The following is a 55,604-nucleotide window of genomic DNA, read 5'->3' on the forward strand; positions in this document are numbered from 1 at the left end:
GCTCACCGTCAGGTACCGCCCGCCCGCGGATCCGCGTCGGCGCCGTCCTCTACGGACTCGTCCTCGCCGCCGCCTCGATCGGCCTGCTCGTCGTCTCCGCCGACCCGGTGCTGCGCGCGCAGGTCGTCGAGCGCGGGATCACGCTCGAGCCCGGCGCCGCGCTCGCCCTGGCCGTCGCGGCGCTCGGCGCCATGGCGCTCCTCCTCGGACTCGCCCGCCTGCTCGACCGCCGCGCCGCTCGCGACGACGGCTGACCCCGGCGCGGGACGCCGGGTGCTCGCAACCCCCTGCCCCGCATCCGCCGAGAGGCGCAGACTCGTCCCGGGCGATCGCCCGCCACCCCCTGGAGACGAGACCATGCCCTTCTGCGCCCTCGAGAGCCTCCGCTGATGGAGCTGGGCATCGCCGCGATCGTCGGCGTCTCGGTCCTCGTCGCGGTCGCCGTCTTCTCGCGGCGCCTCGGCGTCGCCGCCCCGATCGTCCTCGTGCTCGCCGGCGTCGGCCTCTCGTACATCCCCGGGGTTCCGGAGGTGGTCGTCCCGCACGAGTGGGTGCTCGACGGCGTGCTGCCGCCGCTGCTGTACGCGGCGGCGCTCAGCGTCCCGTTCATCGACTTCCGCCGGAACCTCACCACCATCACCGGCCTGTCGGTCGTTCTGGTGCTGATCTCGGCGGCCGGCGTCGGCGCGCTCCTCTTCCTCCTCCTCCCCGAGCTCGGGCTGGGCCTGGCGATCGCCGTGGGCGCGATCATCAGCCCGCCCGATGCGGTCGCCGCGACCTCGGTCGGCCGGCGGCTCGGCCTCCCGCCGCGTCTGCTCACCCTGCTCGAGGGCGAGGGGCTGATCAACGACGCGACCGCGCTGGTGCTCCTCCGCTCGGCCCTCGCCGCCGCCGCCGGGACGCTCGCGACGCCGTGGGCCGCGATCGGCGACTTCCTCTACGCGGTCGTCGTGGCCGTCGTGGTCGGGTTCGTGGCCAGCGTCGTCACCGTCTTCGTCCGCTCGCGGCTCGAGGACCCGGTGCTCAACACCGTCCTCTCCTTCATCGTCCCCTTCGTCGCGTTCATCCCCGCCGAGGGCCTGGGCGCCTCGGGCGTGCTCGCCGTGGTCGTCGCCGGCCTGCACACCGGGCACGCCTCCTCCCGCGCCTTCACCGCACAGTCGCGGGTGAACGACCGGATCAACTGGCGGACCGTGCAGTTCCTGCTCGAGAACGGCGTGTTCCTGCTGATCGGGCTCGAGATCCGCTCGCTGATCCACGACGCCGACAGCGCGCGCCTCTCCGTGCCCGCAGCGGTCGGCATCGGCCTGATCGCGGTGGTCGGGCTGATCGTCGTTCGCTTCCTCTGGGTCGGCCCGGTGCTCCTCGGCGAGCGCTGGCAGACCCGCCGGGCCGAGCGCCGGGCCCGCGAGCAGAAGGAGCTGCTCGAGTCGCCCGAGGCGCAGGAGCTGCCGAAGGAGGAGCGCGGCCGGGCGAAGCGGCGCTACCTGCTGCGGCGCAGCGACTACCGGCACTTCAGCCGCAACGGCATCGGCTGGCGCGGCGGTCTGGTGCTCGGCTGGTCCGGGATGCGCGGAGTGGTGACCCTCGCGGCCGCGCAGTCGCTGCCCGAGGACATCCCCTACCGCCCGCAGCTCGTGCTGATCGCCTTCACCGTGGCCGTCGCGACCCTGCTGATCCAGGGCAGCACGCTGCCGCTGCTGATCCGGGCGCTGGGCATCCGCGGGATCGACGTGCCCGAGGACCAGCGCGCGCTCGCGGGCCTGCTCGACGAGATCACCGAGAAGGGCCTCTCGGTGCTGGAGCGCCCGGGCGACGCCGTCGAGGGCGCCGACGGCGTCGCTCCGGACGTCCTGGAGCGGGTGCGGCAGACGTCGTTCCTCCGCTCCGAGGCCGCCTGGGAGCGCTCGCGTGGCACGGAGAGGTCGGTCGCGGACACTCCGCACCGCCTCTACCGAGCGCTGCGCCTCGCCGTGGTCGCGGCCGAGCGGGAGGCGCTGCTGGACGCGCGCTCGCGCCGCGCCTACCCGCAGCGCATCCTCCGCGATGCCCAGTCGCTGCTCGACCTCGAGGAGACGCGGCTCCGCGTGCGGCGGGGCTCCGAGTCCTGAGGGCTCGGGATCGTGACGATCGTTCCCGGGGATGCCCGCGCTGATCCGCGCCCTGTGGAGGAGCGCCGAGCTCCTCGAGTGCGCCATCCGGATCGACCCCTCGGACCACGGCCGTCCGGCCTCCCCGGCATAGCCCGCCGATGCGTCACCCCCCGTTAAGCCCGCGCTCCCCGCTTCCTCTGGCACTGCCGTCACCCCGCCCGTAACCTGCGGATCGCCTGAGAATCGGAAGCTCGATTCGCCCGCACTCGAAGAGGGGTGGCGGGCCGGGGCGGATCCCCTCGGGGGATATCACGAGGGCCGATCCGCGCGCCAGCCCTCGCAGAGAGGGCAGACGGGGCGCTGAGAGGAACGCTATTCCGTGCGGCGCCGGAGCGCACGCCTCACTTCGTTCGAGTGCTCTCAGGTCCAGTCGAGAGCGGAGCGCTCGGCCCAGTAGCGGGCCGGATCCACGGCGAGCGCCGGGAGGTCCGGGAGCTCCCGGGGCTGCGCGCGCAGGTTGGCCCGCAGCTGCTCCGGAGTCGCCGCGCCGCTCAGCACGACGTCGGCCCAGGGCTGCGCGAGGACGGCCCCCAGGGCGACGGCGTCCGGCGCGGCGCCGGCGTGCTCGATCGGGTGCGCCACGAGCCTCCCGTTGGCGAGGGCCTCCTTGACCACCACCAGCCAGCCGTCGTCGTGCGCGGCGGCGAGCGCCCGGCCCGCGGACTGCTCGAGCGGGTTCCAGGTGCTCTGGACCGCGCTGAACGGCGACTCCGGGATCGCGCGGGCGAGCTCGATCACGCGCGCCTGCTCGGGTCCGCTCGTCGAGAGGCCGACCCGCACTCCGGAGCCGGCGAGGCCGCGGAGGCGGTCCAGCAGCGGGCGGTCGGTGAGGGCCGGGCTCTCGGGAGTGATCGAGTGGACGAGGTAGGAGTCGGGCGCCGAGCCGAGCGCGTCGAGCGTGAGCGGCCACTGGCGGTCGAGCATCGCGACCGAGTGCTCCTTGCGCTCGTGCACCGGCGCGTCCATCGCCCACCCGCCGACGTACTCGTAGCCCCACTTCGACTCGATCGTGAGCGCCGCCCGCCGCTCGGGGTGCCGGGCGAGCCAGCCGCCGAGGAACTCCTCCGCCCGCCCGTAGGAGCGCGCGGCGTCGAGGAAGCGGACGCCGGCGTCCCACGCCGCGTCGAGCAGCAGGTGCGTGCGCTCGCGCAGCGCGTCGACGCTCCGCTCGGCCGCGGGGCCGAGGTCGTCGTCGCGCCCTGCCGTGATGTACGCCGGCCGGCCCACGGCCGCCAGCCCGATCCCGAAGCGCTGCATCCCGCCCACGGTACGCCCGTCCCGGAGCTCCGGCAGCCGCTAGCGTCGAGCGGTGACCTCAGCCCTCGACCGCAGCATCCTCCGGCTCGCCGTCCCGGCGCTGGGCTCGCTGGTCGCCGAGCCGCTGTTCCTGCTCACCGACTCCGCCCTGGTCGGCCACCTCGGCGCCGTCCCGCTCGCCGGGCTCGCGCTGGGCGGCACGGTGCTGCAGACGGTCGTCGGCCTGATGGTCTTCCTCGCGTACAGCACCACTCCGCGGGTCGGCCGGGCCCTCGGCGAGGGCGACGAGCGGAGGGCCGTGGCGGCCGGGATCGACGGCGGCTGGCTGGCCCTGCTCCTCGGCGCCGGCATCGCCGTGGTGGGCGCGCTCACCGCTCCGGCCGTCGTGGCGCTCTTCGGCGCGGAACCGGCGGTGGCCGAGGCGGGCGTGCGGTACCTGACGGTGAGCATGGCCGGGATCCCCGCCATGCTCGGCGTCTTCGCGCTCACCGGGCTCCTCCGCGGCTTCCAGGACACCCGCACTCCGCTGGTGATCGCCGCCGGCGGATTCGCCCTCAACGCCGCTCTCAACGCCGTGCTGATCTACCCGGCCGGCCTGGGGATAACCGGCTCCGCACTGGGGACGGTGATCGCGCAGTGGGCCATGCTCGCGGCCTACGCGGGAGTCGCGCTGCGGCTCGCCCGGAGGGTCGGCGCGCCGCTGCGGCCGCACCTCGCGGGCCTGGCCTCCTCCGCGGGATCCGGCGGCTGGATGCTGCTGCGCACAGCGAGCCTCCGCGCGGCGATCCTGCTCGCGGTCGCGACCGCCACCTCGCTCGGGGCGGAGGAGCTGGGCGCCTTCCAGGTGGCGATGACGCTGTTCTCGACGGTCGCCTTCGCCCTCGACGCGGTGGCGATCGCCGCGCAGGCGCTGCTGGGCCGCCTCCTCGGCGCGGGCGACGCCGAGCAGGCCCGAGCCGTCACGAAACGCTGTGTGACCTGGGGAATCGGTGCGGGGGTAGTGCTCGGAGCGCTGGTCACCGGTCTGAGCGGTGTCCTGCCGTACGTCTTCTCGAGCGACCCGGAGGTGCTGCGGCTGCTGCCCGCGGCGATCGCCGTCGTGGGCCTCACCGCTCCGCTCGGCGGCTACGTCTTCGTGCTCGACGGCGTGCTGATCGGCGCCGGCGACGGCCGCTACCTGGCGCTCAGCGGCCTCGCGAACCTCGCCGTCTTCGTCCCGCTCGCCCTGCTCGCCCCCGCCGCGCCCGCCGAATGGCGCCTCCTCGCGCTCTGGCTCGCCTTCGCCGTCGGCTTCCTCGGCGCCCGCGCGGTCACCCTCGGGCTCCGGGTCCGCAGCGACGTCTGGCTCCGCTGATCGCGCTCCTCCCCTGTGGAGAAGCCTGTGGACAACTCCGGTCAGCGCGGCGGAGCGCTGGTGTTCCCGCGGTGGAAGACGGCGTGGAAGCAGACCGCCTCCGCCTCCTCGTCGGCCAGGAGCGCGACCGCGGCCCGTCCCGCCGCACGGCCCTTCTCGACCGCGGGCTGGGCCATCGTCGTGAGGTCGTACTCGGCCGCGAGACCGGGCACCTGCACGCCGTCGAAGCCGACCACCGAGAGGTCCTCGGGCACGCGCAGCCCGCGCTCCTCCGCCGCGAGGATCACGCCCGCGGCCAGCAGATCGCTCTGCGCGACGACCGCGGTCGGCGGCTCCGCCCCCTCGAGCAGCGTGCGGCCCGCGGCGACGCCCTCGTCGACGGAGCTCGCCGCGGCGGCGACGACCGACGCCTCCGGGAAGACGTCCTGCACGCCGAGGAGGCGGTCGACCGGAGTGATGCTGGGGCTCGAGCGCCAGCCGGGCGGGATCGCGCCGCGGCGGCGGTCCTTCGCGAACGGGAGCGCGACCACCGCGACCCGCTCGTGGCCGAGCTCGCGCAGGTGCTCCGCGAGGGTGCGGCTGGCCTCGCGGTTGTCGAGCGAGATCACGGCGCCGCCCAGCTCCGAGAGGCCTTCGACCACGACGACGGGCACCCCCCGGCGGCGCAGCACGGCGACGGAGTCGTCGACCGACGGGCTGCAGCCGACCAGGATCATCGCGTCGACCGGGGCGGTCGCCAGCAGGCCCGCGCCGTCGCCGGTCTCGGTGAGCAGCAGGATCCCGGCGTCGACCCCGCCGAGCACGTCGGCGATCCCGTCGAGCATGGCGATCTTGATCGGGTCGCGGAACGCGTGCAGCATCCGCTCGTCCACGACGACCCCCACGATCCCCGAGCGGCCGCGGCGGAGCGAGCGCGCCCGCGGGTCGGGACCGGCGTAGTCGAGCTCGGACGCCGCGCGCAGCACCCGCTCCTTCGTGGCCTCCGAGACGGGGCCGGAGCCGCTGAAGACCAGCGAGGCGGTGGAGGGGGACACTCCGGCCCGGCTCGCGACGCGGGCGAGCGTCGGCCGGGGGCTCTTGCGGGGTTCCACGTTCCTCCTCGTGGGGGCGGCGCGCTCGTCGTCGGTTGACCGTCCCCGGGGTTCCGGATAGCTTAGACCGGCTCGCTTCGAATCGATTCGACCGTGCCTCTCGATCCGGTGTCCGGATCCCGCCCGCACCAGGAGAACCGCCATGACCTCGACGTCCGCGCTCACGCGCCCGCAGCTGGTCGCCTGGCGCAACGCCGTCTTCACGATCTTCGTCCTCAGCGGGATCTCCATCGCCACCTGGGTCTCGCGCACCCCCGCCATCCGCGACGAGCTCCAGCTCTCGACCGCCGGAGTGGGCCTGCTGATCCTCTCGATGTCGATCGGCGCGATCGTCGGACTCGCGTTCTCGACGCCGGTCATGGGCGCGATCGGCGCCCGGCGCGGCATGGCGCTCGGCCTCACCGTCTCGGCGGCGGGGCTCGCGGTGCTGGGCGTCTCGGCCGACGTCATCGGCGTCCTCCCCGCGGCCTTCGCCGGCATGGCGATGCTCGGCTTCGGCAACGGAGCGGTCGACGTGATGATGAACGTCGAGGGAGCGGCCAACGAGAAGGCCTTCGGCAAGACGCTCCTGCCGCTGTTCCACGCCTTCTTCAGCCTCGGCACCGTGGCCGGCGCGCTGATCGGCGCGGGCGCCTCCGCCCTGGCCGTGCCCGTCGCCGTCCACCTCGGCGCGATCGCCGTGGTGATCGCGGTGACCGCGGTGATCGCGATCCGCTTCGTCCCGGTCCGCGAGGAGCTCGACACCTCCGGCGCGGCGACCACCGTGAAGCCGCCGGTCCGCGAGCGCGTCGCCGCCTCCCTCGGCGTCTGGCGCGACGGCCGCCTCGTCCTCATCGGCCTGATCATGCTGGGCATGGCCTTCGCCGAGGGCTCCGCGAACGACTGGCTGACCCTGGCGATGGTCGACGGCCACGGCACCGACAAGACGACCGCCGCCGTCGTGTTCGGCGTGTTCGTCGCCGCCATGACCGTCGGACGCGTGATCGGCGGGCCCGTGCTCGACCGCTTCGGCCGCGTCCCGGTGCTGCGCGCCTCCGCCGGGCTCGCGATCGTCGGCATCCTGCTGTTCATCCTCGCCCCGGTCGACGCGCTCGTCGTCGTCGGCGCGGTCGCCTGGGGTCTGGGCTGCTCGCTCGGCTTCCCGGTGGGCATGTCGGCCGCGGCGGAGGGGCCGCACTCGGCCGCCCGCGTCAGCGCGGTGGCGATGCTCGGCTACGTCGCGTTCCTGGTCGGACCGCCGGCCATCGGCTTCCTCGGCGAGCACTACGGCCTGCTGAACGCCCTCTTCCTGGTGCTGGCCCTGGTGGTCGTCGCCGGGCTCGCCTCCCCCGCCGCCCGCAGCCGACGGAGCTGACCGCCCCGCTCCACGCGCCTCCGCAAGCCCCCGTGGGGCCCGGGCGCCCCGGCGCGCCTCCCCCTAGGCTTCCCAGGACGGCGGCGGAGGGGGAGCGGATGCGGTACCGAGCGCGCGACGGCGCCCTGCTCCACGTCGACGAGCACGGAGCCGGTCAGGGGCGGCCCCTGGTGGTCGTCCCCGGTGAGCCGGAGCGCCACCCCTCCTACCTCGGCTCGTTCGCCTCGATCGCCTGCACGCGCCGCGTCCTCGTGCTGCACCCGCGCGGAGTGGGCGACTCCGCGGAGCTGCCTCCCGCTCCCCCGGCCACGACGGCCGCCGACGTGGAGGACCTGCGCCGCCACCTCGGCGTCGACGAGCTCGATCTCGCCGCGCACGACTCCGGCTGCCGCGCCGTCCTGCTCGCCGCCGTGGACGCGCCCGAGCGCGTCGCCCACCTGCTCCTGATCGCCCCCGGCACCGCCTGGCTCGGGATCGACGACCGGGCTGCCGGTCACACGACTCCCGCCGGCTCCGACGACACCGCGGCGATCCGCGACGCTCTGCAGCGCCTCGACTGCCCCGCGGTCGTCCTCGGCGGCGAGGACGATCCGGTGACGGGCGTCGCCGCTCTGGAGGCGCTCACCGCGCTCCTGCCGCAGGCGAGCCTGGCCGTCATCGAGTCGAGCGGCCACCACCCGTGGGCGGAGGCGCCGGCCGAGTTCGCGGTCGCGCTGCGCGCCTCGCTCTCGGTGCCGCCGCCCGCTCCTCCGCTCGGCCGCCGGCCTCCCGTCGCCGCGCACTGAGCCGGGAGCCCGCCGGGGCCGTGCCGTCTATCCTCGACGGGTGCGTCTCGTCATCGCGCGCTGCTCCGTCGACTACACCGGCCGTCTCAGCGCCCACCTCCCGCTCGCCACCCGCCTCCTGCTCGTCAAGGCCGACGGGAGCGTCCTCATCCACTCCGACGGCGGCTCCTACAAGCCGCTGAACTGGATGAGCCCGCCCTGCACGCTGATCACGGGCGAGCCCGACGAGGAGGCGCGCGCCGCGGGAGTGACGCAGCAGTGGACCGTCGCGCACCGCAAGACCGGCGACGCTCTCGTCGTCTCCATCCACGAGGTGCTGCACGATTCGGCGCACGAGCTCGGCGTCGATCCGGGACTCGTGAAGGACGGAGTGGAGTCGCATCTCCAGCGCCTTCTCGCCGAGCAGATCGGCCTCCTCGGAGAGGGGCACACTCTCGTCCGGCGCGAGTACATGACCGCGATCGGCCCGGTCGACATCCTCGCCCGCGATTCCTCGGGAGCCGCCGTCGCCGTCGAGATCAAGCGCCGCGGCGAGATCGACGGAGTCGAGCAGCTCACCCGCTATCTCGAGCTGATGAATCGCGATCCGCACCTCTTCCCGGTGACGGGAGTCTTCGCCGCTCAGGAGATCAAGCCGCAGGCGCGGACTCTCGCCGAGGACCGCGGAATCCGCTGCGTGGTGCTCGACTACGAGGCCATGCGCGGCACCGACGACTCCCACACCCGCCTGTTCTGACAGGCACGGCGAAGGCCCCCGCGATCGGATCACGGGGGCCTTCCGCTCACCGGGCGCGAGGCCCGGGAATGCGGCGTCTCACCGGGCCGAGAGCCCGGCGGCCGCTACTTGTGGGCGGCCTGGTAGGCGGCCTGGACCTCGGAGGGGATGCGTCCGCGGTCGGAGACGGGGTGGCCGTTGGCGTTCGCCCACTCGCGGATGGCCTTGAGCTGCTTGGGGTCGCTCTTGGAGGCGGTCGCGACGCTCGTGGCGGCCGCGGGGCGCGAGCCGACGCGGCGGGCGCTCGAGACGAACTTCTCGAGCGCCGAGTGGAGCTCGGCGATGTTGTCGGGGCCGAGATCGATCTCGTAGTTGGCGCCCTCGATGCTGAAGCGGACGGTACCGCCGTCACCGGAATCGATAAGGGTTCCGTCGATATCGTCGACAAGCGTGATCTTCTGGGCCACTTTTCCTCCTGGAGTTCGCGGGACCGGACTGTCTCGACCCGGACCGGGAGAGACATTACCCCCTTTCACAATCGAGTGCGCCATGAATGGCGCCATTCGTCCCTTTCTCGCGCCATGTCGAGGGGAATGTTCAGGATAAGCGGAGGCAATCACGGCTGAATCGAGCTGTTCGCCACCAGCCGTCGAATAGAGGACACGGTGTCCGCAGACGGCCGTAACGATTCCGGACACCGATCGCGCGCATTCCCGGGAACCGGTCCCGGCGATTCCGATCACGCCCCGGTCTTCGTTAGCGTGGAGCCATGGCACGACGAGGCGGACCCCCTGCACGCCCGGCGCGACCCGGTCCGTACCGCAATGCGGAGGCTCGGGAAGCACTGGAGGCGCTCGTCGCCGCTCCCACCGCCGAGGCCGTCGACCGGCTGCTCGAGGCCTGCCTCGACGGCTCCCTCGTGGTCGACGTCACGGGCTCCCAGCCCGGAGGCGTGCCGCACGTCCGCACCGTCGCGACGACCACCGGGGAGCAGGTCCTGCCGCTGTTCACCTCCACGGACGAGGTGCGCACCGCGGTCCCCCGGCAGCAGCATCCGCGGGTGCAGATGCTGGTCCTCCCCGGACGCGAGGCCTTCGCGCTGATCCGCACCGCCGACTTCGTCGCCGTGCAGCTCGACCCCGGCTCGATCGCCCAGGTCGTCACCCGTTCGTTCGTCGAACGGGCTCTGGACGCCGAACGGCCGTAGAGTGTGGCCCCCGGCGGGGCAGCGCCGGCGTCACCCCGTCCTCCGAGGTCAGGAGCCCGCCATGTCCGACACGACCCTCGCCGCCACCGGCCTCGACTCACGAGCCGGCACCTGGTCCTGCATCCTGTTCGACCTCGACGGCACGATCACCGACTCCGCCCCCGGCATCACCGGCACCCTCGTCGAGACCTTCGTCGAGCTGGGCCGCCCCGTGCCCGCTCCGGCCGAGCTGCTGGCCTACGTCGGCCCTCCGCTGCTCGAGGCGTTCCGCGAGCTCGGCGGGATGACCGTCGAGGAGGCGCAGGCCGCGCTCGTGGTCTACCGCCGCCGCTACAACGCGGGCGGGCTGTTCGACTCCTCGGTCTACCCGGGGCTGCCCGAGGTGCTGGCGCGCATCGCCGAGGCCGGCGTGCCGCTCTCGCTCGCGACCTCCAAGCCGGAGTCGGCGGCCACGCGCATCCTCGAGCACTACGGACTGGCGCAGTACTTCACGGTGATCTGCGGCGCCTCCGAGGACGAGGTCCGCAGCGCCAAGGCCGACGTCGTGGAGGAGGCGCTGCGCCGGCTCCGCGAGCTCGGCGTCGACCTCTCGGCGCCGGTGATGGTGGGCGACCGCGAGCACGACGTGCAGGGCGCCGCAGCCCACGGCGTGCCGACGATCATGGTCGAGTGGGGCTACGGATCGCCGCTCGAGGCGGTCGGGACGATCGCGCTGGTGTCCGGTGCCGAGGAGCTCGCGGACCTCCTGCTCCCGTGACCTGCGTACGATGAGGGCATGACTGGTCTGGGCGTCGTCCTCTCGTTCGTGCTGTTCCTCGGCGGGATCCTCGTTCTCGGCAACTCGTTCCTGCTGCCCGACATCGCCGGATTCCTCTTCGTCGGCGGCATCCTGATGATCTCGGGATCGCTCGCCGTCGCGTTCCACGTCCTGCCGAAGTCGCAGTAGCCGGGTCGCTCCGGGCGGCCGCCTCCGCGGCTCGCCGCTCCGCTCAGCCCAGCGTGCTCGCGTCGAGGTTGATGACTGCATTGATGTAGACCGCCTCGCCGGCTCCGGCGATCGTCGGGTTCATCCGGAGCAGCTGCTGCACCGGGATCCCGAAGCGCTGCGCGATGTCGAAGAACGTGTCGCCCTGCACCACGGTGTAGCTCACGATGTCCCCCTCCCCGTCGCGGGTCGGCTCGCCGTTCGCCCCGGGAACCGCGCCGTTGTCGACCGCGAAGGCGGTCTCGGGGATGTCCGGTGTCGCGTTCGGCGTGAAGGTGACCGTCGCCTCGGGGACCGGCGCGAAGACCGTGGCCGTCGCTTGCGGGAGCGCCGCCGTGACGGTCGGGTCCGGCACCGGAGTCGGCGTCGCCGTGGCGAACACGGTGACCGTGACCGTCGGCGCCGGAGCGGGCGCCGAGCACCCCGCGAGCGCGAGCACACCGGCCAGTGCCGTCGCTCCGATGACTGTCCTGCGCATGTCCCCCGCCCTCCGCACGCCCCGCGGCGCCCGCTCCACCCTAGGAGACGGGGCGGCCGGGGGCACGTGCGCTGTCGCAGGAGGCCGGTGCTGCGGATCCACCGTCGTGCGGGGAGCTCCGCGGTCGTCCGGGCCGGGTCGGCCTCACCGGGACCGGGTCACGACGGGGGCTCGGGGAGCAGGCGCAGCCCGCCGCCGCTGTTCGCCGCGTCCATCAGGAGCTCGACCCAGGTCGGGTTGATCGTCGGCTGCCGGCTCCCCGCGAAATGGAACTGCAGGGCGATGTTCGGGTTCATCCAGAAGGAGTGGCGGCCGCGCGCGCCCTCGGGCATCGAGTCGAGGGTGAGGCTGAAGCGCTCGTCGCGGCGGAACTTCGCGTAGATCACGATCTGGAGGTGGGCCAGGGTCCGGTCCTCGATCTCGATGACGGCGGGAGGAGTGCCGTAGAGGAATTGACCCATGCCGCCAGACTATAGGCCCCTCGGCTTATTACTAGTCCGTCTAGCTATTTCGCCTCGGAGGGTTCCGCCGGGTCGGCTTCGTCCGTATCGTGCCCGTCGCCGTGCTCCGCGTCGATCTCGTCGACGGCCGCGCTCATCCGGCGGAGGAAGTTGACGACGACCTCGGCCTCGGGGGCGTCCAGGTCCTCGGCGATCTCGAGCATCCGGCGGTGCATCTCCTGGAGCGTGGCGCGCACCTCGTCGTCGCTGTCGACGGTCGCCTCCACGACGATCCCGCGCCGGTCGGTCGGGTTGGGCTTGCGCACGAGATGGCCGCTGCGGACCAGGCGGTCGATGAGGACCGTGGTCGACGCGGACGAGATGGAGAGGTGCGAGGCCAGGTCCTTGCCGGTCACCAGCTCGCCCTTGCGCTGCTGGCGGAGCAGGTACTGGATGGCGATCAGGTCCGTCTCGCCCATCGCCATCCGCTCACGCGTGCGGCGGCGCATCGAGACCTCGGAGACGCGGTACGTGCGCATCGCGCTCAGCACCTCGACAGCGCGGCGGGTGGACGACTCGTCCGGGTACCAGTACCCGGCGCCGCTCCGCAGGCTCGTGTCGCTCATCCGCACATCCTAGACCGGCTGATCACCAGGCCGTCTAGCGAGTCGCCCGCGCCTACGCTGGACCGGTGACCGCCACCCTCGTCGCCAAGGGCCTCTCCGGAGGCTATGCGCACCGCACCCTGTTCGACGGACTCGACCTGACGGTCGCCCCCGGGGACGTGGTGGGCGTCGTGGGGGCGAACGGAGCCGGCAAGTCGACTCTCCTGCGCATCCTCGCGAGCGAGACGGCTCCACTCGAGGGCTCCGTCGTTCTCTCGCCGGGCGACGCCTTCGTCGGCTGGCTGCCGCAGGAGCACGAGCGCCGCGAGGGCGAGACCGTCGCCGGCTACATCGCGCGCCGCACCGGCTGCGCCGAGGCCTCCGCCGAGCTCGACACCGCCGCCTCCGCCCTGGCCGATCCCGATCCCGACGGCTCGATCGCCGACCGCTACGCCCTCGCGCTCGACCGCTGGCTCGCGAGCGGCGCGGCCGACCTCGACGAGCGCACCCCGGTCGTCCTGGCCGACCTGGGCCTGTCGCTCGGAGCCGCGGCCGCCTCCTCGACGATGACCTCCCTCTCCGGCGGGCAGGCGGCGCGGGTGGGCCTCGCGGCGCTGCTGCTCTCGCGCTTCGACGTGGTGCTGCTCGACGAGCCGACCAACGACCTCGACCTCGACGGCCTGGAGCGCCTGGAGGCCTTCGTCCGCGGACTCCGCGGCGGCGCGGTCCTCGTGAGCCACGACCGCGAGTTCCTCGCCCGCAGCGTCACCCGCGTGCTCGAGCTCGATCTCGCGCAGGGCACCAACCGGGTCTACGGAGGCGGCTACGACGCGTTCCTGGAGGAGCGCGAGACCGCGCGCCGCCAGCGCCGCGAGAAGTACGAGGACTTCGCCGAGCAGAAGGCCGACCTGGTCTCCCGCGCCCGCACCCAGCGGGAGTGGTCGAGCCAGGGCGTGCGCAACGCGATGAAGAAGGCCCCCGACAACGACAAGATCCGTCGCAAGGCCTCGGCGGAGTCGAGCGAGAAGCAGGCGCAGAAGGTGCGCCAGATGGAGAGCCGGATCGCGCGGCTCGAGGAGGTCGAGGAGCCGCGCAAGGAGTGGCAGCTCGCCTTCACGATCGGCAGCGCCCCGCGCTCGAGCTCGGTCGTCTCGACGCTGAACGGCGCGGTGGCCCGCCGCGGCGCCTTCACGCTCGGGCCGGTGTCGCTCCAGGTCGACGCGGGCGACCGGATCGGCATCACCGGGCCCAACGGCGCCGGCAAGTCGACGCTGCTGTCGCTCCTCCTCGGCCGCGCCGAGCCGGAGGAGGGCGGCGCCTCCCTCGGAGCGAGCGTGGCGATCGGCGAGATCGATCAGGCGCGCGGGATGCTCGCCGCCGAGGTGCCGCTCGCGGACGCGTTCGAGGCGCTGGTGCCCGAGTGGCCGACCGCCGAGGTCCGCACCCTGCTGGCGAAGTTCGGGCTGAAGGCCGACCACGTCGGCCGCCGCGTCGGCGAGCTCTCGCCGGGCGAGCGGACGCGGGCCGCCCTGGCGCTCCTCCAGGCCCGCGGCACGAACCTCCTGGTGCTCGACGAGCCGACCAACCACCTCGACCTCGTCGCCATCGAGCAGCTGGAGGAGGCGCTCGAGGCGTACGAGGGCACCCTGCTGCTGGTCACCCACGACCGGCGGATGCTCGAGACGGTGCAGCTGACGCGGCACTGGCACGTCGAGGCGGGCGTCGTCACGGAGGCGTGACGCCCGCCGCCGCGTCAGTCCACGGAGGCGCGGGCCGCCTCGTCCTCGCGCCAGCCGGCCTCCTTCTGCACGTACTCGTTGTCGGCGAACTCCGCGAAGTCGCTCTCGTCGGTGATCCGGCGCACTTCGAGGCGGTTGCCGGGCACCAGCGGGCAGCGCAGCGCCCACTCGCGGGCCTGCTCCTTGGAGTCGACCCCGATGATCCAGAAGCCGTTGAAGAGCGACTCGGTCGGGCCGTAGGCGCCGTCGACGACGGTCGGCGGCTCGGAGGAGAAGTCGACCACGAAGCCGGAGGAGGCGACGTCGTCGGCCAGGCCGTCGCCCGAGAGCAGCACGCCCGCCTCGATCATCGCCTCGTTGTACTGCCCCATCCGGGTGATGATCTCGTCGAACGGGATCGAGGCGTAGGCCTCCTTCGCCGCATCGGTCGCGCGCATGATCAGCATGTACTTCATCGGGTCTCCCTGGGGTCGGTGCGCGGGGGCGCAGGGCCTACTCTGGTTCATCCGGGGTGCCGGCGGAACGGTGGGTCCCGAGCGTCTGCGCCACGGGGGCGAGCGCGGAGCGACGGACCTTGCCCGCGTCGCTCCGAACGGGCTCGTGCACGATCCGGAGGGCCCGGAGGCGCCGCTCAGCGCCCAGCTCGGCGTTCGCCCGAGCGAGCAGACCGGCCGGGTCCACGCCCGCGTCGCCCACGTCGACGACCGCCTCCACCGCCTGCCCCAGCTCCGTGTCCGGCACGCCGAAGGCGACCGCCCCGCGGACTCCGGGCAGGGCCTCCAGCACCCGCTCGACCTCGGCCGGCCAGACGCTCACTCCGCCCCGGAGGATCAGATCGTCGGCGCGGTCGACCACCCAGAGCCACCCGTCCCCGTCGACGCGGCCGACGTCGCCGAGGGTGTCCCAGCCCTCCTCCGTCCGCCGCGAGCCCGCGCCGAGGTAGCGGTAGGCGGGGGCCTCGCCGCGGTGCAGCCAGATGCGGCCGAGCTCGCCGGTCGGAGCCTCCGTGCCGTCCTCCCGCAGGATGCGCAGGGTCGTCCCGCTGATCGGCCGTCCGACACTGCCCGGGTGCTCCAGCCACTCCCGGCCCGTGATCATCGTCAATCCGTTCGACTCGCTGCCCGCATAGACCTCGACCACCCGCTCCGGGCCGAGCCAGCCGATCAGCGCCCGCTTGTCGGCGGGCGCGCAGGGCGCTCCGAGGTGCAGCACCGTCGCGAGCGAGGACACGTCCGCCCCCGACCGCTCGGGCGCAGCCAGCAGGCGGCGGATCGTGGTCGGGACGAGCAGGGTCCAGGTGACGCGGTGCTCCTCGATCGCCGCGAGGACCCGGGCGGCGTCGAACCGCGGCAGCAGCACCAGGCGCTGCCCGGTCATCAGCCCGCGGAAGGCGTAGGTGAAGGTCGCCGAGTGCATCAGCGGGCCGCTCACCAGCTGCACGCCCTCGCGCGGCAGGAACGGCGCGACCGGCGCGTCCGGATCCAGCAGCGCCGGGCCCGCGGCCAGCACCACCTTCGGCCGCCCCGTGCTGCCGGAGGAGGTGGGCGCCTTCCAGGACGAGGCCCACCGGTCCTCGAGCGAGCCGGCCGGCACCTCCGGCCCGGGCCGCCAGTCGCCCGCGCGCCACGGGACAGCGGAGGAGGAGGGCGCGCCGATGACGAGCGCCGGCCGCGCGATCCGCTCCACCTCGGCGCGCTCCGCCGCCGACAGCCCGGTCGAGACCGGCTGCGGCACGGCGCCCGCCTTCCAGACCGCCGCGCAGACGACGAGCGCGTCCAGCGAGTTCGAGAGCGAGACGGTGACGAGGTCGTCGGTCCGGACGCCGAGATCGCGGTAGGCGCGGGCGAGGCGGGTGCTCTCGCGGTCGAGCTCCCCCGCCGTCAGCGCGCCCTCGTCGGCCACGGCGACGATCCGGTCGGGATCGGCGTCGGCGAGACCGGTGACGATGCGCGAGATCGACCGGCGGGTCACCGGCGGCGCCCGATCGTGTCCAGGCGGCAGGACGGAGTCATCCGGGCACGCCTGCTCGCGCGGATCCCGGCCCGTCCGGAGGAGTTCCTTCTGAGCTCTGAACCGAGCCGTCGAGCACCCGCTCGTAGAACCGCAGATGCGCGGCCGCGACGTCGTCCCAGGAGTGCGAGGCGGCCAGGGCCCGGCCGTCCGGCGAGGGCAGCGTCAGGGCCTCCTCCAGCGCGTCGGCGAAGGAGGCGGGGTCCCGCCCGTAGCGGACCGCGTCCCCGAACACCTCGTGGATCACCGGCAGCTCCCGCGCCACGACCGGCACCCCCGCGGCGAGCGCCTCCATCGCCGCCAGCCCGAACCCCTCCTTCACCGAGACGAAGCCCAGCGCGGAGGCGCCGGCGACGAGCGGAGCGAGCCTCTCCTCCGGAACGGTGCCGAGGATCACCGGAGCGATCCCGAGCTCGGCCGCCCTCCGGTCGAAGGCAGCCCGGTACTCGCGGTAGTCGAACAGGGTCTCGCCGCCGCCGAACACCAGCGCGACGTCGTGGCCGCGCTCGCGCAGCAGAGCCCACGCCTCGAGCAGCTCGATGCTGCCCTTCCGCGGCTCGATGCCGCCGAGGGCGAGGAGGTACGGGCCGAGCTCGGCCCGCCACCCCCCGGTCAGCGGATCGTCGACGGCGGCCGCGAACCGCGCCGCGTCGACACCGTTCGGGATCACGTCGGGCAGCAGCCCCCAGCCGGCGCGCACCTCCTCGGCGACCGCAGCGGACACGCACAGCCGGGTCAGGGGGAGCCGGACGGCGCGGTCGTGGCAGGCGCGCAGCTCCGGGGTGGTGAAGTCGTCCAGGTGGTGGATCGTGCGGATCGGCGCGAGTCCGGCGGCGAGCGCCGCGTTGGCCGAGATGCAGTCCTGCGCGTGGACGACCGGGGCGTCCTCGCCCCGCAGGGCCTCGGCCATCGCGGCGATGGACCGGACGATGCGGGCGCCGACCGGCTCGCCCTCGCGGTGCGGAAAGGGCACCACCCGCACGGTCACGCACGGATCGACGGGGCGGAAGAAGGAGTCGTCGCCGCCCCGGGCGAGCGTGCGCACCGTGACGTCGTGTCCGGCGCGCGCGAGCGCCTCGGCGAGGGCGAGGGTGTGCACCACCCCGCCGCGCGGCCGGGTGGAGTAGGTCAGCAGGCAGATCCGCATCTCAGCTCCGGTAGGCGTGCTCCGCGCGGTCGCGGAGGTGGTGCATCGTGCGGCGGGCGCGGGCGACGGAGCCGGCGACGTCAGCGGAGGCGAGCGCGAGCCCGCCCTTCGCCCAGGTCTTCGCGATGATCTCTCCCGCCGGATCCACGACCTTCGCCTGCCCGAGGAACCGCAGGCCGCCGAGCACGCCGGTCTGGTTCGAGGAGACGAGGTAGACCTGGTTCTCGGCGGCGCGGGCGCAGTCGTAGAGATCGAACAGGTGGGCCTGGCGGTCGTTGCGGATCCGATCGGAGCGGTCGGTCACGCTCGCGGGCCACGCGCTGAGGCAGGCCAGCACCTCCGCGCCGTCGAGGGCCAGCGAGCGCGAGGACTCCGGGAAGGTCTTGTCGAAGTCGATCAGCATCCCCATCCTCCCGATCGGCGAGTCGAAGGCGGCGAAGCCGCGACCCGGCAGGTACGCCTCGGACTCGCCCAGCGGCAGGTGGACCTTGCGGTGCGTGCCGATCACGCGCCCGCCGTGCACGCAGACCGCGGTGTCGTAGCGGACCTCGCGACCGCCCTCGAGCGCGCGCTCCGCGATCCCGAAGCACACAGTGAGATCGCCCGCCAGCTCGGCCACGCGGGCGACCTCCGGCCCATCGAGCTCGAGGCTCGGCGGCAGGTCCGGCCCGGGGTGCTGGAGGTCGAGCAGGTAGCCGCCGAGGGTCGCGTCCGGGAGCACGAGCAGGTCGACCGAGCGCTCGCGGGCGTGAGCGATGATGCCGGCGAGCTTGGCGAGGGTGCGGTCGATGTCGCGACCGAAGTGCGCTGCGACCGCACCCATCACCGTCTTCGTCATGCGAGGAGGCTATCCGGCGAGATCCGGCTCGCGCTCCCGAGCGAAGCGCCCCGCCTCGCGCACTCGCCGGACCTCCTCCGCCAGGTGCCCCGCATCGCGGGCGATCGCCTCGAAGCGGCCGGACCCCCAGGTGTGCAGCCACGGCAGCCCGAGGAACGACAGGCCCGGCACGCTCGTCACTCCGCGCTGTTGGGTGGGATGGCCGGCGCCGTCGAACACGCCGATCTCGACCCAGCGATAGTCGGAGCGGAACCCGACCGCCCAGACGACGCTGCCGATGCGCGCGAGGTCGAGCCCGGTCGCCTCGGACTCCGGCCGCCAGACCGGACGGCAGCGGTCCTCCTCGGGAGCGTCGATGCCGTGCGCCGCGATGTAGCGGTCGATGTCGTCCTTGATCGACTCCGCGACCGAGTCCGCGTAGTCGAGCGACGCCTCCGCCGTGGGGGCGAAGCGCAGCCGGGACCCCTCCACCCCGGCCAGTCGGCCGTAGAGGTGCATCCCGTCGCGGGCGAAGGCGCGCAGGTCGATGTCCCGCCCGCCCCCGCGCCCCGTCACGTAGTGGTTGGTCGACTCCCGCTTGGTGAGCCCGCCGACCTGCGCGTGGACGGGCACGTCGTACACGCCCATGTCCTGGAGCCAGGCGACGCAGTCGCGGCCCCGGTAGAAGCGCGCCACCCGCGGCGCGCTGCCGAGGGCGAGGTGGACCTCGCGCCCGGCGAGGAAGAGGTCCTCGGCGATCTGCGCGCCCGACTGCCCGGAGCCGACGACGAGCACGCCGCCGGGCGGGAGCGCCTCCGGCGAGCGGTAGTCGGCGGAGTGGAGCTGCAGCACGTCCGACGGCAGCCGCGCGGCGACGGCGGGGAGGACCGGGCGGTGGTAGCCGCCGGTCGCCACGACGACCTGGTCGGCCGTGATCGCGCCCGCGCTCGTGATCAGCTCGAACCCTCCCCCGGCGCGCTCGCGGAGCCGGCTCACCTCCACGCCCTCGACAACGGGGGCGTCGAAGCTCTGCGCGTAGCGGCGCACCCACCCGTGCACCTCGTCGCGCGTCATGAATCCGTCCGGGTCCGGCCCGTCGTAGGGGTACCCGGGGAGGCGGCACTGCCAGTTCGGCGTGACGAGGGTGAAGGCGTCCCAGCGGCGGTCGATCCAGTCGTGGCCGATGGTCGCGCGCTCGAGCACGACGTGCTCGATGCCGTCGTCGACCAGGTGCCGGCTGATCGAGAGCCCGGCCTGCCCGCCTCCGACCACCGCGACCTCGACGTGGCGCCCGGGCTCGATAGCGGCGCTCACGGCCGCACCCGCTGCCCGGCCGGAGCGGGCGGCTCCATCGCGAGCACCCTGACCGTGCCGCCCTCGAAGCGCTGCGCCGTGCGGAGGATGTCGGACTCCTGCTGCATCGCGGAGGTGCAGGCGAACCCGAACCGCTCCCGCACCCGGTCCGACGCGATGCGCAGCGCCTCACTCGAACGGGCGACGAAGTCCTCGAGCGAGTAGGCGGTCCCGGTCCCGAGGAACTCGTGCACGACCAGGCTCGGCGAGTAGCAGCGCTCCTCCGAGCCGTCCGGCCAGCGGACGTGGAAGGTCATCTCAGGCATGGACGAGTCCTCCGTTCCAGACCCGGTCGATGTCGTAGGCGTCGGGCCGCCGGTCGCGCAGGTGGAACATCCCGCCGCGCATCGCCTCGAAGGCGCCGCGCACGTCGATGTCGGCGACGGCCATGCCTGCTCCGAGCAGCGTCGTCGCGAGCACGTTGCCGCCGGGATCGACGACCTTCGCGTTCCCGACGTAGCGGAGCGAGCCGAAGGTCCCCGACTGGTTCGAGGCGAGCCAGAACACCTGATTGTCGAGGGCGCGGGCGATGTCGAACTGATTGAACCGGTACGTCCAGCGGTCCTCCTGCAGGTTCTCGGCCGTCGCCGTCCGAGCGGCCGGCCACGCCGAGAGCGAGGCGATGATCTCGGCGCCGTCCAGCGCCATCGACCGCGCCGCCTCGGGGAACGCCTTGTCGTAGCAGATCTGCAGGCCCACCCGGCCGACCGGCGTCTCGAAGGTGCCGTAGCCCGGGCCCGGCGAGTACGAGAGGTGCTCGCCCAGCGGCTGGTGCACCTTCCGGTAGCTGCCGTAGACCTGCCCGCCGTCCAGGAGCGCGGCCGCGTTGTAGCGGGTCTCGCCGTCGTCGTCGAGCTCGCAGAAGCCGATCGCCACCACCAGGTCGCCGACGATCTCCTGCACCCGCCGTAGCTCCGGCCCGTCCAGGCGCACCGCCGGCGGGAGGGAGCGGCGGGTGGTGGCGACCGTGTCGCCGTGGTTGCCGAGCGAGGAGAGGTAGCCGCCGATCGCGGCCTCGGGGAGCACCAGGAAGCGCACTCCCCTCTCGCGGGCCTCCTCGGCCAGGGAGGCGATGAGCGCGTAGTTCTGATCCAGGTCGCGGGTGAAGTTCGCCGCGACCGATCCGACGAGGGTCATCGCGATCGCCTACAGGTTGTAGGTGGAGTTGATGATCGCGCCCTTGCGGGCGTAGTGGATGAGCGCGTCCTGCACGTCGAGCGGGTGGCAGGGGATGCAGCCCTCGATCAGGTCCTCCTCGCGGAGGCCGTGGAGCGCCATGCCGAACCGGCAGACGAAGACGCGGTTCCCCTCCTGGATGAAGGTCTCGATGGCGTTGTTGAGGTTCTGCTCGCCGGGGAATCCGGAGTCGCCGACCGTCGGGAAGCCGCGGGTGGCCATCGCGTTGATGGTGCCGGGCCCGTAGAAGTAGAGCGCGGACTCGTAGCCCTTCCGCGCCGCGCGGGTGGCCTGGAGCACTGCGACGAAGCTGACCGAGGACTCGTGGGCGATGCCGTGCACGAGGGTCAGGTACGACTCCCCGGGCTCGGCCTGGTAGTCGGGGAAGACCTTGGTGGAGCCGTAGAGGTTGCTGCCCTTCGGGAGCGCCGGGTGGGCGATCTCGGAGCGCGACATCTCGATGTTGGCGCTGACCTGGTCTTCGATCTCCTGGGAGACGGACATGGTTCCTCCTGGTGTCGGTCCGCCGAAGCGGCGTGCGAGTGCATGGCTCCGGCGGGATGCGCTGAGACGACGCGGGACGACGTCCGCCGGGGTGGAGCAGTGGTGCGGAGTGGAACGCGTCCAGTCAACGGCCGGGATGTTTCGGAGTGGTTTCCACCGGAAGAAGCTCCCGTGACGGCGGATCCGTAACGAGACCGCGTTCCTCCCGTCACGAGGGCGAAACACGAGGCGCCTTGACTGGGGGGTGAGACGACCGCACCGACATCCCGGCCGCCGCTGTGCGCGGCCCGTCCGGCCCGCTCCGCGGTGCCACGAAGGAGTCCTCGTGACCGATCTCCGCAGTCCCTCCCCCGCATCCTCGCCGCCGGCAACCGGTGCGGCGCACCCGGCCGCCGGCCCGCACCCGGTCGGCGGGGCGCACTCCCCGGGCGGGGCGCACTCGACCGGGATCCGCCGCACCGGCCCCTCCGCCCTCCGCACCCGCGTCGACATCGCCCTGCAGGGCATCCGCGTCGAGGCACCGGTGCACCGCGAGGCCGGCGCCGGCCCGAGCGACGACGGGCACGTGATGCTCGGCGGCCTGGGCGCCGCGATCCCGGTGAACCCCGACAGCCCCTACGTGGTGAGCGGGAACCGCCTCCTGCTCGAGGGCGCCGACATCGGCCTGGACGTGACTCCCGTCCGCCGCCCGCGCTTCTACGATCTCGACACCGCCGACGGCGTCTCCTACGAGAAGATCGCCCGGCTGCACGGCCGTGACATCCTCGCGACCACCGTCGTCCAGACCTGCATGCGCTATGACGAGGCGGAGCGCTGCCGCTTCTGCGCGATCGAGGCCTCGCTCGAAGCCGGTGCGACCATCGCGGTCAAGACCCCGGCCCAGCTCGCCGAGGTCGCGGAGGCGGCGGTCCGCCTCGACGGCGTGCGCCAGATGGTGATGACCACCGGCACCTCCAAGGGCCGCGACCGCGGAGCGGCCCACCTCGCGCGCTGCGTCCGCGCGGTGCTCGCGGCGGTCCCCGGGCTGCCGATCCAGGTGCAGTGCGAGCCGCCCTCCGACGTCTCGGCGCTGCAGGCGCTGAAGGACGCGGGCGCCGTCTCGATCGGCATCCACGTGGAGTCGATGGACGACGCGGTGCGGCAGCGCTGGACCCCGGGCAAGGCGCGGGTCAGCCTGGACGAGTACCGCTGGGCGTGGCGCGAGGCAGTGCGGATCTTCGGCCGCAACCAGGTCTCGACCTACCTCCTGGTGGGCCTCGGCGAGGACCCGGACGAGCTGGTCACGAGCGCCCGCGAGCTGATCGGGATGGGGGTCTACCCCTTCGTGGTGCCCTTCCGTCCGCTGCGCGGGACCCTGGCGACCGAGGTCGACCACGTGCTCCCGCCGGCCGGGTCACTGCTGGAGCGGGTCAGCGCCGAGGTCGCCGCGCTCCTGATCGAGGCCGGGATGCTGAGCAGCGGCCAGAGCGCGGGCTGCGCGGCGTGCGGGGCCTGCGGCGTCCTGAAGACGGCCGGCGCCTGATGGTGGAGCTCTCGATCCTCGAGGGTGTTCGGGTCGCGCCTGCGTTCACGGTGGTGCGGGCGGAGGAGCGCGAGCTCGCCGCGCACCGGGCCCTGCGGCGCGAGGTCTTCGTCGCCGAGCAGGGGCTGTTCGCGGGCGACGACCACGACGACGCCGACGACGATCCGCGCTCGGTGGTGCTCGTCGCGGTGGCTCCGGACGGCGCGGTGCTCGGCGGGGTCCGGATCGCGCCTGTCGGCGGCGGACGCGATCTGGGCTGGTGGACCGGCAGCCGCCTGGTGGTGGCGCGCGAGGCGCGGGGCGGCTCCGGGATCGGTGCCGCCCTCGTGCGCGCGGCCTGCGCGGAGGCGGAGGCGCGCGGGGTGCTCCGCTTCGAGGCCTCGGTGCAGCTGCGCAACGAGGTGCTGTTCCGGCGGCTCGGCTGGCGGAGGATCGGCACGAGCACCGTCGCCCGAGTCGAGCACGCCCGGATGCGCTGGCCGGTCGACCGGCTCGACCGGGCGGCCACCGCGGCCAAGGCGGCCCTCGGCGCCCTTCTGGCTCCGCTGGCGGCCGAGGGGGGCCTCGGTGGGGCCGGCTTCGTCGGCGACGACGGAGCACCGGTCCCGGGCAGCGACCTGATCGCCGTCTGCGACGCGATCGTCCCGTCCATGGTGGAGCGCCACCCGGAGTGGGCGGGGTGGTGCTCGGTGCTGGTCAACGTCAACGACCTCACCGCGATGGGCGCGACCGGCATCGGGCTGATGGACGCGATCGGCGCTCGCGACGCGGCCGCCGCCGCGCGCATCGTGAGCGGTCTGCGGGCCGCCTCCGCCGCCTGGGGCGTCCCCGTGCTCGGCGGGCACACCCAGCTCGGAGTGCCGGCGGCCCTGAGCGTCACCGGTCTCGGCCGTACCGCGGCGCCGGTGCCGGGCGCGGCCGCTCCGGGCGACGAGCTCTCGCTGACGGCCGACCTCGGCGGCGGCTGGCGGCCCGGCTTCGCGGGCGCCCAGTGGGACTCGACGTCGTCCCGGCGCGCGGAGGAGCTCCGGGCGATGGCCGCCTCCGTCGGACTCGCGCGGCCGAGGGCGGCGAAGGACGTGAGCATGGCCGGGCTGGTGGGGACGGTCGGCATGCTCGCCGAGGCCAGCGGAGGAGGAGCGGTGATCGACCTCGCGGCGGTCCCCGTCCCCGAGGCGGCCGGCACCGCCGACTGGCTCGGCTGCTTCCCCGGCTTCGCGATGATCACCGCCGACCGGCGGGGGGAGTCGAGGATGGGCACACCCTGGACCGCGACGGCCGCGGTGGGGAGCGTCGTCACGGAGCCGGGCGTGCGGCTGCGCTGGCCGGACGGCGAGGAGACGACGGCGATCGCCGGTGCGGTGACGGGGCTCGGCGCAGCGGGCTGACGGGCCGGGCCGGAGGCGCATCGTCCTCGGCGCGGCCGTGAGACGCAACCCCGCGCAGATCCTCGCCGAGCGGCGGAGACTGGCGGCGGCCCGTTGCTCGACGGGCGCTCATCGACGGAAGGAACGACCCCATGGTGGATCTCGGAGGACTCGCGGACAAGGCGAAGAACGCCGTGAACAGCGACAAGGGCGAGGAGCTGACCGACAAGGGACTCGACAAGGCGGGCGACGCCGCCGACTCCGCGACCGGCGGGAAGTTCGCCGGCCAGGTCGACAAGGCCCAGGAGGCCGGCGACCAGCACGTCGGCAACGACTGACCGCCGGGCGGCCCTTCCGCGCTGTCGCGGAGGGCCGCCCGTCCATCAGTCCCGGTCGCCGAGCCCGCGCAGCAGCGCCCGCACCACGGCGACGGAGCGATCGGCCGCGTCGTCGACGTGCGCCTCGAACTCGCCGGGGGCGCAGAGGTCCGAGATCCCGCGGACCGAGACGAACGGCAGCCCGTGCACGTGCGCCGTCTGCGCGAGGGCGACGGATTCCATGTCGGTGGCGAGCGCGCCGGGGAAGTCGTTCCGCACGCGGTCCACGTGGGCGCTCGAGACGAAGACGTCGCTCGAGACGATCAGGCCGCGGCGCACCGGCGGCCCCTCCAGCAGCTCGAGCTCCGCGGCGAGCGCCGCGTCGTCCCCGGAGTAGCGGGCGGGCATCCCCGGGACCTGCCCGAGCGCGTAGCCGAACGCCCGCGCATCGGCGTCGGTCTGCACGTACTCGGCGCCGATCACGACCTCGCCCACGCGGACGTCGGCGCCCAGGCCGCCGGCGGTCCCCGCGCTCACCACGAGCGGCCGGGAGCCGCCCTCCTGCAGGATCGCTGCGGTGAGACCGCCGGCCGCGTTGACGAGGCCGATGCCGGTGCGGACGAGCAGCACCGCGCGGGAGTCGAGCTCGAGCTCCCACTGCAGCGCGTTGCCGACGGCGCGCGGCTCGGAGGCGCTGGACGCGGCGGCGAGGAACGGCGCGGCCTCCTCGTCCATCGCGACCAGGACGATCGCCGTGCTCACGCGGTGACCGTCTCCCACTCCGAGCGGTGCGCGAGGAACGTGCGCGCCGCCTCCTGCGCCCCCTCGAGGGAGTGGTTGGCGCCCCAGCCGCACTGGGTCTCGTTGGCGGCCGGGACCTCGTCGGCCTCGGTGATGTCCTGGAGCGTCGCCTCGACCAGGCCGAGCACCTCGGAGAGCTCGGGCTCGCCCGAGAGGAGCAGGTAGAAGCCGGTCTGGCAGCCCATCGGCGAGAAGTCGATCACGCGGTCGGAGTGGTTGCGGGACTTCTCGGCGAACAGGTGCTCGAGCGAGTGCACGGTGGGCATTTCGAGGTGCCCGCGGTTGGGCTGGGTGAAGCGCACGTCGTACTTGACGAGGTGGTCGCCTCCGGGCAGCGTCTTCGCGTCGGCGAGGCGCACGTACGGCGCTGCGACGGTGCGGTGGTCGAGGTTGAACGACTCGACGTTCATGCGCGGCTGATCCACGGTGGTCTCCTTCGCTGGGGGTCCCTCCATTGTCCTCCGCTCCGCGGAGCGGAGGCGGACCCCGGCGGATCCGGCTGCTTCTTCTCCGGGGCTGCGCCCGGATGCGAAGAGCTCCTCGCCGGCCACGACGAGGTACGCCGTGTCGAGCGCGATGATCACCAGGACCGCCCTGAACAGGCGCGCGGAGACCGTGCGGTCGTCCAGCGGGACCCCGCCGCCCAGACCCGCACGGAGGCGTGGAGCACCCCGGACAGCACCAGCGCGACGAGCGCCGTCACGCCGAGCACACTGTCCGGAACGACCACCGCCACCACCTCCTCCGTCGACGGGTCGAGCATGCCGTCGCGCCCGACGCGGCGGGGACCCGGGCCCCTGAGCGGTGGAGAACGGGCCGCTTCGATCCCTGGGGAGGAGCCTCGGCCGCTCCTCAGAACAGGTCCGAGAAGCCCATCGCGACGAGGTTCGCGTGCGAGGTCCGCAGGCAGTCGAGCGCGCTCCGCCCGTAGCGCTCGTCCTGCTCGACGAGGAGGTGGTCGACGCCGAGCGCGAGGCTCGTCCCGATGATCCCCGGGAAGTCGAGGTTTCCCTCCCCCACCTCGGCGAACTGCACGTTCGAGGTGAAGGCGTGCACGGACCACCCGCCGGACATGTCGGCGGGCGGCCCGACCCGGTAGTCCTTCAGGTGCACCAGGGCGACGCGCTCCCCGTACCGGCGCAGCGTCGTCACGGGATCGAGCCCGCCCCGCTGCACCCAGTGCACGTCGAGCTCGAGCCCCAGCAGCGGAGCCCGCTCGGCGACGACGTCGAGCAGGAGGCGGCCGCCGTGCCGCGCGAACTCGTGGTGGTGGTTGTGGAGCAGCAGCCGCAGCCCGTCGTCGCGGAGCCTCGCCGCGGCGGCCTGGCAGCGGTCGGCGAAGTCGAGCAGAGCGGCCGGCGAGGCCGCCGCGGAGGCGGGCAGCATGCCGATCCGGACCGTGCGCGTGCCGAGCGCGCGGGCGTCGGAGACGATCCCGGCGAGCCCGCCCTCGAGCGCGGCGCCCGGGGAGTCCCCCGGTGCCAGGCCCGCCGAGATCGCCGCGATCTCGACGCCGAGCTCGTCCCGCGCCCGCTGCAGCTCGGCCACGGTGGCCGCCGTCAGCGGGATCTGCGAGATCTCCACCGACCGGTAGCCGATCGCTCGGACCTCCCGGAGCGTCGCGAAGGCGCCCGCCGAGGCGAACGCGTCCTTCAGCATCATCGCCTGCACGCCGATCCTGGTCACGGCAGTCCTCCCGGTCGCGGTGGGGGCCGGCGTCTCCGCGGCCCGGAACGCCCCCGACGGTAGAGGCGCGCCTCCGATCTTGTCAATCGGTTGCCAATACGCGTATGGTCGTGGCACGGCGGCGCTCCTGCCCGCCGGTTCCCGACGACGAGAACGAGGCACGCACCGTGACCACCGCACCCGCGAACCCCGCACCCTGGACCCTCTCCGGCTTCGGCGACGAGATCGACCCCGACCCGGTCGTCCAGGTCGCCGTCCTCCGAGCGCTCGGCGCGCACAGCATCGAGGTGCGCAGCGCCTGGGGCCGGAACGTCGTCGACCTCGACGACGAGCGCCTCGCCCGCCTGGCCGCCGTGCTCGAGCGCGGCGGCCAGTCCGTCTCGGCCGTCGCCTCGCCCATCGGCAAGGTCGACGTCGCCCTCGACCCCGAGCTCGAGGTGGCGCGCCTCGACCGCGTCATCCGCGCCGCGCACGCCCTCGGCACACCGAGCATCCGCGTCTTCTCGTTCTACCGGGGCGAGGGAGTGCCGGTCGAGAGCATCCGCGACGACGTCCTGCTGCGCATGCGCATGCTCGCCGATCGCGCCGAGCGCGAGGGCGTGATGCTGCTGCACGAGAACGAGAAGGACATCTACGGCGACGTCCCCGAGCGGATCCTCGACCTGGTCGAGTCCGTCGGCTCGCCCGCCCTGCGCCTCGCCTGGGACAACGCGAACTTCGTGCAGTGCGGGGTACGGCCCTTCGACGACGGCTGGACGGCGCTGCGGCCCTACGTCGACTACCTGCAGGTGAAGGACGCGGTGGCCGCGACCGGCACCGTGGTGCCCGCCGGCGAGGGCGACGGCCAGCTGCGCGAGACGCTCACCGCCCTGCGCGACGACGGCTGGACGGGCGTCGCCTCGCTGGAGCCGCACCTCGCGATCACGGACGCCCTCGGCGGATTCTCCGGCCCCGAGTCGTTCGGAGTGGCCGCTCGGGCCTTCCGGGGGCTCGCCTCCTCGCTCGGGATCGACCTGCGATGACCGTCCGCGCGGCGGTGATCGGCTGCGGCGACATCTCCTCCGTCCACCTCGCGGCGATCGGCACCGCACCCGGCGCGGAGCTGGTGGCGGTCTGCGACACCGACCCGGGCCGGCTCGCCGCGGCCGCCGAGAGGCACGCGGTGCCGGGCTTCCCCGAGGCGGTCCGGATGCTCGACTCCGTCCGCCCCGACGTCGTGCACGTCTGCACTCCGCACAGCACGCACGCCGCGCTGGCGGTCGCGGCCCTGGACCGCGGCGTCGCGGTGCTCCTCGAGAAGCCGCTCGCCTCCTCCGTCGCCGAGGGCGAGCAGGTGATCGCCGCGGCCGAGCGGGGCGGGGCGCGCATCGGCGTCTGCTTCCAGAACCGCTACAACCCGCCCGTGCAGCGCCTCCGCGAGCTGCTGGCGTCCGGCTCCCTGGGTGCCGTGACAGGTGCGGCCGCGACCGTGCTCTGGCACCGCGCTCCCGGCTACTACCTCGACCGCCCCTGGCGCGGGATGCGGGCCGAGGGCGGCGGCGGGATGCTGATGAACCAGGCGATCCACACCGTCGACCTCCTGCAGTGGCTCCTCGGCGAGGTGGTCGCGGTGAGTGGCTCCGCCTCCACGCGCCTGCTGCCGATCGAGGTCGAGGACACCGCCGACCTGGTGCTCACCCACGCCTCCGGCGCGCGCAGCGTCCTCTACGCGACCGTGGCGAACGCGTGGGACGAGCCGGTCGAGCTCCGCCTGCGCACCGAGCGCGCCATCGTCTCGCTGCGCGGTGCCCTCACCGTGCGGCGCGACGACGGATCCGTCGAGGTCGTCCCGGACACGGAGCGCCGATCCGGCGGGCGCTCGTACTGGGGCGCCTCGCACGAGCTGCTCGTGCACGACTTCTACGCCCGCCTCGGCGAGGACGAGCCCTTCTGGATCTCGCCCCGCGAGGCGGCGAGGTCGCTCGCGATCGTCCAGGCCGCCTACGCCCCGAGCGCGCCCGCGCGGATCCCCCACTCCACCCCGAACGAAGGACTCCTTCCATGACCACCGTCCGCCTCGGCATCATCGGATTCGGCGCCCAGGGCTCCTCCTACGCCCGCTTCCTCGCCGACGGCAGAGTGCGCGACCTCGTCGTCACCGCCGTCGCCGACGTCGACCCCGCCCGGGAGGCGGCGGCCGCCGCGCTCGCACCCGGAGCGTCCTTCCACGCCGACCACCGCTCCCTCCTCGCGAGCGGGGAGGTCGACGCCGTCGTCGTCTGCACTCCGCACTACCTCCACCCCGGGATCGGCATCGACGCTCTCGAGCACGGGCTGCACGTGCTGGTCGACAAGCCGGCGGGCGTCTACGCCGCGCAGGTCGCGGAGCTGAACGAGGCCGCCGCCGCCCGTCCCGGTCAGCGCTTCGCGATCATGTTCAACCAGCGGGCGAACCCGCTCTACCGCCGGCTCAAGGAGGTCGTCGACGAGGGCGGGATCGGCCGGATCCTGCGCTCGAACTGGATCATCACGACCTGGTGGCGGCCGCAGGCCTACTTCGACCAGAGCGCGTGGCGCGCGACCTGGGGAGGCGAGGGCGGAGGCGTCCTGGTCAACCAGGCGCCCCACCAGCTCGACCTGTGGCAGTGGCTGTGCGGAGTGCCGGAGTCGGTGGTCGCCAAGGCCGGCTACGGGCGGTGCCGCGACATCGCGGTGGAGGACGAGGTGACGGTGCTCGCCGACTTCGGCGGGGGCACGACCGGCGTGCTGGTCACCACGACGCACGACCCGATCGGCACCGACCGCCTCGAGATCATCGGCGACCGCGGCCGGATCGTCGTCGACGACTCCCGGGTCGCGACGATCACCCGGCTGAACGCCCCCGAGCGCGAGGTCAGCGCCGCCCTCAGCGCCGAGGACGTGGGCCTCCTGCTCAGCGGTCGCTACGACACCGCGGGCCTCTCCACGACGGAGCGGATCGAGTCGGCGTCGGTCTGGGGCGAGCAGCACACGGCCGTCCTGCAGGACTTCGCGGACAGCATCCTGCACGGCACGCCGCTGCTCGCACCCGGGGCGGAGGGGATCCTCGGGGTCCGGCTCGCCAACGCCATCCACTACTCGAGCTGGACGGGACGCGAGGTACCGCTCGACCTCGACGAGGGCGTGTTCCTGGCGGCGCTCAACGAGCGCATCCGCGAGGAGGGGGCCTTCCCGGAGCGGAGCTGACGGGGCGGAGCCGCGCGGACCCGCGCTGGAGGGGCCGGAGCGGTGGGCGGCCGACCGGCGACGGCGGCCTCCCGGAGCGCGGGCTCCCCGATCCGGCCCGACCCGGACGCGAGCGACGGGCCGGGCGGGCTTCTCGGCCCTGTGGCAGCATGGGCGGCGGACGGCGCCCCGTCCGCCGCCGTGCCCCTCGAGAGAAGACCGCGATCGTGCCCAGCGAAGACGCGCCCACCGGCCCCTCCGCCGCGAGACGCCGCGGCCGCTCCGCGACGACGATCTACGACGTCGCCCGACTCGCCGGCGTCGCCCCCTCCACCGTCTCCCGCGGGCTGAGCACGCCCGGACGGCTGAACGCCGCGACCGAGCAGCGGATCCGCGCCGCCGCGAAGGAGCTGGGCTACCGGCTCAACCCGATGGCGCGCGCGCTGCCGACGGGCCGCACCTCGACCCTCGGGCTGCTGGTGGCCGACATCACCAACCCGGCCTTCTTCCCCGCCGTGCGCGGAGCGGAGCGGGCGGCGTCGCTCCGCGGCTTCACGATGATCCTCGCCGAGTCGCAGGAGTCCGGGGAGCGCGAGGCCGAGGCGGCCGACCGCATCGCCGCCTCCACCGACGGGCTCGTCCTCGTCAGCACCCGCCTCAGCGACGAGGAGATCATCGCGCTGGCCGGGCGCATCCCGGTCGTCGTCCTCAACCGCGTGGTCCCCGGCGTCGCGGGGATCGTGCCCGATCTCGCCCCCGGGATCGACGCCGCGCTCGACCACCTCGCGGCCCTCGGCCACCGCTCCCTCGCCTTCATCGCCGGTCCGCCCGACTCGTGGATGAGCGCCGCGCGATGGGAGCTCCTCCTCGACCGCGCTCCGCAGCGGGGCATGACGGTCGTCGAGATCGGGCCGGGCGTCTCGACCCTCGAGGGCGGGAGGAGCGCGCTCGCGAGGGTGACCGCCTCCGGCGTCGGCGCGGTGATCGCCTACAACGACCTGGTCGCCATCGGACTGATGCGCGCGGCTCAGGAGTCGGGCGTCGCGATCCCGGAGCAGCTCAGCATCATCGGCTTCGACGACATCTTCGGGAGCGACTTCACCTCGCCGCCGCTGTCGACCATCAGCGCACCGCTGGGCCGGATGGGCGAGCGGGCGGTCCGCCGGGTGCTCGGCGACGAGGAGCCTCCGGAGCGGGCCGACGACCTGCCGACGGAGTTCGTCCCGCGCGCCTCGACGGGGCCTCGCCGCGACTCCTGACCCCGGTCCGCGCCCGGCGCGCCATCCGGTGCGACACCTCTGGCAATCGGTTGACACTCCTCGGCACCCATACTTGGATGGCCCCGTGCCGACGAAGCTGCTGAACGATCCCGACCGACTCCTGCCGATCGACCCGACGACCCGGGCGATCGCCCGCGATCTCCACGCGAGCGTCGCCGACCTGCCGATCCTCTCCCCGCACGGGCACGTGGATCCGCGCCTCCTGCTCGAGGACCGCCCCTTCGCCGACGCATCCGAGCTCTTCCTCCGGCACGATCACTACGTCACCCGGCTGCTCCACTCCGCCGGGATCGACCTCGGCGATCTCGGCATCCCCGGAGGCGAGCGCCTCGCCGGCCCGGAGGAGGTGTGGCGCACGTTCTGCGCGCACTGGCGGATCTTCGCGGGAACCGCCTCGGGCTACTGGCTCCAGTCGATCCTCGCCGAGCAGTTCGGCATCACCGAGCAGCCCGACGCCTCCAGCGCCGACGCCCTCTTCGCGGCGATCGGGGCCCGGCTGTCGTCCGCCGCCTTCCGCCCGCGCGCGCTCTTCGAGCGGTTCGGGATCGAGGTGCTGGCGACGACCGACGATCCGCTGGACGACCTGGCCGTCCACCGGGCTCTGGCGGAGGATCCGGCGTTCCCGGGCCGCGTGCTGCCGACCTTCCGCCCCGACGCCTACCTCGATCCCTCCGCCCCCGGCTGGCCCGAGCGCGTCGCCGCCCTGGCCGCCGCCACCGGAACGAAGGAGTCCAGCTTCCCCGGATTCCTCGAGGCCCTCCGCGCCCGGCGCCGGCACTTCCTCGACCACGGCGCCGTCTCCGCCGACCACGGAGTGCTGGAGCCGCTGACCGTCGACCTCGACCCCGCCGAGGCGCAGTCCCTCTTCGCCCGCGCCCGCGCCGGCACGATCGACGCCGAGGGCAGCCGCGTCCTCGCCGCCCACCTGCTGCTGCAGTCCGCCCGCATGAGCGTCGACGACGGCCTGGTGATGACCGTCCACGCCGGCGTGCTGCGCAACCACGATCGGCCGACCTTCGAGCGCTTCGGTCCCGACACCGGCCACGACATCCCCGTCGCGACCCGGTTCGCCGAGCCCCTCCGCCCGCTGCTGCAGGAGCTCGGCAACGCACCGGGCTTCCACCTCGTCCTCTTCGGGATCGACGAGAGCACCCACTCGCGCGAGCTCGCTCCCCTCGCCGGCTACTACCCGTCGGTGTTCCTCGGAGCGCCGTGGTGGTTCCTCGACGCGCCCGACGCGGTGCTGCGCTTCCGCGCCGCCGTGACGGAGACCGCCGGCTTCTCGCGGAGCTCCGGCTTCATCGACGACACCCGCGCGTTCCTCTCCATCCCGGCCCGTCACGACATGGCTCGGAGGCTGGACGCCGCGTTCCTCGCGCGCCTGGTCGCCGAGGGGCGGATCGACTCCGAGACGGCGAGCGCCGTCATCCTGGACCTCGTCGACGCACAGCCGCGGAAGGTCTTCAAGCTGTGAGCGGGCACGGCGGAGGAGGCGGTTTCGATCGCGCGTCCGCGGGCCTGCCGGCGGCTCCCGTCCGCATCGTCCACCTCGGCCTCGGCGCCTTCCACCGAGCGCATCAGGCCTGGTACACGCACGCCGTCGACGACGACCACGAGTGGGGCATCGCCGCATTCACCGGCCGGAGCCCCCGCGCGGCCGAGGAGCTCGCCGCGCAGGACGGCCTGTTCACGCTGATCGAGCGCGGACCGGAGGGCGACTCGGCGACGGTCGTGGGCAGCATCGTCGAGGCGGTCGACGGCGCGGACGTCGCGCGTCTCGTCGAGCTCGTCGCGGCTCCAGGGACGGCGATCGTCACGCTGACGATCACGGAGGCCGGGTACCGTCTCGCCGCGGACGGCGGCCCCGACCTGCACGACCCCGCCGTCCGGAGCGACCTCGACGCCCTCCGATCGGGAGGAGCGCCGGCGACCGCACTCGGCCGCCTCCTCCTCGGCCTCGCGGCCCGGCGCGACGCGGGCTCCGGCCCGCTCGCCGTCGTCCCCTGCGACAACCTCTCCGGCAACGGCCCTCTCGTGCGCCGTGGACTGCTCCTGCTCGCCGAGCGGCTCGACCCGTCGCTCGCCGACTGGATCGACCGCACCGTCTCGTTCGTGTCGACCTCCGTCGACCGGATCACCCCGGCGACCACGGCGGCGGACCGGGAGGCGGCGGCCGAGCTCACCGGCATCAGCGACGCCGCGTCCGTCGTGACCGAGCCTTTCCGCGACTGGGTCCTCTGCGGCGGCTTCCCCGCCGGCCGGCCCGCCTGGGAGCGCGCCGGAGCCCGCTTCGTGGACGACATCGAGCCCTTCGAGCGGCGCAAGCTGCGACTCCTCAACGGCGCGCACACGCTCCTCGCCGCCACCGGCCGCCGGCGGGGCCGCGCCACCGTCGCGGAGGCGATCGCCGACCCCGCCTGCCGGAGCGCCGTCGAGGCGTTCTGGGCGGAGGCGGCGGCCGGCCTCCCCGCCGGTCTCGACGCGGACGCCTACTGCGCCGCCCTCCTCGAGCGCTTCGGCAACCCCCGGATCGAGCACCGGCTCGAGCAGATCGGCGCCGACGCGACCGCCAAGCTCCGCATCCGGATCGTGCCCGTGCTCCTCGCCGAGCGCGCGGGCGGACACGGCGGAGCCGCCTCCCTCCGTGCCGTCGCCGACTGGATCGCACTGCTGCTCCAGGGCGACCGCCTGCCCGACGCGCAGCGCCCCGCCCTCGACCGCGCCCTCGGCTCCGCCCGGCCCCTCGAGGCGCTGCTGCGGCTCGTCGACCCGCGCCTCGTCGACGACCCGGCCCTCGTCGCCGCGGTCGCCGCTCAGGCGGCCTAGACCTCCACCCCGCCTCTCCGCGCGGTGCCTTCCGGCACCGTCGGCAACCGATTGCCACCTTCGCACCGTCTCGATGCGGCGCGGATCCCCGACGGGTCCGCGCCCGGGTAAAGGAGCCCGCATGACCCCCCGCACCACCGCGCCCGGAGCGCCCGCCGCTGAGAAGCTCTCCAAGCTGAGCATCGTGGGCTACGGCGCCGGCGACACGGCGAACAACCTCGCCTTCACCACCGCCACGATGTTCCTGCTCGTCTACTACACCGACGTCGCCGGGATCTCCGCGGCCGCGGCGGGCACGCTGCTGCTCGTCGTGCGGATCTTCGACGCGTTCGCCGACGTCTTCGCCGGCCGGGTCGTGGACCGCACCTACAGCAGGCGCTTCGGCAAGTTCCGGCCCTTCCTGATGTTCGGGTCGGTCCCGCTCCTGCTGCTCTCGGCCGCGACCTTCTCCGTCCCGCAGATCGGCGAGAGCGGAACCCTGCTCTACGCCTACCTGAGCTATGCCGCGCTCGGCCTCGCCTACAGCCTCGTCAACATCCCCTACGGCTCGCTCGCCGGAGCGATGACGCAGATCGGCACCGAGCGCGCGAAGCTCGCCAGCGCCCGCGCCATCGGCGGCGCGATCGTGGGGGCCGGGCTCGGCACCTTCATGGCCCCGCTGGTCGTCCCCGGCGCCGATCTGCAGTCGCTCTTCTCGATCGTCACGCTGAGCTTCGTCGTCGTCGGCTCCGCGCTCTACCTCTTCACGATCCTGACCGCGAAGGAGCGCGTCCAGCGCGACGTCGCGCACGTCACGTTCCGTCAGAGCATGACGACCCTCCGCTCCAACCGGCCGCTGCTCTTCCTCTGCCTCAGCTCGTTCCTGTTCCTCACCGGGACGCTCGCGCTCCAGACCGTGCAGCTCTACTACCTGCGCGACGTGCTCGGATCGGTCCAGCTCTACGCCGCGATGTCGCTGATCCAGCTCGCCCTGACCTTCGGCCTGGCCGCCCTCGTCCCGACGATCGTGCGGCGGTTCGGCAAGCGCAACGCCTACATGGCCGGAGTCGGGGTCCTGATCAGCGGCGGAACGGTCGTCTTCCTCGCCCCGGGCGACGCGGTGGCGGTCGGCTTCGGCGGACTGGTCCTCGCCTACGTCGGCATCCAGCTCGTCAACATGCTCGTCTGGGCGATCGAGGCGGACACCGTCGAGTACGGGGAGTGGAAGACCGGCATCCGCTCCGAGGGCACGATCTACGCCCTGTTCTCCTTCACCCGCAAGACCGGCCAGGCGGTCGGAGGCGCCCTCGCCGCGTACGCGCTGGCCTGGGGCGGCTACGTGGCCGGGGCCGCGGAGCAGAGCGAGCACGCCGAGTGGGGCATCCGCGCCGCCGCCGGCCTCATCCCGGCCGTCGCCGCCCTGCTCGCGGTGCTGATCATGGCGTTCTACCCGCTGACCGACCGCCGGCACGCGCAGATCGTCGCCGAGATCGCCGAGCGCCGCGAGAGCACGGGGCAGGCCGCGCCCGTGGCGCCCGGCCTCTCGACCGCCGCGTTCTCGATGGACCGCGCTCCCGGCCGGAACCCCTGACCCGATCCCCCACCACGAAAGGCACCCCATGAAGATCGACAAGGCCGAGGTCGTCGTCACCAGTCCCGACCGCAACTTCGTCACCCTCAAGCTCACGACCGACGACGGGCTGACCGGCCTCGGCGACGCGACCCTCAACGGCCGCGAGCTCGCCGTGGTCTCCTATCTCGCCGACCACGTCGTGCCGCTGCTCCTCGGCCGTGACGCCTCGCGCATCGAGGACACCTGGCAGTTCCTCTACCGGTCGTCCTACTGGCGCCGCGGGCCGGTCACGATGGCGGCGATCGCGGCGGTCGACACCGCCCTCTGGGACATCAAGGGCAAGGCCGCGGGCATGCCGCTCTACCAGCTGCTCGGAGGCGCGTCCCGCACCGGCCTGCTCGCCTACGGCCACGCGTCCGGGCGGACGGACGCGGAGCTGTTCGACAGCATCCGCGAGCACCAGGAGCAGGGGTACCGCGCGATCCGCGTGCAGACCGCGGTGCCGGGACTGACCTCGATCTACGGCATCGCCTCCAACGCCGTCCTCGAGGGCAACGCCGGTGTGCGCTACGACCACGAGCCGGCGCAGCGCGGCGGCCTGCCGACCGAGGAGGACTGGGACACCCGCGCCTACCTGCGCCACGTCCCCCGCGTCTTCGAGGCCGTCCGCAACGAGTTCGGGCCGGGGCTCCCCCTCCTCCACGACGGCCACCACCGGATGACACCGATCCAGGCCGCGGCCCTCGGCAAGTCCCTCGAGCCGTACGACCTCTTCTGGCTCGAGGACTGCACGCCCGCCGAGAACCAGGAGGCCCTCCGCCTCGTCCGGCAGCACACCACGACGCCCCTGGCGATCGGCGAGGTCTTCAACACCGTCTGGGACTACCAGCTCCTCATCCGCGAGCAGCTGATCGACTACATCCGCAGCGCGGTCACGCACACCGGAGGCGTCTCCCACCTCCGGAGGATCCTCGACCACGCCGCGCAGTACCAGATCAAGTCCGGGATGCACGGACCCACCGACGTCTCCCCGGTGGGAATGGCGGCCGCGATGCACCTGGGCCTGGCGATCCACAACTTCGGGATCCAGGAGTACATGAAGCACGGCGAGCGGACCGACAGCGTCTTCCAGCAGTCGTTCACCTGGAGCGAGGGACGGCTGCACCCGGGCGACGCCCCCGGTCTGGGCGTCGAGCTCGACGTCGACGCCGCCGGGAAGTACCCCTACGTGCGCGCGTACCTGCCCTTCAACCGCCTCGCCGACGGCACCGTCCACGACTGGTGACCTGCCCGGCGATCCCGGCCCGTCGAGGGAGCCACGGCCAGCGGGCCCCCTCGACGGTCCGGGGTTCCCCCGCCGAGCACAGGCCGGTCAGGGCACGAAGCGGTAGCCCATGCCCGCCTCGGTCAGCAGGTGCCGCGGATGCGCGGGGTCGGGCTCGAGCTTCTTGCGCAGCTGCGCGAGGTAGAGGCGCAGGTAGCCGGTGTCGGTGACGTGCGCGGGGCCCCAGATCTCGGCCAGCAGCGAGCGGCGGGTGACCAGCTTGCCCGCGTTGCGGATGAGGATCTCGAGCACCTGCCACTCGGTCGGGGTGAGCCGCACGGAGACGCCGTCCCGCGTCGCGCTCTTGGCCACCAGGTCCACGGTCACCTCGCCGATCACGACCAGCGGCTCGCCGTCGGCCGGCTGCACCCGCCGCGAGAGGGCCCGGATGCGCGCGAGCACCTCGTCCATCGAGAACGGCTTGGTGACGTAGTCGTCCGCGCCGGCGTCGAGCGCGCCCACCTTGTCGGCCGCGCCCGTCCGCCCCGACACCACCAGGATCGGCGCGCTCGTCCAGCCGCGCAGTCCGTGGATGACCTCGACCCCGTCGAGCCGTGGCATGCCGAGGTCGATCATGTAGAGGTCCGGATGCTCGTCCACCGCGCGGTTGATCGCCTCGGTGCCGTCGCCGGCTGTCACCACGTCGTATCCGCGGGCGGTGAGGGTGATGCGCAGGGCGCGCAGGATCTGCGGGTCGTCGTCGGCGATCAGGATCTTCATGCGGCTCCTCCGGAGTCCTCGTGCGGAGCGGTGCCCGACCCGCCGTCGTGCGGGGCGGCAGGAGCGACGTGAGCCGCAGGAGCAGCGGCAGCAGTCTCCGGCGCCAGCGGCAGCGTCACCACCATCGTCAGCCCGCCCCCCGGAGTGTCCTCCGTCTCGAGCGTGCCGCCCATCCCCTCCGTGAACCCCTTCGAGAGCGCGAGGCCGAGGCCCAGGCCCGTGAGGTTGTCGTCGTCGCCGAGCCGCTGGAACGGCACGAAGATCTCGGCGCGCCGCTCCTCGGGCACCCCGGGGCCGTGGTCGACGATCCGCAGCTGCGCGCTCCCGCCGAAGGCGCTGGCGGCCACGCGCACCCGGGTGCCGGACGGCGCGTAGCGGACGGCGTTCGCGAGCAGGTTGACCACGACGCGCTGCAGCAGAACCGCGTCGGCGAGCAGCGCCGGGCCCTCCGGATCGAGGTCGAGGTCGACCTCGCCGGGACCGAGCCCGAGCTCGTCGAGCGCGGGGAGCACCACGTCGGCGGCGTCGAGCGGGGCGAGCGCCACGGCGAGCGCCCCCGCCTCCAGCCGCGTCACGTCGAGCAGGTCGGTGACCAGCGCGGCGAGCACGGTGAGGCTCTCGTCGGCGGTGGCGAGCAGCTCCTCCCGGTCGCGCTCGCTCCAGACCACCTCGGGCGAGCGCAGTCCGCTGACGGCCGCGGTGGCCGCGGCGAGGGGCCGGCGCAGGTCGTGGCTGACGGCCGACAGCAGGGCGCTGCGCACCCGGTCGGTCTCGGCCAGCGGAGCGAGGGAGCTGGCCGTCTCGCTGAGGGCCGCGTTCTCGAGCACCGAGTCCAGCTGGGCGGCGACGACCTGGAGCAGCCGCCGCTCGCTCCCCTCCAGCTCGCGGCCGTGCAGCTCGAGCACCGCGCCCTCGCCCACCGCGATGCGCGCGGGATCGCCCTCCGGCTGCGGCTCGCCGTCGGCCGCGACGAGCTCGCCGCCGCGCAGCAGCCGCACGCCGGTCAGCCCGAACGCCTCGCGCGAGCGCTCGAGGATCGCCTGCAGCGCCCCCTGCCCGCGGATCACGCCGCCCGCGATCGTCGCCAGCAGCTCCGACTCCGCCCCCGACCGCTTGGCGGCCCGCGCCCGCCGGGCCGCGCGGTCGACCACGGCGCTGACGAGCGCCGCGTTCAGCACGTAGAGCACCAGCGCCAGCGCGTGCAGAGGCTCGTCGACGGTGATCGTGTAGAGCGGATCGACGAAGAAGAAGTCGAGGGTCAGCCCCGAGAGCACGGCCGCGAAGAGGGCCGGCCAGAGCCCGCCGACCAGCGCGACCACCACCACCAGCAGCTGGTACGAGAGCACGTCGCTCGTGATCGACTCGTCGCTGCGGAGGCTCGAGAGCAGCCAGGTCACCAGCGGGCCGCCCACGAGGGCGAGGGCCAGTCCCAGGAGGCGGCGCCGCAGAGTCAGGGCCCCGTCGAGCCTCGGCAGCACCGCGGTGCGCCCGGCGGCGGAGTGGCTGACGATGTGCACGTCGATGTTGCCGGACTCGCGGATCACCGTCGACGCGGTGCCGGGCGTCAGCGCCGAGGCGAGGCGGCTCCGCCTGCTCACGCCGATCACCAGCTGCGTCGCGTTCACCGAGCGGGCGAACTCGACCAGCGTCCGCGGCACGTCCTCGCCGACCACCTGGTGGTAGCTGCCGCCGAGCTTCTCGACCAGCACCCGCTGCGCCTCGAGCACGTGCGGCCGGGGAGTGCGGAGGCCGTCGGGGGTCACCACGTGCACGGCGAGCAGGTCGCCCCCGGAGGCACGGGCCGCGATCCGCGCGCCGCGCCGCAGCAGGGTCTCCCCCTCCGGCCCGCCGGTGAGGGTCACGACCACGCGCTCGCGCGCCTCCCAGGTGCTGTCGATGCCGTGCTCGACGCGGTAGTCGCGCAGCGCGCTGTCGACCTCGTCGGCGAGCCAGAGCAGCGCGAGCTCGCGCAGGGCGGTCAGGTTGCCGAGCCGGAAGTAGTTGGACAGCGCCGCGTCGATGCGCTCGGGCGGGTAGACCCGGCCGTCGGCGAGGCGGTCGCGCAGCGCCTGGGGCGCCAGGTCGACGACCTCGATCTGATCGGCGGCGCGGAGGACCGCGTCCGGGATCGTCTCGCGCTGCGGCGCTCCGGTGATCGCGTGCACCACGTCGTTGAGCGACTCGATGTGCTGGATGTTCACGGTCGAGAAGACGGTGATGCCGGCGTCGAGGAGCGTCCGCACGTCCTCCCAGCGCTTCTCGTGCCGGGAGCCGGGGGCGTTGGTGTGCGCGAGCTCGTCGACCAGCGCGACGTCGGGCCGGCGGGCGAGCACCGCGTCGAGGTCCATCTCGTCGAGCAGCACACCGCGGTGCTCGACGGCCCTCCTCGGCACGACCTCCAGCCCCTCGACCATCGCGGCGGTGGCGGAGCGGCCGTGCGTCTCGACCACGGCCACCACGACGTCGCGACCCTCGGCGGCGAGCCGGCGGCCCTCCTCGAGCATCGTGTAGGTCTTGCCCACTCCGGGCGCGGCTCCGAGGAGCACGCGCAGGCGGCCCTTCGTCATGCTCCCGGCCTCCCCTCGTGCTCGCGGCTCCGGGGCGTCCCGGGCTCGCGGGACCGGCGTCGATCCGCTCGATCGGACGGTCCCGACGAGCCGATCGCGATTCTACGAGCCGGAGGCGCCACCGGAGCGGTCACAGCCGCGCGAGAGCGGCGTTGAGCTCGAGCACGTCCACCGTCGGCTCGCCGAGGTACCCGAGCTCGCGGCCCGCGGTGTGCTCCTCGACCAGCGCGCGCACGGCGCTCACGTCGAGCCCGCGGGCGGCGGCGACGCGGGGCGCCTGCAGCTGCGCGTAGGCGGGGCTGATCGCGGGGTCGAGCCCCGAGGCGGAGGCGGTCAGCGCATCGGCCGGAACCGCGGCCGGGTCGACGCCCTCGAAGGCCGCGATCGCGGCCCGGCGCTCCTCGACGGACGCGACCAGGTCGGCGTTCTCGGGGCCGAGGTTGCTGCCGGTCGAGGCCGCGGCGTCGTAGCCCGCGGCGGAGGGACGCGACTGGAACCACTCCGGCAGGGGCGCTCCGTCGGCGTCCGTGAACGACTGGCCGATCAGCGACGAGCCGATCACCGCGCCGTCCTGGCGCAGCAGCGAGCCGTTCGCCTGGGCGGGCAGGGCGAGCTGCCCGATCCCGAGCACCGCGAGCGGGTACGCCGCTCCCAGCAGCACGGTGAGCACGATCATCGCGCGCAGCGCGACACCGTAGGGACGGAACATGGTCTCTTCTCTCTGTCTTCGGTGGTCGGGACGGGCGGGTCAGAAGCCGGGGATCGCGGCGACGATCAGGTCGACGAGCTTGATCCCGAGGAACGGAGCGATCACTCCGCCCAACCCGTAGACCAGGAGGTTGCGGCTGAGGATGCGCGAGGCGGCGACCGGGCGGTACGCCACTCCGCGCAGCGCGAGCGGGATCAGCACGACGATCACCAGCGCGTTGAACACGATCGCCGAGAGGATCGCCGAGGCCGGCGAGTGCAGCTGCATCACGTTCAGCACCGCGAGCCCGGGGAAGACCCCCGCGAACATCGCCGGGATGATCGCGAAGTACTTCGCCACGTCGTTCGCGATCGAGAACGTGGTGAGCGCGCCGCGGGTGATCAGCAGCTGCTTGCCGATCCGCACGATGTCGATGAGCTTGGTGGGGTCGGAGTCGAGGTCGACCATGTTGCCCGCCTCCTTCGCCGCCGAGGTGCCGGTGTTCATCGCCACGCCCACGTCGGCCTGCGCGAGGGCCGGGGCGTCGTTGGTGCCGTCGCCGGTCATCGCGACCAGCGCGCCGCCCTCCTGCTCGCGCCGGATCAGGGCGAGCTTGTCCTCGGGGGTCGCCTCGGCGAGGTAGTCGTCGACTCCCGCCTCCGCCGCGATCGCCTTCGCGGTCAGCGGGTTGTCGCCCGTGATCATCACGGTGCGGATGCCCATCGCGCGCAGCTCCGAGAAGCGCTCGGCGAGCCCGTCCTTCACCACGTCCTTCAGGTGCACGACGCCGAGCAGGCGGGCGCCGTGGGCGTCCTTCACCGCGACGACGAGAGGCGTGCCGCCGCTCTCCGAGACGCCGTCGACGAGCACCGTGAGGCGCGCCGCGACCGCGGAAGGCAGCGGCCCCTCCTCCTCCACCCAGGCGCGCACGGCCGAGCCGGCGCCCTTGCGGATGGAGGAGCCGTCGGGGAGGTCGAGCCCGCTCATCCGGGTCTGCGCGGTGAACGGCACCACGGCGGCCTGAGCGGGCTCGACGGCGGGACGGCCCGAGTCGCCCGCGAGGTCGACGATCGACTTCCCCTCGGGTGTCGGGTCGCTGAGCGAGGAGGAGGCGGCCGCGTCGACGAGGGCGGCCTGCGCCACTCCGTCGAGCGGGAGGAACGCCACCGCGCGGCGGTTGCCGTAGGTGATGGTCCCCGTCTTGTCGAGCAGGAGCGTCGTGACGTCGCCCGCCGCCTCCACCGCCCGGCCGGACATCGCGAGCACGTTGCGCTGCACGAGCCGGTCCATGCCGGCGATGCCGATGGCCGAGAGGAGGGCGCCGATGGTGGTCGGGATGAGGCAGACGAGCAGGGCGACCAGCACCGGGACGCTCACGGAGGCTCCTGCGAACGAGGCGATCGGGTTCAGGGTCAGCACGACCACGACGAACACGATCGAGAGGCTCGCCAGGAGGATGTCGAGCGCGATCTCGTTCGGCGTCTTCTGCCGCGACGCGCCCTCGACCAGGCCGATCATCCGGTCGACGAAGGTCTCGCCCGGCCGCGAGGTGATGCGCACCACGATCCGGTCCGAGAGCACTCGCGTGCCGCCCGTCACCGCGCTGCGGTCGCCCCCGCTCTCGCGGACGACCGGCGCCGACTCGCCCGTGATCGCCGACTCGTCGATGGAGGCGATGCCCCAGACGATGTCGCCGTCGCCGGGGACGAGGTCGCCCGCCTCCGCCACGACCACGTCGCCCAGCTGCAGCTCGGCCGAGGAGACCTCGACCAGGCGGGCCGACAGGGCGGAGGGGTCCGCGGGGTCGTAGTCCGTCACGCGCCGGGCCGGAGTGCTGGTGCGGGTGGCGCGCAGGCTCTCGGCCTGCGCCTTGCCGCGGCCCTCGGCCACCGACTCCGCGAGGTTCGCGAACACCACGGTGAGCCAGAGCCAGATCGCGATGCCGCCCGTGAAGGTGACGGGCACCGTCGATCCGCCCGACTCCTCCGGCCCCCCGAGGAACGGCTCGGCGATCGCCAGCACCGTGGTCAGCACGGCGCCGACCTCGACGATGAACATCACGGGGTTGCGCCACATCAGGCGCGGATCGAGCTTGCGCAGCGCTCCGGGGAGGGCGGCGGCGAGCTGGCGCGGCCCGAGGGCGGCGCGGGTGGGGCGCGCGGGTTCCGCGGGGGCCTCGGTGAGTGCAGTGGTCATCGGAGTCGCAGTCCTTCCGCCAGGGGGCCCAGCGCGAGTACGGGGAAGTAGGTGAGCGCGGTCACGACGACCGTGACGCCCACGAGGAGGCCGACGAACTGCGGCCGGTGGGTGGGCAGCGTGCCGGCGCTGGAGGGCACCGGCGACTGCGCTGCGAGCGAGCCGGCCAGGGCGAGCACCAGCAGGATCGGGAGGAAGCGGCCGAGGAGCATCGCGACGCCGAGCGCCGTGTTGAGCCAGGGCGTGTTCGCCGTCAGCCCCGCGAACGCCGAGCCGTTGTTGTTGGACGCGGAGGTGAAGGCGTAGAGCACCTCCGAGAGTCCGTGCAGCCCGGGGTTCAGGATCGACGTGCTCTCCACGTCCTCCCGCACCGCCGGGATCGCGAAGCTCAGGGCCGTGCCGGCCAGCACGAGCGTCGGCGTCACGAGGATGTAGAGGCTCGCGAGCTTGATCTCGCGCGGGCCGAGCTTCTTGCCCAGGTACTCGGGCGTCCGGCCGACCAGCAGCCCGCCGACGAACACGGCCAGCACCGCGAGCACGAGCATCCCGTAGAGGCCCGAGCCGACGCCGCCGGGGGCGACCTCGCCGAGCATCATGTTGAGCATCGGCAGCATGCCGCCGAGCGCGGTGAAGGAGTCGTGCATCGCGTTGACGGCGCCGGTCGAGGTGAGCGTCGAGGCGGTCGCGTAGAGGGCGGAGCCGGCGATGCCGAAGCGCGTCTCCTTGCCCTCCATCGCGGCTCCGGCGGCCTGCGCCGCGGATCCGCCGCCCGCCGCCTCCAGCGCGGTGAGGGCCGCGAGCGACACGACGAAGATCGTCGCCATCGCCGCGAGGATCGCGCGCCCCTGCCGCACGTCGCCGACCATCCGGCCGAAGGTGCGCGGCAGCGAGAACGGGATCGCGAGGATCAGCACGATCTGCAGCAGCGACACCCACGCCGAGGGGTTCTCGAACGGGTGCGCGGAGTTGGCGTTGAAGTAGCCGCCGCCGTTGGTGCCGAGCAGCTTGATCGCCTCCTGCGAGGCCACCGCGCCGCCCGGGATGCTCTGCTCGCCGCCGGTGAGCGTGGTCACCGTCAGCGGGCCGTTCAGGTTCTGGATCACGCCGCCCGCGATCATCACGACCGCTGCCGCCACCGCGAGGGGCAGCAGGAGGCGCAGCGTGCCGCGCACGAGGTCGACCCAGAAGTTGCCGAGCGTTCCGGAGGAGCGGCGCGCGAATCCGCGGATCAGCGCCACCGCCACGGCCAGGCCCACGGCCGCCGAGACGAAGTTCTGCACGGCGAGGCCGCCGAGCTGCACCGCGAAGCCGAGGGTCGCCTCCGGGGAGTAGGACTGCCAGTTGGTGTTGGTGACGAACGAGACGGCGGTGTTGAACGCCAGCCCCTCCGGCACCGCGGGCAGGCCGAGGGAGCCGGGCAGGACCGCCTGGAGGCGCTGCATCCCGTAGAGCAGGAGCACGCCGACGAGCGAGAAGGCCAGCACGGCCCGGAGGTAGGCGCGCCAGCTCTGCTCGCCCGCGGAGTCGACGCCGATGAGGCGGTAGACGCCGCGCTCGAGGGCGAGGTCGCGCGTCGAGGTGTAGACGCGGAACATGTGGTCGCCGAGGGGGCGGTGGAGGAGGGCGACGGCCAGGCCGACGGTCGCGACCTGGAGGACGGCGAGGAGCGGATCCATCAGAAGCGCTCCGGTCGGATCAGGGCCGCGACGAGGTAGACGACGGCGGCGAGCGCCAGCACGGCCGCGAGGGCGTCGAAGACGATCACCGGCCCGCCTCCTTCTCGCGGGTCCCGCGGGTCGCCGAGGGGGGCGGTCCGCCCAGCCGCTCGACCCCCTTCGCAGCGAGAGCGATGAGCGAGAAGAGGGCGAGCACGCCGAGGAGGTAGGCGAGGTCGAGCACGGAGGACTCCATCCGGGGAGCGGACGACGCCCGGGACCGGACGCCTGCCGGGAAGCGGCACAGGAAGCGATGCAACACCTCGCGGGGGCCCCTCGGAGCGGTCCTCACGGTTCCCCTACGGCCCGGCCCGGAGTCCTCGCGTTTCCCTCACGCGGACGGCGGCGGGCGCCCGGCGGAGGGGCGCGAGCCGGGCGGGAGCCGAGCGGTGAGAGCGTTCTCCCCCAGCAACGGCGGGGGTCGACGTCCCGAAGATCACATTTCGGCATCGCCTGGACAAATTCGCCGCCCGCGCTTTACTCCCCCCGATCGAAGGAATATGTTCTCTCCGTGGACAAAGCCCCTCGGGGCTCTCCCGCCCTCCCGGGCGACGACACGACGACGTGCGCCACACGTGCACGCCTCTTGTCGTCCTCTCCCTCGGACACTGCTTTCAGAGAGGAATGCACTCCATGAAGTTCTCCCGCGGCATCACCACGCTGGCCGCCGCCGGCATCATCTCCCTCGGCCTCGCGGCCTGTTCCGCGAGCCCCGCCAACTCCGGAGGCGCCGCTGCCGGCGCCGGCGCGGAAGGCGACTGCACCGTCGGCATCTCGATGCCCACGCGCAGCCTCGAGCGCTGGATCAACGACGGCGAAGGCCTCCAGTCGCAGCTCGAGGGCGACGGCTGCACCGTCGACCTCCAGTACGCCGACAACAAGACCGATCAGCAGATCTCGCAGATCCAGAACCAGATCGCCGGCGGCTCCAAGATCCTGGTCATCGCCGCGATCGACGGCGAGGCGCTCGCGCCCGTCCTCGCCGAGGCGAAGAAGCAGAACGCCACCGTCATCGCCTACGACCGTCTCATCAACGGCACCGCGGACGTCGACTACTACGCGACCTTCGACAACTACAAGGTCGGCCAGCTCCAGGGCCAGTACATCGAGTCGACCCTCGACCTGAAGAACGCCGCGGGTCCCTTCACCCTCGAGCCCTTCGCCGGCAGCCCCGACGACAACAACGCGAAGTTCTTCTTCTCCGGCGCGTGGGACGTCCTGCAGCCCTACATCGAGAGCGGCAAGCTCACCGTCCCCTCGGGCAAGTCGCCCGCGTCGGACGACGACTGGGCCTCGATCGGCATCCAGGGCTGGGCCTCCGACAAGGCGCAGTCCGAGATGGACAACCGCCTCTCCTCCTTCTACACCGGCGGCCAGAAGGTCGACGTCGTGCTCTCCCCCAACGACAGCCTGGCCATCGGCATCGAGGCCTCGCTGAAGTCGGCCGGCTACACCCCCGGCGCCGACTACCCGGTCATCACCGGCCAGGACGCCGACAAGGCCAACGTCAAGGCGATCCTCGCCGACGAGCAGTCCATGACGGTCTGGAAGGACACCCGCACCCTCGGCGACCGCGTCTTCCAGATGGTGCAGTCGATCGTCGCGGGCGAGGAGCCCGAGGTCAACGACACCGAGACCTACGACAACGGCGAGAAGGTCGTCCCGTCCTACCTGCTGGAGCCGCAGGTCGTCACGAAGGACGACGTGCAGTCGGTCCTCGTCGACTCCGGCTTCCTCAAGGCCGGCGACGTCGGACTCTGATCCGTCGGGCGGGGGCGGGGAGGAGCGATCCTCCCCGCCCCCGCCTCCCCGTCCGCACACCACTCCCCCCCCAACGAAGTGAGGCCCTGTTGGCCAGTCCCATCCTCATCATGCGCGACATCGTCAAGGAGTTCGGCGGCGGCGTCCGCGCCCTCGACGGCGTCTCGCTCTCGGTCCAGCCCGGCGAGGTCCACGCCATCTGCGGCGAGAACGGCGCCGGCAAGTCGACCCTGATGAAAGTCCTCTCCGGCGTGTACCCGTACGGCAGCTTCGAGGGCACCATCGAGTTCGAGGGCGAGGAGGCGCAGTACCGGTCGATCAACGACAGCGAGGCCGACGGCATCGTGATCATCCACCAGGAGCTCGCCCTCAGCCCCTACCTCTCCATCGCCGAGAACATCTTCCTCGGCAACGAGAAGTCGACCCGCGGCGTCATCAACTGGAACGCGACCAACGCGGAGGCGGCCAAGCTGCTCGCCCGCGTCGGCCTCGCCGAGAGCCCCGCGACCAAGATCCTCGAGCTCGGCGTCGGCAAGCAGCAGCTCGTCGAGATCGCCAAGGCCCTCGCCAAGGAGGTGAAGCTCCTCATCCTCGACGAGCCCACCGCCGCCCTCAACGACGAGGACAGCGACCACCTGCTCGGCCTGATCGACCAGCTCCGCAAGCAGGGCATCACCTGCATCATCATCAGCCACAAGCTGAAGGAGATCCGCGCCATCGCGGACACCGTCACGATCATCCGCGACGGCCGCACCATCGAGAGCTTCCCGATGGCCGGCGAGGAGGCGTCCGAGAGCCGGATCATCCGCGCGATGGTCGGCCGCGACCTCAACAGCATGTTCCCGCCGCGCGACCCGCAGATCGGCGAGGAGAAGCTGCGCGTCGAGAACTGGACGGTCCACCACCCGGTCGACATCAACCGCGTGGTCGTCGACGACGCCTCCTTCACCGTCCGCGCCGGCGAGATCGTCGGCTTCGCGGGCCTGATGGGTGCCGGACGCACCGAGCTCGCGATGAGCATCTTCGGGAGGAGCTACGGCACCGGCATCTCCGGCCGCGTCTACAAGGACGGCGAGGAGATCCAGACCCGCACCGTCGACGAGGCCATCCGCAACGGCCTCGCCTACGCGACCGAGGACCGCAAGCGCTACGGGCTCAACCTCATCGGCGACATCACCGTCAACGTCTCGGCCGCCGCGCTCTCGCGCCTGGCCCGGCTCGGCGTGATCGACAAGCACCGCGAGTACAAGGTCGCCGACTCGTACCGATCGAAGATGAACATCAAGGCGCCGACCGTCTCGGCCGTCACGGGGAAGCTCTCCGGCGGCAACCAGCAGAAGGTCGTCCTCTCGAAGTGGATCTTCTCCGGTCCCGACGTGCTGATCCTCGACGAGCCCACCCGCGGCATCGACGTGGGAGCCAAGTACGAGATCTACGGGATCATCAACGAGCTCGCGGCCCAGGGCAAGGCGGTCGTCGTCATCTCGTCCGAGCTGCCCGAGCTGATCGGCCTCGCCGACCGCATCTACACCATCTCCGAGGGACGGATCACGGGCGAGATCGATCGCGCCGACGCCACCCAGGAGCACCTCATGCACTACATGACCGCCGGAAAGGAACAGGCCCGATGAGCGCCACGACCACCACAGCGCCGGCGGACACGCCCGCCAACACGCCCTCCACCCCGCCTAAGCGCTCGCGCCGGCTGAACATCAACCTCCGGCAGTACGGCATCCTCGCCGCACTGGCCATCATCATCCTGCTCTTCCAGGTGCTGACCGGCGGGCGCCTGCTCCTGCCCGGCAACGTCAACAACCTGATCCAGCAGAACGCCTACGTGCTGATCCTCGCGATCGGCATGGTGATGGTCATCATCGCCGGCCACATCGACCTCTCGGTCGGCTCGGTCGTGGCGATGGTCGGCGCCATCTCGGCGATCGCGATGAACAACTGGGGCCTGCCCTGGTGGGCGGCCGTCGTCGTCGCCCTCGTCACCGGCGCTGCCGTCGGAGCCTGGCAGGGCTTCTGGGTCGCCTTCGTCGGCATACCGGCGTTCATCGTGACCCTCGCGGGCATGCTGATCTTCCGCGGCTTCACCCTCGTCCTCCTCACCGGCGGAACGATCAACGGCCTCCCCACCGAGTTCACCGCGATCGGCGCCGGCTGGCTCCCGGGCGTCCTCGGCGGCATCGCCGGGCGCGACGCGCTCACCCTGGTCCTCGGCCTGATCGTCTGCGTCGTCCTCGTGGCCCAGCAGCTCCGCAGCCGTGCGACCCTCCGCCGCCTCGAGCTGCCCCGCGAGCCCATCGGCTCGCTGGTGGCGAAGTCGGCCATCGCCGTCATCGCGATCATGGCCCTCTCCTGGCTGCTCGCCGGCTACAGCGGAACCCCGATCATCCTGATCGTGCTCGCCGTGCTGATCCTCGCCTACAGCTTCGTGCTCGGCCGGACGGTCTTCGGCCGCCACATCTACGCGATGGGCGGCAACCTGTTCGCCGCGATGATGTCCGGCGTCAAGACGAAGTGGGTCAACTTCTTCATCTTCGTCAACATGGGCGCACTGGCCGGAGTCGCGGGCATCGTCAGCACCGCCCGCGCCGGCGGTGCGGTCGCCTCGGCCGGACAGAACTACGAGCTGGACGCGATCGCCGCGGTCTTCATCGGCGGCGCCGCCGTCCAGGGAGGCGTGGGCACCGTCGTCGGAGCCGTCATCGGCGGACTCGTGATGGGCGTGCTCAACATGGGCCTGTCCATCCTCTCGGTCGACGCGGCCTGGCAGATGGCGATCAAGGGCTTCGTGCTCCTGCTCGCGGTGGCGTTCGACATCTTCAACAAGCGCCGCGCCGGCGGCCGCTAGACGAACGCCGGGCGCCGCCCAGCGGCGCTCCTCGTCCTTCTCTTCTACAGTTCTCGGGCGCGGCTTCTCCTCGGGGGAGCCGCGCCCGAGTGCATCCGAGACCCGTCGGGGTCCAGCGACAGGCAGGCGATCATGGCAGGAGCAGTCGGAGCCTCCAGCAACGCGCTGCTGCGCCGCACGAACCTCGCGAGCCTCGCGACCCTGGTGCACCGCTCCGGTCCCACCAGCCGCGCCGAGCTCGGCCGCCTCACCGGGCTGAACCGCTCCGCCGTCGCGAACCTCGTCGGCGAGCTGAGCGAGCTCGGCTGGGTGGCGGAGGAGACCACCGCGCCCGACGGCCGCATCGGCCGCCCCAGCGCCACCGTCGTCCCCGGCGACCGGTTCGCGGCCGTGGGCGTCCACCTCGACACCGACGCGATCATCGTCGGCCTCGTCGGGCTGCACGGCGAGCTGCTCCGCCGCGTCCGCTTCGACACCCCCAAGCCCGCGAGCCCCGCCACGGTGGTCCGCGTCGTCACCGGAATCGTCGAGGGCTTCCGCTCCGAGCGGGAGTCGCTGCGCACGCTGGTCGGCGCGGGCGTCGCCGTCCCCGGCCTCGTCCAGGCCGACTCCGGCTTCGTCCACCGCGCCCCGCACCTGGGCTGGCGCGACGTCGACCTCGCCACCCAGCTCAGCCGCGCCCTCGACCTCCCGGTCGCCGTCGGCAACGACGCGACCCTCGGCGCCATCGGCGAGTCCCTCTTCGGAGCCGCGCACGGCGTGGCCGACGTCGTCTACGTCACCGGCGGCGCGGGCGGCATCGGCGGAGGAGTCATCATCGGCGGCGTCCCGCTCCAGGGCTCCTCGGGATTCGCGGCCGAGCTGGGCCACACCCTCGTCGCCACGAACGGCCGCCTCTGCGGCTGCGGCCGGCGCGGCTGCCTCGAGGCCGAGGTCCGGATGCGCTCCCTCCTCGACGTCCTCGGCGCCCGCGTCCTCGACCAGGACGAGCTCGACATCGCCCTGGGCACCTCCCGCGACCCCGCCGTCCTCGGCGAGGTCGCCCGCCAGGTCGACCTGCTCTCGGAGGGCCTGTCCACCTACATCAACCTCTTCAACCCCACCGCGGTCGTGCTCGGCGGCTTCCTCGGCTCGCTGCTCACCGTCGACCGCGAGCGCCTCGCCGCCCGCGTCTCCGCCCGGGCTCTGAGCGACCTCGCGCGCGGCGTGCGGATCGAGCGGGCCGCCCTGCGCTCGAGGCTGGAACTCGTCGGCGCCGCGGAGCTACCCTGGCGGCGGGCGCTGGCGGATCCCGCCGCCGTCACCGGGGGCGCACAGCCGCCGGGTGGGAGCAGCAGCCGCGAGGACGCTCTGGGCGCCCGCGCCTGACCCCGGCACTCGAGTGCCGGCACCGCGTCGAGGAGGACGAGCATGGCCGACTGGAACGACACGATCATCGAGGAGTTCCGCGCGAACGGCGGGACCGTGACCACGGGCGGCTTCGGGAGGAGCCTCGTGCTGGTGCACCACCGCGGCGCCCGCTCCGGTGAGGAGCGCGTGACTCCCCTGATGGCGCTGCACCCCTCCGACGACGTCTGGCTGCTCGCCGCGTCCGCCGCCGGTGCGCCGAAGCACCCCGCCTGGTTCCACAACATGATCGCCCACCCGGACCTGGCGATCGAGACCCCCGACGACGGCACCGTCGACGTCCGGGCGCGTGTCCTCGCCGGGGAGGAGCGCGACGCCGGCTGGGCCCGCTTCACCACCGCCTCCGCCGGCTTCCTCGACTACGAGAAGCGCACCACCCGTATCATCCCGGTCGTGGAGCTCACCCGCCGCTGACCGCGAGCCGTCAGCGCAGCAGCACGGGCACCGTGTCCGGCGTGCTCCAGCTCAGCGCGATCCGCTCGCGGAAGCCGCCGCTGCGCAGCTCGGCCTCGAGCGCGTCGATCATCACGGGGAGCAGCGCGCGCCGCTCGATCAGCAGGTCGAGCACGAGCCGGTCGCCGGCCGTCAGCAGCACCGGGCCCGATCCGGGCAGCACCGCGATCCACTGGCACTCCCCCACCTGCACGCTCCGGTGCCGACGGAGGCGTCGGAGCAGCTCGGGCAGCGCCCGCGGATCGAGGGCGGACACGTCGGCACGGAGGGCGATCACCCCGCGAGCGTGCCCGCGCCGGACGACCTCCCGCCGACCTCCCGGTGAACACCACGCCTCCGCGGGACGCCGTCCGCGAGAACGACACGACAGGAGCCCGCCCCGCGGCGCACCGCACTCGGGAACGGGAGAAGCCCCCGACCGGACATCCGATCGGGGGCTTCTCGCCTGGTTCTCTCGAACCCGGTTCTCTCGAACTCCGGTTCTCGTGAACTCTGGTGCGCGAGGGGGGAGTTGAACCCCCACGCCCTTTCGGGCACACGGACCTGAACCGTGCGCGTCTGCCTATTCCGCCACTCGCGCTCACCAGCGGCACCGAAGCGCCGACGAGAAATCGTAGCATCCCCCGGCCCCCGAGCCGAACCGGCGCTCACCGTCCCGGGCCGCCGCTCCCCCGGGAGCCGCCGCCGAGCCGCCCCGGTGAGAGCGCGCACACGGCACTCCTGCCGCGAAACCACTGCGGAGGATCGCGCATCCAGACCATCCCAGTAACATGCCCGTAGCCGTGCGCGGCGCAGACCAAGAAGAGGAAGCGGCGACGGGCGCGCAGACATCTCGATCCGTGCGCGACCGCCGAGAAGGCGAAGAACCGGAAGATCGGAAGACTGTGGGCATACTGGACAACTTCGAGAAGGGACTCGAGCGCGTCGTCAACGGCGCGTTCGCGCGGACCTTCAAGTCGGGTCTGCAGCCGGTCGAGCTCGCCTCCGCCCTCCGCCGGGAGCTCGACACCTCCGCCGCCGTGGTCAGCCGCGACCGCATCCTCGTCCCCAACAGCCTCGTCCTGCGGATGTCCGCGACCGACCTCGACCGGATGCAGCGCCTCGGCGCCACCCTGATCGACGAGCTCACCACCGTGGCCACCGAGCACGCCACCAAGCAGGGCTTCCGCTTCCCCGGCCCGATCGACATCTCCCTCGCCGTCGATCCGGCGCTCAGCGACGGCATGGTCGAGGTCGACTCCCGCAGCGTGAAGGGCACCGTCGCCTACACGCCCGTCCTCGACATCGACGGCCGGCGCCACCCGATCACGAAGGCGCGCACCGTCATCGGCCGCGGCAGCGACGCCGACATCACCGTCGACGACTCGGGCACGTCCCGCAAGCACGTCGAGATCCTCTGGGACGGCTCCCGCGCCCAGGTGCACGACCTCGGGTCCACGAACGGCTCCAAGCTCGACGGCCGGCCCGTCACGCAGGCGCCCCTGGCCCCCGAGCAGACCATCACGATCGGGCGCACCTCGATCGTCTACCGCGTCGTGCAGGGCTCCGCGCCCGCACGCACCGACCGCCCGTCGTCCGGCAGGGCAGCCGGACGCGGCTCCGAGGGATTCTGGGACGACCGGCTATGAGCGAGCTCACTCTCTTCCTCCTGCGCATCGCGTTCCTCGCGCTGCTGTGGTTCTTCGTGTTCGGCATCGTCTACGCGCTGCGCTCCGACCTGTTCGGGCAGCGCGTGCGCAAGCTGCCGCCCGGCGCGCAGGCCGCGTCCCCCGAGGCCCCGTTCGTGACGGCGGCCCAGCCCGTGGTCGCCGCGGCCGCCGCGGCTCCCACGCCCGCGCAGCCCGCCTCTCCGTCGGCCCCCTCGGCCCGGAGGAGCCGAGAGGCCGCCGCCGAGCGCGCCGAGCAGGGAGGCGCCGCCACGGTCCACACGGCGCAGCGCCTCGTGATCACCTCGGGCCCCAAGCGGGGCACCGAGCTCGAGCTGACCGGCGACCCGCTGACGATCGGCCGCTCCGCGGAGTCGACGCTGGTCATCCGCGACGACTACACCTCGACCCACCACGCGCGCCTGCTCCTCTGGAACGACGAGTGGATGATCCAGGACCTCGACTCCACCAACGGCACCTTCCTCGACGGCCGCCGCGTCGGCGCGCCCACCAAGGTGCCGCTGGACACGCCCGTGAAGGTCGGCACCACCACCTTCGAACTGCGGCGGTCGTAGCGCGTGGCCCCCACTCCGGAGAGCGGCTCCGGCCACGGCGCGGTGCGCGAGAGCGCCGCCGTCTCGCACGTCGGCAGGATCCGCTCGAACAACCAGGACTCCGGCTACGCGGGCCGGCAGCTCTTCGTCGTCGCCGACGGCATGGGCGGCCACGCGGGCGGCGACGTCGCCTCCTCCATCGCGATCAAGCGCATCGCGGAGGCGGACCGCGTCTACGCCTCCACCTACGAGGCCGAGGACGAGCTCAAGCGCACCCTGCTGGCGGCCAACACCCTGCTGGCCGACGCCGTGGTCGACCACCCCGAGCTCACCGGCATGGGCACCACCGTCAGCGCGATCGCCCGCGTCGGCGAGTCGGTGGCGATCGCGCACATCGGCGACTCCCGCATCTACGTCCTCCGCGACGGCCGGCTCGAGCAGGTCACGACGGACCACACCTTCGTGCAGCGCCTCGTCGACTCCGGCCGCATCACGGAGGAGGAGGCGATGACGCATCCGCGCCGCTCCGTCCTGATGCGGGTCCTCGGCGACGTGCACACCAACCCCGAGATCGACACGCTCACGCTCGAGACCGAGCCGCACGACCGCTGGCTGATCTGCTCCGACGGCCTCTCCGGCGTCGTCCCGCACGACGAGATCCTCAAGGAGCTCAGCCGCGACGAGACCGCCCAGCAGGTGGCCGACCGCCTGATCCGCGACAGCCTCTCGCACGGCGCCCCGGACAACGTCACCGTCGTCGTCCTCGACATCCCCGGGGCGGGCGACACCGCGCGCATCCTCGCCCCCGTGGAGGAGCCGGTGGTCGTCGGATCCGCCGCCGCGCCCACGCCCTTCAGCACCGACGACTCGCAGAACCGCGTCCGGATCCCCGGCCTCCGCCTGCACACCCGCGCTCCCGCCGCGCAGGGCCCCACCCACTTCGAGCCCGCGTCCGAGGACTACCTCGACGAGCTGATCGAGGAGGACCGCCGCCGGCACCTGCGCCGCCGCATCACCTGGCTCGTCGGCCTGTCCCTCGTGCTCATCATCGGATTCCTCGGGATCCTCTTCGCCTACGACTGGACGCAGTCGCGCTTCTACGTCGGCACCGACGGGGACACCGTGATCATCTACCAGGGCATCCAGCAGTCGGTCGGCCCGCTCTCGCTCTCGGAGGTGAAGGAGGACACGGGCATCCCGCTCGACTCCCTCCGCGCCTACGACGTCGAGCAGCTGGAGCAGACGATCAGCGCCGACTCCTACGCCGGCGCGGTCGACATCGTCGAGCGCCTCACGGACGCGAACGGAGCACCATGACGGACGCCGCCACGGCCACCGCCCGCCCCGCCCCCGAGCGGCAGGGCTTCTTCCGCCAGAAGCTGCGCAATCTCGAGCTCCTGCTCCTGATCGGCGCATGCCTCATCGACGCCGGCGCGATCGTGCTCGTGCAGCTCGGCGCCCTCGGCTCGATCGACACCACGCTGGTCTCGCTGGGCGCCGGCCTCTCGGCGCTCGTGCTCGCCGTGCACGTCGTGCTGCGCTTCGCGGCCCCGGCGGCCGACCCCTTCCTCCTCCCGATCGCCACCGTGCTGAACGGCCTGGGCGTCGCCGAGATCTACCGGATCGACATCGCCGACGGCGCGACCGGCTGGGAGTCGGTGGCGGTGCGGCAGATCTTCTGGAGCGCCCTGGCCGTCGTGGCGGCGATCGTGGTGCTGCTGGTCATCCGCAACCACCGCGTGCTGTTCCGCTACACCTACGTCGCCGGGTTCGCGGCGATCGTGCTGCTCCTGCTGCCGCTCCTGCCCTTCATCGGCCGCGAGGTCAGCGGCGCGCGCGTGTGGATCGGGATCGGCGACGTGGCGAGCTTCCAGCCCGGCGAGATCGCCAAGATCGCCCTCGCGGTCTTCTTCGCCGGCTACCTCGTGCGCAACCGCGACTCCCTCTCGATGGTGGGCCGCACCGTCCTCGGGATGCGCTTCCCGCGCCTGCGCGACCTCGGCCCGATCCTG

Annotated in this window: 54 protein-coding genes, 1 tRNA gene and 1 pseudogene (1 of these 56 running past the window's edge); 30 read left to right on the plus strand and 26 right to left on the minus strand. The window is 73.2% G+C overall.

The features are described from left to right. A pseudogene (locus tag C5C50_RS16925) lies at positions 1–254 on the plus strand (hypothetical protein); the annotation flags it as partial. 135 nt (positions 255–389) lie between these two features. Further along, complete coding sequence (locus C5C50_RS07765) at positions 390–2,111, plus strand: sodium:proton antiporter (RefSeq protein WP_104273216.1); 1,722 nt, start codon at positions 390–392, stop codon at positions 2,109–2,111. A 402-nt stretch (positions 2,112–2,513) separates the two neighbouring features. Here C5C50_RS07765 and C5C50_RS07770 read toward each other — a convergent pair whose 3' ends face one another. Beyond that, on the minus strand, positions 2,514–3,410 hold the full coding sequence (locus C5C50_RS07770) for an aldo/keto reductase (RefSeq protein WP_104225753.1): 897 nt from the start codon (positions 3,408–3,410) through the stop codon (positions 2,514–2,516). A gap of 52 nt (positions 3,411–3,462) precedes the next feature. Here C5C50_RS07770 and C5C50_RS07775 point away from each other — a divergent pair, with 52 nt between their 5' ends. After that, on the plus strand, positions 3,463–4,764 hold the full coding sequence (locus tag C5C50_RS07775; protein WP_104273217.1) for an MATE family efflux transporter: 1,302 nt from the start codon (positions 3,463–3,465) through the stop codon (positions 4,762–4,764). 41 nt (positions 4,765–4,805) lie between these two features. Here the strand turns inward: C5C50_RS07775 and C5C50_RS07780 are convergent, their stop codons facing one another. Next, positions 4,806–5,855, minus strand: coding sequence for a LacI family DNA-binding transcriptional regulator (locus C5C50_RS07780; RefSeq protein ID WP_258059316.1), 1,050 nt, complete (start codon positions 5,853–5,855; stop codon positions 4,806–4,808). A 142-nt stretch (positions 5,856–5,997) separates the two neighbouring features. Here C5C50_RS07780 and C5C50_RS07785 point away from each other — a divergent pair, with 142 nt between their 5' ends. The 3 genes from C5C50_RS07785 to nucS all read left to right on the plus strand — a co-directional run bounded on the left by C5C50_RS07785 (position 5,998) and on the right by nucS (position 8,730). Then, the gene (locus C5C50_RS07785; RefSeq protein ID WP_104225755.1) at positions 5,998–7,209 is read left to right on the plus strand and encodes an MFS transporter; all 1,212 of its coding nucleotides are present in this window, start codon (positions 5,998–6,000) and stop codon (positions 7,207–7,209) included. A gap of 98 nt (positions 7,210–7,307) precedes the next feature. Continuing rightward, complete coding sequence (locus C5C50_RS07790; RefSeq protein WP_104268838.1) at positions 7,308–7,994, plus strand: alpha/beta fold hydrolase; 687 nt, start codon at positions 7,308–7,310, stop codon at positions 7,992–7,994. 40 nt (positions 7,995–8,034) lie between these two features. Further along, entirely contained in the window at positions 8,035–8,730 is a 696-nt protein-coding gene (nucS, locus tag C5C50_RS07795) for an endonuclease NucS (protein ID WP_104222623.1), read from the plus strand. 104 nt (positions 8,731–8,834) lie between these two features. Here the strand turns inward: nucS and C5C50_RS07800 are convergent, their stop codons facing one another. Beyond that, the gene (locus tag C5C50_RS07800; RefSeq protein ID WP_104222624.1) at positions 8,835–9,176 is read right to left on the minus strand and encodes an Lsr2 family protein; all 342 of its coding nucleotides are present in this window, start codon (positions 9,174–9,176) and stop codon (positions 8,835–8,837) included. A gap of 302 nt (positions 9,177–9,478) precedes the next feature. On the opposite strand from C5C50_RS07800, the gene C5C50_RS07805 reads away from it, so the two are divergent. The 3 genes from C5C50_RS07805 to C5C50_RS16930 all read left to right on the plus strand — a co-directional run bounded on the left by C5C50_RS07805 (position 9,479) and on the right by C5C50_RS16930 (position 10,862). After that, complete coding sequence (locus tag C5C50_RS07805) at positions 9,479–9,916, plus strand: SseB family protein (RefSeq protein ID WP_104222625.1); 438 nt, start codon at positions 9,479–9,481, stop codon at positions 9,914–9,916. A 61-nt stretch (positions 9,917–9,977) separates the two neighbouring features. Continuing rightward, positions 9,978–10,673: an HAD hydrolase-like protein gene (locus tag C5C50_RS07810; protein ID WP_104273218.1), complete on the plus strand. Its 696-nt coding sequence runs from the start codon at positions 9,978–9,980 to the stop codon at positions 10,671–10,673. A gap of 18 nt (positions 10,674–10,691) precedes the next feature. Next, positions 10,692–10,862: a hypothetical protein gene (locus C5C50_RS16930; RefSeq protein ID WP_159911733.1), complete on the plus strand. Its 171-nt coding sequence runs from the start codon at positions 10,692–10,694 to the stop codon at positions 10,860–10,862. Positions 10,863–10,905: 43 nt separating this feature from the next. Here C5C50_RS16930 and C5C50_RS07815 read toward each other — a convergent pair whose 3' ends face one another. From C5C50_RS07815 to C5C50_RS07825, 3 genes are all read right to left on the minus strand, one after another. Continuing rightward, entirely contained in the window at positions 10,906–11,379 is a 474-nt protein-coding gene (locus C5C50_RS07815; RefSeq protein WP_104222627.1) for a LysM domain-containing protein, read from the minus strand. 158 nt (positions 11,380–11,537) lie between these two features. Continuing rightward, positions 11,538–11,840, minus strand: a complete 303-nt coding sequence (locus tag C5C50_RS07820; RefSeq protein ID WP_104225758.1) for an ATP-dependent DNA ligase — start codon at positions 11,838–11,840, stop codon at positions 11,538–11,540. Positions 11,841–11,884: 44 nt separating this feature from the next. Further along, on the minus strand, positions 11,885–12,445 hold the full coding sequence (locus C5C50_RS07825; RefSeq protein ID WP_104247561.1) for a MarR family winged helix-turn-helix transcriptional regulator: 561 nt from the start codon (positions 12,443–12,445) through the stop codon (positions 11,885–11,887). A gap of 65 nt (positions 12,446–12,510) precedes the next feature. Here C5C50_RS07825 and C5C50_RS07830 point away from each other — a divergent pair, with 65 nt between their 5' ends. Then, positions 12,511–14,163 (plus strand): ABC-F family ATP-binding cassette domain-containing protein, encoded by a 1,653-nt coding sequence (locus tag C5C50_RS07830; RefSeq protein WP_104261419.1) that lies wholly within the window; start codon positions 12,511–12,513, stop codon positions 14,161–14,163. Positions 14,164–14,177: 14 nt separating this feature from the next. Here C5C50_RS07830 and C5C50_RS07835 read toward each other — a convergent pair whose 3' ends face one another. From C5C50_RS07835 to C5C50_RS07870, 8 genes are read right to left on the minus strand one after another with little or no spacing between them, the layout of a single operon-like run. Continuing rightward, complete coding sequence (locus C5C50_RS07835) at positions 14,178–14,618, minus strand: YciI family protein (RefSeq protein ID WP_104273219.1); 441 nt, start codon at positions 14,616–14,618, stop codon at positions 14,178–14,180. Positions 14,619–14,655: 37 nt separating this feature from the next. Next, entirely contained in the window at positions 14,656–16,134 is a 1,479-nt protein-coding gene (locus C5C50_RS07840; RefSeq protein ID WP_104273220.1) for an AMP-binding protein, read from the minus strand. 37 nt (positions 16,135–16,171) lie between these two features. Beyond that, entirely contained in the window at positions 16,172–17,320 is a 1,149-nt protein-coding gene (locus C5C50_RS07845) for an MSMEG_0565 family glycosyltransferase (protein ID WP_104273221.1), read from the minus strand. A 1-nt stretch (position 17,321) separates the two neighbouring features. After that, the gene (locus C5C50_RS07850; RefSeq protein WP_104273222.1) at positions 17,322–18,158 is read right to left on the minus strand and encodes a carbon-nitrogen hydrolase family protein; all 837 of its coding nucleotides are present in this window, start codon (positions 18,156–18,158) and stop codon (positions 17,322–17,324) included. A gap of 9 nt (positions 18,159–18,167) precedes the next feature. Then, positions 18,168–19,451 (minus strand): MSMEG_0569 family flavin-dependent oxidoreductase, encoded by a 1,284-nt coding sequence (locus C5C50_RS07855; protein WP_219814087.1) that lies wholly within the window; start codon positions 19,449–19,451, stop codon positions 18,168–18,170. Then, positions 19,448–19,756: an MSMEG_0570 family nitrogen starvation response protein gene (locus C5C50_RS07860; RefSeq protein ID WP_104222634.1), complete on the minus strand. Its 309-nt coding sequence runs from the start codon at positions 19,754–19,756 to the stop codon at positions 19,448–19,450. The genes C5C50_RS07855 and C5C50_RS07860 overlap by 4 nt, the downstream gene beginning before the upstream one ends. Next, complete coding sequence (locus C5C50_RS07865; protein ID WP_104222635.1) at positions 19,749–20,627, minus strand: carbon-nitrogen hydrolase family protein; 879 nt, start codon at positions 20,625–20,627, stop codon at positions 19,749–19,751. Before C5C50_RS07865 ends, C5C50_RS07860 begins: the two co-directional genes overlap by 8 nt. A 9-nt stretch (positions 20,628–20,636) precedes the next feature. Further along, positions 20,637–21,170: an MSMEG_0572/Sll0783 family nitrogen starvation response protein gene (locus C5C50_RS07870; protein WP_104222636.1), complete on the minus strand. Its 534-nt coding sequence runs from the start codon at positions 21,168–21,170 to the stop codon at positions 20,637–20,639. Between the two features lie 325 nt (positions 21,171–21,495). Between C5C50_RS07870 and C5C50_RS07875 the strand changes: the two genes are divergently transcribed. The 3 genes from C5C50_RS07875 to C5C50_RS07885 all read left to right on the plus strand — a co-directional run bounded on the left by C5C50_RS07875 (position 21,496) and on the right by C5C50_RS07885 (position 24,397). Beyond that, positions 21,496–22,692 carry an MSMEG_0568 family radical SAM protein gene (locus C5C50_RS07875; protein WP_258059779.1) on the plus strand — a complete coding sequence of 399 codons (1,197 nt, stop codon included), beginning with the start codon at positions 21,496–21,498 and terminating at the stop codon, positions 22,690–22,692. After that, entirely contained in the window at positions 22,692–24,080 is a 1,389-nt protein-coding gene (locus tag C5C50_RS07880; RefSeq protein WP_104250269.1) for an MSMEG_0567/sll0787 family protein, read from the plus strand. Before C5C50_RS07875 ends, C5C50_RS07880 begins: the two co-directional genes overlap by 1 nt. A gap of 131 nt (positions 24,081–24,211) precedes the next feature. After that, the gene (locus C5C50_RS07885) at positions 24,212–24,397 is read left to right on the plus strand and encodes an antitoxin (RefSeq protein ID WP_104222638.1); all 186 of its coding nucleotides are present in this window, start codon (positions 24,212–24,214) and stop codon (positions 24,395–24,397) included. Between the two features lie 45 nt (positions 24,398–24,442). On the opposite strand, the gene mtnN is transcribed toward C5C50_RS07885, so the two are convergent. The 3 genes from mtnN to C5C50_RS07905 all read right to left on the minus strand — a co-directional run bounded on the left by mtnN (position 24,443) and on the right by C5C50_RS07905 (position 26,863). After that, positions 24,443–25,138, minus strand: a complete 696-nt coding sequence (gene mtnN, locus C5C50_RS07890) for a 5'-methylthioadenosine/S-adenosylhomocysteine nucleosidase (RefSeq protein WP_258063331.1) — start codon at positions 25,136–25,138, stop codon at positions 24,443–24,445. Beyond that, complete coding sequence (locus C5C50_RS07895) at positions 25,135–25,587, minus strand: S-ribosylhomocysteine lyase (protein WP_104222722.1); 453 nt, start codon at positions 25,585–25,587, stop codon at positions 25,135–25,137. Before C5C50_RS07895 ends, mtnN begins: the two co-directional genes overlap by 4 nt. A 442-nt stretch (positions 25,588–26,029) precedes the next feature. Beyond that, complete coding sequence (locus C5C50_RS07905; RefSeq protein WP_258065779.1) at positions 26,030–26,863, minus strand: sugar phosphate isomerase/epimerase; 834 nt, start codon at positions 26,861–26,863, stop codon at positions 26,030–26,032. 167 nt (positions 26,864–27,030) lie between these two features. Between C5C50_RS07905 and C5C50_RS07910 the strand changes: the two genes are divergently transcribed. The 8 genes from C5C50_RS07910 (at position 27,031) to manD (ending at position 36,989) form a co-directional block, all read left to right on the plus strand. Beyond that, positions 27,031–27,885: a sugar phosphate isomerase/epimerase gene (locus C5C50_RS07910; protein WP_258065778.1), complete on the plus strand. Its 855-nt coding sequence runs from the start codon at positions 27,031–27,033 to the stop codon at positions 27,883–27,885. Beyond that, positions 27,882–28,907 carry a Gfo/Idh/MocA family protein gene (locus tag C5C50_RS07915; RefSeq protein WP_104262590.1) on the plus strand — a complete coding sequence of 342 codons (1,026 nt, stop codon included), beginning with the start codon at positions 27,882–27,884 and terminating at the stop codon, positions 28,905–28,907. Before C5C50_RS07910 ends, C5C50_RS07915 begins: the two co-directional genes overlap by 4 nt. Beyond that, positions 28,904–30,067: a Gfo/Idh/MocA family protein gene (locus C5C50_RS07920; protein ID WP_104261422.1), complete on the plus strand. Its 1,164-nt coding sequence runs from the start codon at positions 28,904–28,906 to the stop codon at positions 30,065–30,067. The genes C5C50_RS07915 and C5C50_RS07920 overlap by 4 nt, the downstream gene beginning before the upstream one ends. Before the next feature lie 206 nt (positions 30,068–30,273). Further along, a complete protein-coding gene (locus tag C5C50_RS07925) occupies positions 30,274–31,305 on the plus strand; it encodes a LacI family DNA-binding transcriptional regulator (protein WP_159940282.1) in 1,032 nt (343 codons plus the stop codon). A gap of 85 nt (positions 31,306–31,390) precedes the next feature. Continuing rightward, positions 31,391–32,800, plus strand: coding sequence for a glucuronate isomerase (gene uxaC / locus C5C50_RS07930; RefSeq protein ID WP_104262589.1), 1,410 nt, complete (start codon positions 31,391–31,393; stop codon positions 32,798–32,800). Beyond that, complete coding sequence (locus tag C5C50_RS07935; protein WP_258067706.1) at positions 32,797–34,152, plus strand: mannitol dehydrogenase family protein; 1,356 nt, start codon at positions 32,797–32,799, stop codon at positions 34,150–34,152. Before uxaC ends, C5C50_RS07935 begins: the two co-directional genes overlap by 4 nt. A gap of 121 nt (positions 34,153–34,273) precedes the next feature. Continuing rightward, entirely contained in the window at positions 34,274–35,722 is a 1,449-nt protein-coding gene (uidB, locus tag C5C50_RS07940) for a glucuronide transporter (protein WP_104262588.1), read from the plus strand. A 28-nt stretch (positions 35,723–35,750) separates the two neighbouring features. Further along, complete coding sequence (manD, locus tag C5C50_RS07945; protein WP_104222646.1) at positions 35,751–36,989, plus strand: D-mannonate dehydratase ManD; 1,239 nt, start codon at positions 35,751–35,753, stop codon at positions 36,987–36,989. 87 nt (positions 36,990–37,076) lie between these two features. On the opposite strand, the gene C5C50_RS07950 is transcribed toward manD, so the two are convergent. From C5C50_RS07950 to C5C50_RS16935, 7 genes are all read right to left on the minus strand, one after another. Further along, positions 37,077–37,748 (minus strand): response regulator, encoded by a 672-nt coding sequence (locus tag C5C50_RS07950; RefSeq protein WP_104222647.1) that lies wholly within the window; start codon positions 37,746–37,748, stop codon positions 37,077–37,079. Then, a complete protein-coding gene (locus tag C5C50_RS07955) occupies positions 37,745–40,315 on the minus strand; it encodes an ATP-binding protein (RefSeq protein ID WP_104268829.1) in 2,571 nt (856 codons plus the stop codon). The genes C5C50_RS07950 and C5C50_RS07955 overlap by 4 nt, the downstream gene beginning before the upstream one ends. A 130-nt stretch (positions 40,316–40,445) precedes the next feature. Then, positions 40,446–41,024 (minus strand): K(+)-transporting ATPase subunit C, encoded by a 579-nt coding sequence (gene kdpC, locus C5C50_RS07960; protein ID WP_104225770.1) that lies wholly within the window; start codon positions 41,022–41,024, stop codon positions 40,446–40,448. 39 nt (positions 41,025–41,063) lie between these two features. After that, complete coding sequence (gene kdpB, locus C5C50_RS07965; protein ID WP_104273223.1) at positions 41,064–43,199, minus strand: potassium-transporting ATPase subunit KdpB; 2,136 nt, start codon at positions 43,197–43,199, stop codon at positions 41,064–41,066. Next, a complete protein-coding gene (gene kdpA / locus C5C50_RS07970) occupies positions 43,196–44,875 on the minus strand; it encodes a potassium-transporting ATPase subunit KdpA (protein WP_104268826.1) in 1,680 nt (559 codons plus the stop codon). The genes kdpB and kdpA overlap by 4 nt, the downstream gene beginning before the upstream one ends. After that, positions 44,875–44,964 (minus strand): K(+)-transporting ATPase subunit F, encoded by a 90-nt coding sequence (gene kdpF / locus C5C50_RS07975; RefSeq protein WP_068209492.1) that lies wholly within the window; start codon positions 44,962–44,964, stop codon positions 44,875–44,877. Before kdpF ends, kdpA begins: the two co-directional genes overlap by 1 nt. Then, the gene (locus C5C50_RS16935; RefSeq protein ID WP_167299012.1) at positions 44,961–45,110 is read right to left on the minus strand and encodes a hypothetical protein; all 150 of its coding nucleotides are present in this window, start codon (positions 45,108–45,110) and stop codon (positions 44,961–44,963) included. Before C5C50_RS16935 ends, kdpF begins: the two co-directional genes overlap by 4 nt. Before the next feature lie 437 nt (positions 45,111–45,547). Here C5C50_RS16935 and chvE point away from each other — a divergent pair, with 437 nt between their 5' ends. The 5 genes from chvE (at position 45,548) to C5C50_RS08000 (ending at position 51,353) form a co-directional block, all read left to right on the plus strand. Continuing rightward, on the plus strand, positions 45,548–46,675 hold the full coding sequence (chvE, locus tag C5C50_RS07980; protein ID WP_374952918.1) for a multiple monosaccharide ABC transporter substrate-binding protein: 1,128 nt from the start codon (positions 45,548–45,550) through the stop codon (positions 46,673–46,675). Positions 46,676–46,785: 110 nt separating this feature from the next. Continuing rightward, positions 46,786–48,306 (plus strand): multiple monosaccharide ABC transporter ATP-binding protein, encoded by a 1,521-nt coding sequence (mmsA, locus tag C5C50_RS07985; protein ID WP_104222653.1) that lies wholly within the window; start codon positions 46,786–46,788, stop codon positions 48,304–48,306. Continuing rightward, positions 48,303–49,532 (plus strand): multiple monosaccharide ABC transporter permease, encoded by a 1,230-nt coding sequence (gene mmsB, locus C5C50_RS07990; RefSeq protein ID WP_104222654.1) that lies wholly within the window; start codon positions 48,303–48,305, stop codon positions 49,530–49,532. The genes mmsA and mmsB overlap by 4 nt, the downstream gene beginning before the upstream one ends. Positions 49,533–49,664: 132 nt before the next feature. Then, a complete protein-coding gene (locus tag C5C50_RS07995; RefSeq protein WP_104222655.1) occupies positions 49,665–50,900 on the plus strand; it encodes an ROK family transcriptional regulator in 1,236 nt (411 codons plus the stop codon). A 42-nt stretch (positions 50,901–50,942) separates the two neighbouring features. Then, positions 50,943–51,353: a nitroreductase/quinone reductase family protein gene (locus C5C50_RS08000; protein WP_104266573.1), complete on the plus strand. Its 411-nt coding sequence runs from the start codon at positions 50,943–50,945 to the stop codon at positions 51,351–51,353. Positions 51,354–51,363: 10 nt separating this feature from the next. Here C5C50_RS08000 and C5C50_RS08005 read toward each other — a convergent pair whose 3' ends face one another. Together C5C50_RS08005 and C5C50_RS08010 are read right to left on the minus strand one after the other, a co-directional pair. Next, the gene (locus C5C50_RS08005) at positions 51,364–51,669 is read right to left on the minus strand and encodes a hypothetical protein (RefSeq protein WP_104273224.1); all 306 of its coding nucleotides are present in this window, start codon (positions 51,667–51,669) and stop codon (positions 51,364–51,366) included. A 216-nt stretch (positions 51,670–51,885) separates the two neighbouring features. After that, a tRNA-Leu gene (locus C5C50_RS08010) sits at positions 51,886–51,972 on the minus strand. Positions 51,973–52,276: 304 nt separating this feature from the next. On the opposite strand from C5C50_RS08010, the gene C5C50_RS08015 reads away from it, so the two are divergent. The 4 genes in view from C5C50_RS08015 to C5C50_RS08030 are tightly spaced (at most 3 nt apart) and all read left to right on the plus strand, a layout consistent with a single transcriptional unit that may run on beyond the window. Continuing rightward, positions 52,277–53,020 carry a DUF3662 and FHA domain-containing protein gene (locus C5C50_RS08015; protein WP_104225775.1) on the plus strand — a complete coding sequence of 248 codons (744 nt, stop codon included), beginning with the start codon at positions 52,277–52,279 and terminating at the stop codon, positions 53,018–53,020. Further along, the gene (locus C5C50_RS08020) at positions 53,017–53,613 is read left to right on the plus strand and encodes an FHA domain-containing protein (RefSeq protein WP_104222659.1); all 597 of its coding nucleotides are present in this window, start codon (positions 53,017–53,019) and stop codon (positions 53,611–53,613) included. The genes C5C50_RS08015 and C5C50_RS08020 overlap by 4 nt, the downstream gene beginning before the upstream one ends. 3 nt (positions 53,614–53,616) lie before the next feature. Beyond that, the gene (locus tag C5C50_RS08025) at positions 53,617–54,909 is read left to right on the plus strand and encodes a Stp1/IreP family PP2C-type Ser/Thr phosphatase (protein ID WP_244229533.1); all 1,293 of its coding nucleotides are present in this window, start codon (positions 53,617–53,619) and stop codon (positions 54,907–54,909) included. After that, positions 54,906–55,604: the 5' portion of an FtsW/RodA/SpoVE family cell cycle protein gene (locus tag C5C50_RS08030; RefSeq protein ID WP_104225777.1), read on the plus strand. The gene runs 684 nt beyond the window's last position; the window shows 699 of its 1,383 coding nt (coding positions 1–699); its start codon is at positions 54,906–54,908; its stop codon lies off the right edge, out of view. Before C5C50_RS08025 ends, C5C50_RS08030 begins: the two co-directional genes overlap by 4 nt.

The organism is Rathayibacter sp. AY1D9 (assembly GCF_002932395.1).
GTDB lineage: Bacteria > Actinomycetota > Actinomycetes > Actinomycetales > Microbacteriaceae > Rathayibacter.

Bases quoted from the DNA above. Each gene is read 5' to 3' on its own strand.
- C5C50_RS07895 (WP_104222722.1), bottom strand. From the start codon at position 25,587: ATGAACGTCGAGTCGTTCAACCTCGACCACCGCACCGTCGCAGCGCCG.
- C5C50_RS07815 (WP_104222627.1), bottom strand. From the start codon at position 11,379: ATGCGCAGGACAGTCATCGGAGCGACGGCACTGGCCGGTGTGCTCGCG.
- C5C50_RS07995 (WP_104222655.1), top strand. From the start codon at position 49,665: ATGGCAGGAGCAGTCGGAGCCTCCAGCAACGCGCTGCTGCGCCGCACG.
- C5C50_RS07845 (WP_104273221.1), bottom strand. From the start codon at position 17,320: ATGCGGATCTGCCTGCTGACCTACTCCACCCGGCCGCGCGGCGGGGTG.
- C5C50_RS07865 (WP_104222635.1), bottom strand. From the start codon at position 20,627: ATGACCCTCGTCGGATCGGTCGCGGCGAACTTCACCCGCGACCTGGAT.
- C5C50_RS07955 (WP_104268829.1), bottom strand. From the start codon at position 40,315: ATGACGAAGGGCCGCCTGCGCGTGCTCCTCGGAGCCGCGCCCGGAGTG.
- C5C50_RS07880 (WP_104250269.1), top strand. From the start codon at position 22,692: ATGGTGGAGCTCTCGATCCTCGAGGGTGTTCGGGTCGCGCCTGCGTTC.
- kdpA (WP_104268826.1), bottom strand. From the start codon at position 44,875: ATGGATCCGCTCCTCGCCGTCCTCCAGGTCGCGACCGTCGGCCTGGCC.
- C5C50_RS07820 (WP_104225758.1), bottom strand. From the start codon at position 11,840: ATGGGTCAATTCCTCTACGGCACTCCTCCCGCCGTCATCGAGATCGAG.
- C5C50_RS08020 (WP_104222659.1), top strand. From the start codon at position 53,017: ATGAGCGAGCTCACTCTCTTCCTCCTGCGCATCGCGTTCCTCGCGCTG.
- C5C50_RS07915 (WP_104262590.1), top strand. From the start codon at position 27,882: ATGACCGTCCGCGCGGCGGTGATCGGCTGCGGCGACATCTCCTCCGTC.
- mmsA (WP_104222653.1), top strand. From the start codon at position 46,786: ATGCGCGACATCGTCAAGGAGTTCGGCGGCGGCGTCCGCGCCCTCGAC.
- C5C50_RS07810 (WP_104273218.1), top strand. From the start codon at position 9,978: ATGTCCGACACGACCCTCGCCGCCACCGGCCTCGACTCACGAGCCGGC.
- C5C50_RS07950 (WP_104222647.1), bottom strand. From the start codon at position 37,748: ATGAAGATCCTGATCGCCGACGACGACCCGCAGATCCTGCGCGCCCTG.
- C5C50_RS07835 (WP_104273219.1), bottom strand. From the start codon at position 14,618: ATGAAGTACATGCTGATCATGCGCGCGACCGATGCGGCGAAGGAGGCC.
- kdpC (WP_104225770.1), bottom strand. From the start codon at position 41,024: ATGTTCCGTCCCTACGGTGTCGCGCTGCGCGCGATGATCGTGCTCACC.
- C5C50_RS08000 (WP_104266573.1), top strand. From the start codon at position 50,943: ATGGCCGACTGGAACGACACGATCATCGAGGAGTTCCGCGCGAACGGC.
- C5C50_RS07770 (WP_104225753.1), bottom strand. From the start codon at position 3,410: ATGCAGCGCTTCGGGATCGGGCTGGCGGCCGTGGGCCGGCCGGCGTAC.
- C5C50_RS07885 (WP_104222638.1), top strand. From the start codon at position 24,212: ATGGTGGATCTCGGAGGACTCGCGGACAAGGCGAAGAACGCCGTGAAC.
- C5C50_RS07790 (WP_104268838.1), top strand. From the start codon at position 7,308: ATGCGGTACCGAGCGCGCGACGGCGCCCTGCTCCACGTCGACGAGCAC.
- C5C50_RS16930 (WP_159911733.1), top strand. From the start codon at position 10,692: ATGACTGGTCTGGGCGTCGTCCTCTCGTTCGTGCTGTTCCTCGGCGGG.
- kdpB (WP_104273223.1), bottom strand. From the start codon at position 43,199: ATGACCACTGCACTCACCGAGGCCCCCGCGGAACCCGCGCGCCCCACC.
- manD (WP_104222646.1), top strand. From the start codon at position 35,751: ATGAAGATCGACAAGGCCGAGGTCGTCGTCACCAGTCCCGACCGCAAC.
- C5C50_RS16935 (WP_167299012.1), bottom strand. From the start codon at position 45,110: ATGGAGTCCTCCGTGCTCGACCTCGCCTACCTCCTCGGCGTGCTCGCC.
- C5C50_RS07765 (WP_104273216.1), top strand. From the start codon at position 390: ATGGAGCTGGGCATCGCCGCGATCGTCGGCGTCTCGGTCCTCGTCGCG.
- C5C50_RS07920 (WP_104261422.1), top strand. From the start codon at position 28,904: ATGACCACCGTCCGCCTCGGCATCATCGGATTCGGCGCCCAGGGCTCC.
- chvE (WP_374952918.1), top strand. From the start codon at position 45,548: ATGAAGTTCTCCCGCGGCATCACCACGCTGGCCGCCGCCGGCATCATC.
- C5C50_RS07870 (WP_104222636.1), bottom strand. From the start codon at position 21,170: ATGTCCGTCTCCCAGGAGATCGAAGACCAGGTCAGCGCCAACATCGAG.
- C5C50_RS07850 (WP_104273222.1), bottom strand. From the start codon at position 18,158: ATGACGAAGACGGTGATGGGTGCGGTCGCAGCGCACTTCGGTCGCGAC.
- C5C50_RS07860 (WP_104222634.1), bottom strand. From the start codon at position 19,756: ATGCCTGAGATGACCTTCCACGTCCGCTGGCCGGACGGCTCGGAGGAG.
- uidB (WP_104262588.1), top strand. From the start codon at position 34,274: ATGACCCCCCGCACCACCGCGCCCGGAGCGCCCGCCGCTGAGAAGCTC.
- C5C50_RS07805 (WP_104222625.1), top strand. From the start codon at position 9,479: ATGGCACGACGAGGCGGACCCCCTGCACGCCCGGCGCGACCCGGTCCG.
- mmsB (WP_104222654.1), top strand. From the start codon at position 48,303: ATGAGCGCCACGACCACCACAGCGCCGGCGGACACGCCCGCCAACACG.
- C5C50_RS07825 (WP_104247561.1), bottom strand. From the start codon at position 12,445: ATGAGCGACACGAGCCTGCGGAGCGGCGCCGGGTACTGGTACCCGGAC.
- C5C50_RS07785 (WP_104225755.1), top strand. From the start codon at position 5,998: ATGACCTCGACGTCCGCGCTCACGCGCCCGCAGCTGGTCGCCTGGCGC.